Source organism: Pseudoxanthomonas sp. OG2, from assembly GCF_014192765.1.
Taxonomy (GTDB): domain Bacteria; phylum Pseudomonadota; class Gammaproteobacteria; order Xanthomonadales; family Xanthomonadaceae; genus Pseudoxanthomonas_A; species Pseudoxanthomonas_A beigongshangi.
Genome location: NZ_JACHYM010000001.1, coordinates 1,990,584 through 2,046,415, shown reverse-complemented (window position 1 = coordinate 2,046,415; position 55,832 = coordinate 1,990,584). Strand labels below are relative to the sequence as shown.

Genomic DNA, 55,832 nt, shown 5'->3' with positions numbered 1-55,832 from the left:
CCGCATCGCGCACCAGCGCCATGCCGTCCGGCCCCAGCACCACGCCGGCGACCAGGTAGGCCAGCACCGCGCCGATGCCCAGCCGCTTGAACACCGGTACCGCTATGACCGCGGCCAGCAGAAACACCAACGTCAGTTCCAGGCCGCTACCGTGCATGCATTCACCTCGGGGTCGAAGGACATTATGCAGGCAGCCCCCGCGACCCGGGCCGGCCGCGGCGATTGAAGCCGGCCAACGTCCGCGCTAGGCTCGGCGACGGTTCATCCAGGGAGCGGGAGATGAAGGGGATTTGGGGAATCGCACTGTGGCTGCTGGCCGCCCTGGCCCAGGCACAGACACAGACCCAGACCGCGGAGCTGCGGATGCCGGTGAACGGGGAAATCGGCATCGACCCGGCGGGTTCCGTATTCGACTATCGCATCGACTCCGAACTGACGCCCGAGGTCAAGGCGTTGGTGGAGCGTTCGGTCCGGCAATGGAAGTTCGAACCGGTATTGCGTGGCGGTGTCGCCACCCACGCCAAGGCGCGCATGCACCTGACCCTGATCGCGCACCAGGTGGACGGCGGATTCCAGCTGAAGGTGGAGGAGGCCCGCTTCTCGGGCTATCGCAAGACGGCGCTGATGAATCCGCCACGCTATCCGCCGGAAGCCGCCCGGGCCGGCATCAGCGGCGATGTGCTGGTGGCGGTGCGGGTCGACGCCCAGGGCGAGGTCGTTGACGCCGCCGCGGTGCAGAGCGCGTGGCCGTACGAGAAGATCAGCGAAAGCGCGATGCGTTATTGGGGCAAGGTACTGGAAAAGGCATCCGTTGATGCCGCCCGCAAGTGGCGGTTCGAACCGAGCGATCCCGCGCAATCCGAACCGGCCGATACCACGCTGGTGGTGCCGATCAGTTTTCGGGTGAACGCGCCCCTGGCCACGGCGGGATGGCGCCAGGAATCGGCGGGACCCGCCAGGCCCATTCCCTGGCTGGAGCCGGCACAGCAGGCCTTCGACGCGACCGGCTTGAAGCAGGGCGAAGCCTTGGCGCTGGACTACTCGGTGAAACTGAAAACGCCCGTGGTGGGGACCGCGCTCTAGGCGGGATCCGCATTTCGTGGTCGTCGAACCGGAGAATGGTTGATGAAAAGGATTCTGGGTTTGGCCCTGTGGGCCATGGCAACGACCGTCCTGGCCCAGGATGCGGGGCTGCGGCTGCCGGTAAACGGGGAAATCGGTATCGACCCGACCGGTGCCGTGTTCGATTACCGGATCGACACCGAGCTGACGCCGGAGGTCAAGTCGCTGGTCGAGCGCTCGGTGCGGCAATGGAAGTTCGAGCCTGTGCTGCGTGACGGCAAGGCGACCCATGCGAAGGCCCGCGTTCACCTGACACTGATCGCCCGAGAGGTGACCGAGGGCTTCCAATTGCAAGTGGAGGACGTCCGCTTCTCGGGGTATCGGGACGCGGTCTCGATGAAGCCGCCGCGCTATCCCAAGCAGGCGGCGATCAATGGCGTGGGCGGCGACGTACTGGTGGCGGTCAGGGTCGATGCTTCGGGCAAGGTGATTGACGCCGTGGCCGTGCAGACCTCCTGGCCGTACAAGAAAGTTGCCGCCAAGGCGGCCGAAAAGTGGGGAGCGCTGCTGGAAACCGCGTCGGTGGAAGCCGCGCGCGACTGGACGTTCGAACCCGTCGATACGGCCCTGCACGAGCAAGGGGACACCACCCTGATCGTGCCGATCAGCTACCGGATGAATGTGGACCGCCCTCCACGGGAGGGCTGGCACTACGAATCGGCAGGGCCAGCCCGACCGATCCCCTGGCTCGCGCCTTCCCGCCAGGCGTTTGATGCGTCCGGCTTGAAGGACGGCGAAGTCCTGGCGCTGGACTATTCGGTGAAGCTGAAGACGCACGTGGTGGGAACCGCGCTCTGATCGCGTTTTCCGGGACAAGCATGGACAGGGATGGGATGGGGGAAGAAGGATGAAGCGATGGGGTTTTCCACGGCGACGTGGCCGGATACTGACAGCGGCCTTGTTGATGGCCTGCACCTGCGTCGCATCGGCGGCCAATCCCGGGGAGCAGGAATTGTTGATGTTCCAGACCCGGGCCGCGGTGAGCATCGACGCGATGGGGCGTCCCACGGATATCCAGCTTCCGGAGCAGCTACCGGAGGTGGTGGCGTCCTTTGTCCGCAACCAGATCATGCAGTGGCGATTCGTGCCGCCCGATATCGATGGACAGCCGCGCGCAGGCAAGACCTACCTGACCCTGGGCGCATGCGCCGCACCGGTGTCTGAAGGCTATCAACTGGCGATCGACTACAAGGGCGCCGGGCCGGGCGCGTGGCGACCGGATGGGAGGTCGCCGCCGCCGCAATACCCGGTCGAAGCGGTGAAGCAACAGGCCGGCGGCAGTGGGCTGGTGCAGTTCGTGGTGGAACCCGACGGTAGTGCCACGCTGGAAACGGTCGAGTTCAAGCCGGCACGCAGCCGGCGCCTGTTCCAGCAGGCCATCGAGGATTGGGTGGAGCAGCTGCGTTTCATGCCGGAAGAAGTGGACGGAAAGCCGGTCCGGACGCGAATGAGGATGCCCTTGCACTTCGAACGCCGCTTGCGCGGGACCGTGGCGGCGAACGCGAAGGTCGATAAGCCCGAATGCATGGCCCTGATGAAACAGGGCGACGAGCAGCGTCCGGTGGCATTGGATTCGCCTTTCAGGCGACTGGAAGGAGGAGGCTGAGTCGTCATGGGGAATATGCAGGCGTTCCGGTGTCGGACGAATAGCGGAGGAGCAACGACATGATCATGGAAATGCGCGGAATGGGCCGATGGCTGGCGATCGCATTGCTGCTCGGTATCGCCTGCACGGCGGTTGCCGGCATCAAGGAAGTCCGCGCGCAGGTCGAGGCCAGCATGCTGGTGACCGGCGCGGTCATCATCGAGCCGGACGGCACGGTGGCGAAACTGGATCTCGATCAGCGCGAGAAACTGCCACCGGCCGTAGCCGGCCTGATCGACAAGGCCGCTGCGAGCTGGAAGTTCGAACCGATCCTGGTCGATGGCGTCGCGCGCCGCGGCAAGGCGCGGATGAGCTTGCGGGTGGTGGCCAACAAGCTGCCGAATGGCGACTTCCAGGTGGCGCTGCGCGGCGGCCATTTCGGCGACGAGGCGATCAGTCCGGAAGAGCGCCAGAAGCGCAATGACTCCGTGCGGAGCGTCAAGCTCTTGCCGCCCGCCTATCCGGGAGGCGCGGCGCGCGCGGGCGCACAGGGCACCGTGTATCTGGTGGTCAAGGTGGCGCGCGATGGCACGGTTGCGGATGTGATCGCCGAACAGGTCAATCTGGGCTTTGTCGGCAACGAGCGATTGATGCAGCAGGCCCGTGACGCGTTCTCCGAGTCGGCCCTGGCGGTGGCGAAGAAATGGATCTTCCGGCCGCCAACGGAAGGAGCGGAGGCGGCGGCGCCGTTCTGGCTGGTGCGGGTGCCCGTGGATTACAAGATGCCCGAGAAGAAAGCGCCGGGCTACGGCCGGTGGGAGGTTTATGTTCCGGGCCACCGCCAGAGTGCGCCGTGGATGCAATCGGAGCATGGCGAGGACGACGCTCCGGATGCCATGGTGGCCGGCGGCGTCTACGAGATCGGCAAGGGCCGGCGCCTGCTCACGCCGCTGTCGGGCTGAGTATTGCCTGGCCTTGGACGCGGAGGCGCTCCGTTAGCCGAGGCGTTCGCGCAATTTCCCGTGACCTGCGGGAATTTCAATGTTAATTGAAGGCGGTTTCCTCGCCCGCTAGGCTCGATGGCGGATCATTCGAGGAACTTGCGATGAAAGGAACATTGGCAATCGCGCGCGCTTGCCTGTGCGTCGCGGCGCTGCTGATCAGCGGCGCCGCCAGTGCGGAGTTGAGCATCAAGGAGATCAGGAAGCAGACCGAGGCCAGCATGCTGGTGACCGGCTGGGTGATCATTGAAGCCGATGGCGCGGTTGGCCGGCTCGATATCGATCAGCGGGAGAAGTTGCCGGCAGCGGTCGCGGAGTTGATCGACAAAGCCTCGGGCGGATGGAAGTTCGAACCGGTCGTGATTGATGGCCATCCGCGGCGTGGCAAGGCCAGGATGAGCCTGCGGGTGGTGGCCAACCGACTCGAAGATGGCAACTACCGGGTGACGCTGACCGGTGGCCACTTCGGTGACGAAGCGGATCCGGAAAAGCTCCGGCAGCGCGCCGACTCGGTTCGCAGCATCCAGATGACGCCGCCACGTTTTCCGGAGAATGCCGTGCGCATGGGCGCGCGCGGCAGCGTGTACCTGGTGATCAAGGTGGAGCGGGACGGTTCGGTCGGCGAAGTGCTTGCCGAGCAGGTCAACCTGGGCACCGTCGGCAACGAGCGCCAGATGCGGCAGATGCGCAAATGGCTTTCGGAAGCGGCGCTGACGGCGGCCAGGCGCTGGCGATTCCAGCCGCCCACAGAAGGCGACACCGCCAATGCCCCGTTCTGGCAGGTGCGCGTACCGGTGGACTTCCTCTTCTGGGGCGAAAAGCTACCCGGCTACGGCGAATGGCGTGCCTACATTCCCGGACCTCGCCAGAGCGCGCCCTGGATGGGGCAGGACGATGCGTGCGCGCCGGATGCGCTGGTGGCCGGGGAGGTCTACGAGATCGGCAAGGGCCGGCGCCTGCTCACGCCGCTGTCTGGCTGAGGCCATCCGTAAGCAGGTACGGAACGCCCGCATTACGGGGGCGTTCCGGTAACGCTGGTACGCGCGCGACTATCGCAACGGCAGCGCGATCGGCCGCAACGGCGCCGCGTCGCCACCCCGGATCTTCAGCGGGCCGCCGATGAAGGCGAACTCGTAGACCTTGTCACGCGAGAGTTCGTCCAGGGCGATCAGCTCGATGATCGGCACGCCCTGTTCGGCCAGCAGGTAGGTGTGCAGCGGAACGTAGGCGTCGGGTTCCTGCGAGGGAAAAGTCTCGAAGCTCAGGTTGTCGGCGCCGACCACCATCGCTCCGCCGTCCTCGACCAGGTAGCGCGCCGCGTCCAGGCTCATGCCTGGAGGATTGGCCATGTAGGCATCCGGCTGGTCGAACAGGCGCATCCGGCCGGTGCGGATCAGCACGACGTCGCCGCGCTGCAGTTTCACCTTCTGCTTCGCCAGCGCCGCCTGCAGGTCGGCGCGGGTGATGCGGTACTGATCCGCCAGCATTTCCACGCCCTTGGCCGCGGCGACGTCGATCAGCACGCCGCGGGCGATCAGGTTCGGGAACTTCTCGATGCCGGCCTTGCGCCAGCCGCGATCGCCCAGGTGTTCGTCGGCGCTGAAGCCGTTCCAGATCCGGCCGTGCAGGCCGAAATGGTTGAGCGCGTCGATGTGGGTGCCGGTGTGGCTGTACATCGAGAACGCGGTGCCGGTGTAGCTGGTGCTGGCGTTGAGCGGGTCGCCCACGCCCATCGGATCGTCGACGGCGGTGCCGCGCGGCGTATGGGTCATCCAGAACTGGTAGTGCGGATCGCCCGCGCCCTGCCAGCTGGGCATGCCGATGTAGTAATCGGTGGCCAGGTCATAGGCGCGACGGCCATCGACGCGCGACAGGATCGCGGCGCGGGACTCGGGCGTGATCAGGTTGAGCCGGCCGATTTCGTCACCGGGACCCCAGGGGCTGGTGCCGACCTCGCCGGCATGGCCGTTCGCGGCGGCGGACAGGGAAGCGGCCAGCAGCGCGGACAGGGCCAGATGACGCAGGGGACGGGGAAGGGAAGCACTCATGTTGCGGGAATCCTTGTGGAGCGGGCGCCTGGAACAGGCGGCCCGGGGATTCCCAGCTTGAGCGCGTGGCCGGCGGCGAAAAATGCCTCGCGGGTGCGGACAGTTTTCGCTGCCGGTTACGAATCGGTTTCCAGCAGGGGCGGCAGCGCCTGGGCGAGGAAATCGACGAAGACCTGCACCTTGGGCGGCAGGTGCCGCGTGGTGGGATAGATCGCATACACCTGCCGGGGCGGATAACCGCAGGCCGGCAGGATGCGCCGCAGACGGCCGGCGGCGATGGCCGGCGCGGCCAGGAACGAAGGCAGCGCGCCGATGCCGAGGCCGACGCACAGCAGATCGCGCAGCATCAGGCTGTTGTTGACGACGGTGCGCGCCGGCGGCAGCGCCACCCGCGTCATTCCTTCGGGGCCCTGCAATTGCCAACTGTCGGGCGTGTCGGCCAAGGCGTAGGCGAGCACATCGTGCTGGAGCAGCTCGGACGGCGTGCCCGGCACGCCGCGCCGCTGCAGATAGTCCGGCGAAGCGCACAGCATCTGCTGGATCGTGCCGAGCCGGCGCGCGATCAACGAGGAATCCTCCAGCGTGCTGCGCACGCGCAGGGACACGTCGAAGCCGGTGCCGATCACGTCGAGCACGCGATCGTCCAGCGCCAGATCCAGCTTCAGCCGCGGATGCCGGGCCAGGAAATCCCCGAGCAGCGGCGACAGCACGGCCAGGCCGAACGAGGTTGGTGCGTTGACCCGCAAGCGACCCTCGACCTGGCCGGCCTGCGCGCGCAGCGCGTGCTCGACTCGATCCATTTCGTCCAGCAGCCGGCTGCATTCGGCGAAGTAGGCCTGCCCGGCGTCGGTCAGGCTCATCCGGCGGGTGGTCCGCTGCAGCAACACCGCGCCCAGGTGTTCCTCCAGTTGCCGGATCTGCTTGCTCAGGCCGGCCGCGGACGCGCCCAGATCCTCGGCGGCGCGGGCGAAGCCGCCCAGTTCGACAACCCGCCGGAAGGCGCGCATCGCGTTGAGTTGATCCATGGCGGTATCGGAGGAAAGCGAAGCCGGAAATGGAAACGCCGGCGTGGGCCGGCGTTTCCGTCTTGCGGTTGGTTCAGCGCTTCATCGAAGCGAAGAACTCGTCGTTGGACTTGGTGTTCTTCATCTTGTCCAGCAGGAACTCCATCGCGGCGATTTCGTCCATCGGATGGAGCAGCTTGCGCAGGATCCAGATCTTCTGCAGCAGTTCCGGCTCGATCAGCAGGTCCTCGCGGCGGGTGCCGGAGCGGTTGATGTCGATGGCCGGGTAGACGCGCTTCTCGGTGATGCGGCGGTTCAGGTGCACTTCGCTGTTGCCGGTGCCCTTGAACTCTTCGTAGATCACCTCGTCCATCTTGCTGCCGGTTTCGACCAGCGCGGTGGCGATGATGGTCAGCGAGCCGCCTTCCTCGACGTTGCGCGCGGCGCCGAAGAAGCGCTTCGGACGATGCAGGGCGTTGGCGTCCACGCCACCGGTCAGCACCTTGCCGGAGCTGGGCACGACGTTGTTGTAGGCGCGGGCCAGGCGGGTGATCGAGTCGAGCATGATCACCACGTCCTTCTTGTGCTCGACCAGGCGCTTGGCGCGCTCGATCACCATCTCGGCGACCTGCACGTGGCGGGCGGCGGGCTCGTCGAAGGTCGACGACACCACTTCACCGCGCACGGTGCGCTGCATCTCGGTGACTTCTTCCGGACGCTCGTCCACCAGCAGCACGATCAGGTGCACGTCCGGGTGGTTGGTGGTGATGGCGGTGGCGATCTGCTGCATCATGATCGTCTTGCCGGCCTTGGGCGGCGACACGATCAGCGCGCGCTGGCCCTTGCCCTGCGGCGCCATCAGGTCGAGGATGCGGCCGGCGATGTCTTCCGACGAACCGTTGCCACGCTCCAGGGTGAAGCGGCGACGCGGGAACAGCGGGGTCAGGTTCTCGAACAGCACCTTGTTCTTCGACGCTTCCAGCGGCTCGCCGTTGATGGTGTCGATGGTCGACAGCGCGAAGTAGCGCTCGCCGTCCTTCGGGAAGCGGATGCGGCCGGACAGGTGGTCGCCGGTGCGCAGGTTGAAGCGGCGGATCTGGCTGGGGCTGATGTAGACGTCGTCCGGGCCGGCCAGGTAGCTGGCCTCGGCCGCGCGCAGGAAGCCGAAGCCGTCCGGCAGGATTTCCAGCACGCCGTCGGCGGCCACGCCTTCGCCGTGGCGGGTCAGCACCTTCAGCAGGGCGAAGATGACGTCCTGCTTGCGGGCGCGGGCCACGCCTTCCTGGATGTTCAGCTGCTCGGCGATTTCCAGCAGCTTGGGCGCCGGCATACGCTTGAGGTCGCCCAGCGAGTACTGCGGGAAGCCGTCCGGGACGCTCGGCATCTGGCGCGGGACGTAATTCTCGTTGCCGCCGTTGCCGTCGCCGGGCATGCCGTCGTTGTAGCGGTCGCGGCCGCGCTCGCGGTCACGGCGGTTGCGGAAGCGGTCGCGGCGGTTGTTGTTGTTGTTGAAGCGGTTGCCGTCGCGCTGGTCGCGCGGCTCGCCATCCCCCTGGCCCTGCTGCTGGCCGCCGCCGGTGTCGGCGGCGCCTTCCGGCTGGGCGGGCGCGGCGGCGCGCGGCGCTTCGACGGCAGGAGCCGGAGCGGGCGGCGGGGGCGCGGGGGCCGGCGCTTCGGCCGGAGGAGCCGCGCTGGCGGCTTCGGGGGCGGATTTGGCGACGCGCGGCTTACGCACGCGCTTCTCGGCGGGGGCGCCGGTTTCGTTGCTGCTGTCGGACAAAGTGCGATTCCTCGCTATGGCGAGCGCCGGCTCGAACGCGCGGCGGCGGGTGAAGGAGTGTGGGTGACTCAGAAGGGTGCGGCGCAGAAAAGGCGCCGGATGTGCGGACACTAGCACCGCGCTGCGGCGACGGCAAGCGCCGGGCCGCAGCGGGTTCGCACGGGTTCAGCCGGGGCGCCCGGCCGGACCGGCTCAGGCGGTCTGGGCGCCGAGCGTCTTGTCGATCATCTGGGTCAGCTGACCCTTGCCGACCGCGCCGACCTGGGTCGCCTGGACCTGGCCGTCCTTGAACAGCAGCAGCAGCGGGATGTTGCGGACGTGGTACTTGATGGCGGTGGCGCGGTTCTCGTCCACGTTGAGCTTGACCACCTTCAGGCGGCCGTCATAGGTCTCGGCCAGTTCGTCCAGGACCGGGGCGATCATCTTGCACGGACCGCACCATTCGGCCCAGAAATCGACCAGGACCGGTTCACCGGATTGCAGAACGGCGGCCTCGAAATCGGCGTCGCCGACATGGGTTACTTTTTCGCTCACTGGGTTCTCCTGCGGAGCCGCGGCGGGCCGCGGACGGATGGGAGGCCGGGGACGGCCACCTCTTTGGGGTAAACTGGGGCGTTCCGCGGCCAGATCAAGTCATTCCTGGCGGCCGCGCGATCCGGCTTTGGGGGCGCAGTTTGCGACGCCGCCGACGGCGATGCAAGCACGAGCAGTCCCTATATCAGTCGCGCCAACGGAACACTGCGGCGCAAAGAAGAAAGCATGAGCGACAAACCTTTAACCGACATTACTTTTACCTCGTTCGACCTGCATCCGGTCCTCCTGGCCGGGTTGGAGAACGCCGGTTTTTCACGCTGCACCCCCATTCAGGCGCTGACCCTGCCGGTGGCGCTGGCCGGACGCGATGTCGCCGGCCAGGCCCAGACCGGCACCGGCAAGACCCTGGCGTTCCTGGTGGCGGTGATGAATCGCCTGCTGTCGCGGCCGGCCCTGGCCGAGCGCAAGCCGGAAGACCCGCGCGCGCTGATCCTGGCGCCGACCCGCGAGCTGGCCATCCAGATCCACAAGGACGCGGTGAAGTTCGGCGCCGACCTGGGCCTGCGCTTCGCGCTGGTGTACGGCGGCGTGGACTACGACAAGCAGCGCGAGCTGCTGCAGCAGGGCGTGGACGTGATCATCGCCACCCCCGGCCGCCTGATCGACTACGTCAAGCAGCACAAGGTCGTCTCCCTGCACGCCTGCGAGGTCTGCGTGCTGGACGAGGCCGACCGCATGTTCGACCTGGGCTTCATCAAGGACATCCGGTTCCTGCTGCGGCGGATGCCGATCCGCACCGAGCGCCAGACCCTGCTGTTCAGCGCCACCCTCAGCCATCGCGTGCTGGAGCTGGCCTACGAGCACATGAACGAGCCCGAGAAGCTGGTGGTGGAGGCCGAGACGGTCACCGCCGCGCGGGTGCGCCAGCGCATGTACTTCCCGGCCGACGAGGAGAAGATCCCGCTGCTGCTGGGCCTGCTGTCGCGCAGCGAAGGCGCGCGCACCATGGTGTTCGTCAACACCAAGGCGTTCGTCGAGCGGGTCGCGCGCGCGCTGGAGCGCGCCGGCTACCGGGTCGGCGTGCTGTCCGGCGATGTTCCGCAGAAGAAGCGCGAGACCTTGCTCAACCGCTTCCAGAAGGGCCAGCTGGAAATCCTGGTCGCCACCGACGTGGCCGCGCGCGGCCTGCACATCGACGGCGTCTCGCACGTCTACAACTACGACCTGCCGTTCGATGCCGAGGACTATGTCCACCGCATCGGCCGCACCGCCCGCCTGGGCGCGGAAGGCGACGCGATCAGCTTCGCCTGCGAGCGCTACGCGATGTCTCTGCCCGATATCGAGGCGTACATCGAGCAGAAGATTCCGGTCGAAGCGGTCTCCGCCGAACTGCTGACCGCGCTGCCGCGTCCCGAACGCGCGCCGGTGGAAGGCGGCGAGGGCGAGGAAGGCGAGAGTATCGGCCAGATCTTCCGCGAGGCGCGCGAACAGCGCAGCGCCGAGGAACAGCGCCGTGGCGGTGGTGGCCGCCGCAGCGGTGGCGGCAGTGGCAGTGGCGGTGGGCGTGGCCGGGGTGAACGCCGCGAAGGCGGGCAGGGCGAACGCAAGCCGCGCAGCCCGCGTCCGCCGCGTGCGGACAACCCGGCCGCCACGCCGGCACCCGCCGAGCGCCCGCTGCGTCCCGAGGGCGAGCGCGCCCCGCATCCGGAGCGCGCCGAGGGCGAACGCGGTCCGCGCAAGCGCCGCCGCCGCCGTCATGGCCGTCCGGTGGAGAACGCCGACGCCGGCATCGCCGCGTCCACGTCCGCGCCTGCCGCTGGCAAGCCCGCCGCGAACGCGCCCGTCGCCGGCAAGCACGACAAGCCGTCGTTCTTCAGCCGCCTGGGCCGCAAGTTGAAGTCGCTGGTCGGCGGCTGACGCCGACCCGGTGCCCGGCATCGCCTCCGCGTCGATGCCGGCGCCACGCGGGCATCGCTTCCGCGTTGGGCGCTCCGGCATAATCGCCGCATGAGCGTGCTTCGATTCGAAAACGTCAGCAAGCAGTATCCCGGCGGGCACACCGCCCTGTCGGAGGTCAGCTTCGAAGTGGCCGAGGGCGAGATGCTGTTCGTCACCGGCCATTCCGGCGCCGGCAAGAGCACGCTGCTCAAGCTGATCCACCTGAGCGAACGGCCGAGCCGCGGCGCGGTGGTGTTCGCCGGCCGCAACCTGCTGAAGGTGCGCGGCGGACGCATACCGCTGCATCGCCGCGAGGTCGGCGCGGTCCACCAGGACCATCGCCTGCTGACCGATCGCACGATCATGGAGAACGTCTCGCTGCCGCTGATCCTGCGCGGCGAGCGGCGCGCCGACGTGCAGAAGCGGGTCCGCGAAGTGCTCGCCCGGCTCGGCCTGGGCCATCGCGAGAAGGCGCTGCCGACCCAGCTGTCGGCCGGTGAACAACAGCGCGTGGGCATCGCCCGGGCGATCGTCGCCGAGCCCAAGCTGCTGGTAGCCGACGAACCGACCGGCAATCTCGATCCGACCCTGGCCGCGGAAATCATGGAACTGTTCGCCTCCATGCCCGAACGCGGCACCAGCGTGCTGGTGGTGAGCCACGATCTGGCCCTGCTCAAGCGCATGCGCAAGCGCGTGCTGGTGCTGGACCACGGCCAGCTGGTCGACGACATCTCGCCCGCGGATCTGGCCGAATGAACGACAGCAACCGCTTCTCGCGTCCGCGCTCGGGCTTCGGCATCTGGCTGGACCAGCATCTCTACAGCTTCGTCTCCAGCCTGGGCCGGCTGGTGCGGCGGCCGTGGGCCACCCTGCTCACCATCGGGGTGATGGCGGTGGCGTTCGTGCTGCCACTGGGCCTGTGGCTGGCGTTGACCAATGTCGAGCAGTTCGCCGGCGATGTCAGTGAATCGCGCGGCATCGACGTTTTCCTCAAGCTCGACGTGCCGGAGCCGCGCGCGCGGGTGCTGGCGGTCCAGCTGGGCGGCCGCGCCGACGTGGCCAAGGTGGAATTGCGCACGCCCGAGCAGGGGCTGGCCGAGTTTCGCGAGCGCAGCGGCCTGGGCGCCAGCCTGGACGCGCTGGAGGGCAATCCGCTGCCGACCCTGCTGCAGGTGACCCCGCGCGGCGACGAGACCGGGCTGGTGGCGATGCTCGAACGCCTGCCCGAAGCCGATCTGATCCAGCACGACGCGCAATGGCGCGACCGCCTGCGCGGCTGGCTCGGTTTCGGCGAACGCCTGGTCTGGGTGCTGGCCGTGCTGTTCGGTATCGGCGCGCTGCTGGTGGTCGGCAATACGGTCCGGCTGGACATCCAGTCGCGGCGCGAGGAAATCGGCGTGCTGCAGCTGCTGGGCGCCAGCGACGGCTTCATCCGCCGTCCCTTCATCTACCTGGGCGCCTGGTACGGGCTGGTCGCCGGCGCCCTGGCGCTGGGCCTGCTGGTGGCCGCCGGCGCCGCCCTGCAGCCTTCGCTGACCGCGCTGGCGCAGAGCTACGGCAGCCGCTTCGCCCTGGCCGGACTGGATCCGTTGCGCGCCGTCGCCGTGCTGGCCGGGGCAACAGTGATCGGCTGGCTGGGCGCATGGCTGGTGACCGGACACTTCTTGCGGCAGACTCGCCCGACCACCACCTGACCCGCCCGCATGTCCGACGCGCTCCGGCACCTCATCAGCGACGCCCCCCGGGTGATGGTGGTCGACGGTTCCAAGCTGGTGCGCAAGCTCATCGCCGACGTGCTCGAACGGGACCTGCCCGGCGTCAACGTGATCGGCTGCGCCAGCCTCGCCGAGGCACGCAGGGCGCTGGCCGAGGGCGAGATCCACCTGGTCACCACCGCGCTTGCGCTGCGTGACGGTGACGGCATGGAAATCGCGCGCAGCGTGCGCGAAGCGTCCGGCCAGGCCTACGTGCCGGTGATCGTGGTGTCCGGCGACGCCCAGCAGCACCTGGAAGAACGCCGCTTCAACGAATACGTCACCGACTATTTCGACAAGTCGCTGGGACACGAGGCGCTGGCCGCCTTCATCCGCGGCTACGTGCAGCCCGAGCCGATTCCCGGTGCGACCATCCTGTACGTGGAAGACAGCCGGGTGGTCGCGGAGACCACCAAGCGCATGCTGGAACGGCAATCGCTCAACGTGGTGCACGTGCTGCGCGCCGAGGATGCCTTCGCCCTGCTCACCGCCGAATCGCTCGGCCTTTCGACCCACCGCTTCGACCTGGTACTGACCGACGTGACCCTGAAGGGCGAACTCAGCGGCCGCGACGTGGTGCAGCGGATCCGCATCGACTTCGCCTACGGCAAGCGCCGCCTGCCCATCCTGGTGATGACCGGCGACAGCAATCGCGACAACCAGGCCGTGCTGCTGCAGGCCGGTGCGAATGATCTGGTGCTCAAACCGATCGAGGAACGTCTGCTGGTCACCAAGGTGTTGTTCCAGCTGCGGTTGGCGCGGATGGAAGGGCGTTGAGGGCCGGGATTGGGGATTCGTGATTGGGGATTGGCAACGGCGAGGGGCGTGTTGGGTACCATGCCAATCCCGAATCCCCACTCCCGAATCCCTTCGCTAAATGTCCGACCCCGACCGCATCAAGCTCGAACCCTCCTGGAAACAGCATGTCGGCGACTGGTTGCTGCGGCCGGAGATGCAGGCGCTGTCGGAGTTCCTGCGCCAGCGCAAGGTGGCCGGGGCGCGCATCTATCCGCCGGGTCCGCAGATTTTCTCCGCGTTCGAGGCGACGCCGTTCGACGCCGCCAAGGTGGTGATCCTGGGCCAGGATCCGTATCACGGGCCGGGGCAGGCGCATGGGTTGTGCTTCTCGGTGCGTCCGGGCGTGCCGGTGCCACCGTCGCTGGTCAACATCTACAAGGAAATCCAGAGCGATCTGGGCATCGCGCCACCGGATCACGGCTGCCTGCTGCCGTGGGCGCGGCAGGGCGTGCTGCTGCTCAACGCGGTGCTGACGGTGGAGGAGTCACGCGCGGGCGCCCATCAGGGCAAGGGCTGGGAAGGCTTCACCGATCACGTCATCGAGACCCTGGCGCGCGAGCGCGAAGGCCTGGTGTTCCTGCTGTGGGGCAGCTATGCGCAGGCCAAGGGCAAGGTCATCGACGCGCGCCGGCACCGCGTGCTGCGCGCGCCGCATCCCTCGCCGCTGTCGGCGCACCGGGGCTTCCTTGGCTGCGGCCACTTCTCCGCGGCCAACCGCTACCTGCAGGAACGCGGCCAGGCCCCGATCGACTGGCGCCTGCCCCCGCTCGCGCAGCTCCCCCCGGATCCCCTGCTGGCGTAGAGCGGAGCTTGCTCCGCTGGCGGGATATCTGGATGTTCGCGTTGCCCGGGGCGCGCGCAGCGGAGCAAGCTCCGCTCTACGTCAGCGCTTTTTCTTGCGGCGCGGCTGCGACGGGGTGACCGGCGGGGCGGGTACCGGAGCCGGGGTGACGTTCTGGATCTCGGCCTGCAGCTCTTCCATCATCGGGACCATCTTCTGCTGGATGGCGCCCATCAGGTTCTGCATCAGCGCGGGCGTCTTGTCGAGCAGGCTGCGGCCGGCCGGGCTCTCGTAGAACTTGGTGATCGCGCGCACGTCCTCGCGGGTGAAGGTCTTCTTGTAGACATCCACGTACAGCGGCCGCATTTCCTGCCAGGACAGTGCCTTGCGCATGATCTCGTTGGTCTTGGCCATGATCCGGTCGGCTTCGGCGCGCTGCTCCGCGGTCAGCTCCTTGCCGGCCATCAGCTGGTCGAACTGCTGGCGCTGCATGGTTTCCATCTGCGGGATGATCGCGTTGAGCATGCTCTCGGCACGCGAGGCCTGCAGCAGTTTCTCGATGTCCGCATCCGAAGGTTCCGCCGCCCAGGCGGTGCCGGCCCCCAGCGCCAGCCCCGCGATCATGACCAGGCGCGAAAACAGCGGCATCTTCTTCATCGGGCGTCCATACGGAAAACAGAGGGTCTGCATGGTGCCGAGGCGGAAGTAAACGAGGCGTTAAATCGCGTGCGCCGGCCGCCCCGCTGTCATGCGGGCGGTACGCGACCTCCACTACAATCCGCGCATGGGGAGCGGACGACTCGACATCACGCCCACGCTGGCGATTCCGGACGACGAACTGGTGGAACGGTTCGTGCGCGCCAGCGGCGCGGGCGGGCAGAACGTCAACAAGGTGGCCACCGCGGTCGAACTGCGGTTCGACGTGGCGCGGTCGCCGTCGTTGCCCGAACCCCTACGCGAACGCCTGCTGGCCCGCCGCGACCGGCGCCTGACCGACGAGGGCGTGCTGGTCATCGACGCCCAGCGTTTCCGCACCCAGGATCGCAACCGGCAGGACGCCCGCGAGCGCCTGGCCGCGTTCATCGCCGCGGCGATGCACGTGCCCCGGCCCCGCATCGCCACCAAGCCATCGCGCGCGGCCAAGGCCCGGCGCCTGGACGCCAAGCGCGAGCGCAGCGAAGTCAAGCGCGGCCGTTCGCAGAAGAGCCATTGGGAGTAATCGATTGAGCGACGCCCAGGACGTCATCCCCGCCATTCCGCCGAACATGCCGCAGGTGCCGCCCAACCGGTTCACCCGCTGGATGGGGCGCACCTTCCTGCGCACCTTCGGCTGGAAGGTGGTGGGTACGTTGCCGGACATCCCCAAGCTGGTCCTGATCGTGGCGCCGCATTCGTCCAACTGGGATGGCATCTGGGGCATGGCGGCGAAGATCGCGATGGGCTTCAAGGTGCGCGTGCTGGGCAAGGCGCAACTATTCTGGTGGCCGCTGTCGCCGCTGTTGCGCAAGCTCGGCGTGGTACCGGTGGATCGCAGTTCGCCGCAGGGCACGGTGGAGCAGGCGGTGCGGATGATCCGCGAGTCGGAGCGGATGTGGTTCGCGCTGACTCCCGAGGGCACCCGCAAGCGGGTGGAGAAGTGGAAGGGTGGTTTCCTGAAGATCGCCCATCAGGCGCAGGTGCCGATCCTGATGGCCTATTTCCATTACCCCGAAAAAACCATCGGCATTGGCGATGTCTATTACCCCACTGGCGATGCCGAGGTCGACATGGCCGCGATCCGCGCCTGGTACCGGCCCTGGCAAGGCAAGAACCGCGGGACGATGTGATGGCCCGCGGATGATGCGTCCGCCGGAATGAACCCGAAAGAAAACCCGCCGTGAGGCGGGTTTTCCATGTTGCGATCCGGAACTGGTGGCTGGCTTACAGCGCCGATCCGCCCAGCTTCCAGGTGAACTGCAGGTAGTAGCTGCGGCCGAACGAATCGAACCACGAGGTGTCGTAGTACGGATAGTTCGCCCAGGTGGCGTCGCGCGGTGGCATCTTGTCGAACAGGTTGTTGATCGACAGCGAGATGCGCAGGTGATCGGTCACGTCGTAGCGCGCGCCGGCATTGAAGCGCCAGGTCGATTCTGTCCAGGCATCGTTGTTGTAGTTGGCCACGCGGCCCACGTAGTTGCCGAACAGGCTGGCCCCGAACGCGCCCTTGTCCCAGCTCACGCCGACGTTGCCCTTGTTGCGCGGCAGCGTGGTGTCCGCGAAGCTCACGTCCAGCATGTCCTCGGTCGGATCGCCCGGATACAGCTGGCGGGTGTGGCGATGGGTCCAGTTGTAGTTGGCGCGGAACACGAAGTCGCCGGCGCTGGCGGTCAACAGGCGGTAGTTGGCGGTCACGTCGACGCCCGAGGTTTCCTCCTTGGCGATGTTGATCGGGCTGAAGTGCACGCTGGTGATGAAGCCGTCCTGGTCGCGGATGACGCGCGAGAGCGCGTCCACGCAGGTGGGCGAATTGATGTCGACCGACGCGCCGGAGTCGGTCACGCCCAGGCGGCAGTCGGCCTCGGTCGAGCGCAGCAGTTCGCGGCTCTGCGTCTGCACCTGGTTGGACACCTCGATCTTGTAGTAGTCCACGGCCAGGTCGAAGTAGGACACCGGCGACCACACGAATCCGGCGGTGAACGACTTGCTGGTTTCCACGTCCAGGTCCATGTTGCCGGTGTAGACGTCGAAGGTGTTGATGTCCCAGGTGCCGTCGTCGTAGCAGTCGCCGTCGCTGAAGCCAGGCTCGTCGGTCCGGCACTGGAAGTAGTCGGTCGACAGGGTGCGGTAGTAGTCATCGCCGGCGAACAGGTAGTGCATGTCCGGCGCCCGGAAGCCCGTGCCGTAGGAGCCGCGCACCAGCAGTGTGTCGAACGGGCGCCATTCCAGGCCGGCGCTGTAGGTGAACTTGCCCGGATTCTTGTTGCCGTATTCGTAGCGGTCATAGCGGCCGGCCAGGCTGGCCTGCAGCGAGGACAGCAGCGGCAGGCGGAATTCGCCCGCCACGCTCCAGCGATCGCGGTCGCCCTCGCCGTCGCCGTAGCGCGGGCCATAGTAGGCGTCGGCGGTCAGCGCGTACGGATCGGGATTGATCTCGTACGACTGCCGGCCGTACTCGATCGCGGCGGCGAAACCGACGTCGCCGGCCGGCAGGGTGAACAGCGACGGCGTGTCCAGGGTGAAGCTCAGGTTGTCGTTCTCGGCCTTCGGACGGAAGGTGGACATCGCCGCGATGCTGGCGAACTCGGCCTGGGTGAGCGGGGTGAACAGGCGCGCCGGATCCGGGCTGTAGATTGCGTAGCCGTCGGCGTCGTAACCCTGGCGTTCGCCCAGGAACAGGCGGTTGGCCGCTTCGGCCCAGATGCGCGGCATGCCCACGTCGGCCTTGTACTGCGAATGGTTGTACGCCGCTTCCCAGTTCCAGGCCTCGCCGAAAGCGCCTTGCAGGCCGGTGGTCACCGCGAGGGTCTTCTGGGTGGTGGTGTTCATGCGGTTGCGCAGGCCGCCGATTTCCTCCGGGCTGAACTGGCGCGACCAGACTTCACGTCGGCCGGTGACGGCGTTGTAGAAGACCTTGTCGTTGTTGTCGGTCGAAGCCGGGTCGTGGAACTCCCAACCCATGACATCGCTCACCACGTCGTTGCCATTGGTACCGGTCAGCAGCTTGACCTCCTGGCGGCCCAACTGGACATCGGCGAACCAGGACAGCGTGTCGGAGAAGCGGTACTCGAACGAACCGTAAGCGTTGTAGCCCTTGCGCTCGTTCTGGATGGTGCGATACGCGATGGCGCGCTCGCTGCCGCAGTACGGCTCGCCGAAACGGTCCTCGGCCAGCACGGTGGTGCCCTGGTTGAGGCCGGCCATCGCCGCGCAACCGTCCGCCGGGGCGATGTTGACGTCATCGTCCCAGTTGTAGAGCTGCGCGGTCAGGCGCGGCAACCGGCGGCGCGAGGTCGGCGCATCCAGGGTCGAATCCTGGACGCTGCGCTCGTAGCCCCAGAGCGGGCGCTTGTTGAGGAACTCCACGCCGACGATGCCGCTGAACTCGCCGCGCTCGAAACCGGTGGTCAGGGTCAGCTTGTGCGACTCGCCGCCGCCGCGGCTGGTGTCGCCGTAGCGGTAGTCGATGGTGGTGCCGTCGGTGGACTTCTTGAGGATGAAGTTGATCACGCCGGCCATCGCGTCGGAGCCGTACACCGCCGAGGCGCTGCCGGTCAGCACTTCGATACGATCGATCATGCCGAGCGGGATGTTGCCGATGTCGGTGAAGTTGCTGCGGCCGTTGAGAGGCAGCGGAAAGTCGGCGATGCGGCGGCCGTTGATCAGCACCAGGGTATGGTTCGGGCCAAGGCCGCGCAGGTCGACCGCCTGCGCGCCGGGAGTGGACTGGGCGCTGGTGGTGTTCTGCTGGCCCTGCACGCTGCCGCTGTTCTGGCTGAGCGAGCGCAGCACGTCCGGCACGGAGGTGAAGCCGGCGGACTGGATCTGCTCGGCGGTGACCACGGTGATCGGGGCCGGACCCTCGATCTGCGCGCGCGGGATGCGCGAACCGGTGACCTGCACGTTCTCGAGTTGGGTGACGGGCTCCTCGGCGGCCTCAGCGGACTGGCCGGTGGGAGCCGGAGTAGGGCGGGCGGCGGGCGCCGGGCGCGGCGGGGCATCCTGGCGGACGATCACCACCGCGCCGGAGGCGGCGTCGCGGCGGGCGACGTGGCCGCTGCCGCTGAGCACGCGATCCAGCGCCTGGTCGGCCGGGAGATTGCCTTGCACGCCCTGGGTGCGCAGGCCCTTGAGCTGGTCGGCGCGGTACACGAACTGGGTGCCGGATTGACGCGCCAGCGTATCCAGCGCCGCCACCAGATCCCCGGCGGGGATGTTGACCTGCGCGGGTTTGGAATTCTGCGCCTGCGCACTCAGTGCGGCTGAACAGGCCAGGCTCAACAACAGGACACGCAACGACGACCGCATTGGATGGCTCTCCCCATGGGCGCACGGGAAGGCGCCCTTGGCTATCAGGACGAACGAGCCGGGGAAATCCCCCGCCCCCCGGACGGGTCAGAGGCTGTGCAGGACGATGCGGTCCGTACCGGTCTCGGCGCGGACCGGGAAGCCCTGCTCCAGCAGCCGCACGAACGCGTCCACGTTCGACCAGCGGAAATTGCCGCCGACCCGCAGCGCGCCGACGGCGGGATCACCCATCACGATCTTGCGCGCGTTGTAGCGGTTGAACTCGGACGCGGCCTCGGCCAGCGAGGTATCGCGGAAGGTCACGAAGCCGCTGCGCCAGTCGACCAGGCGTTCGGCGTCGGCGACCGAGCCGGTGCGCACCACCACGCCGTTGCGGCTGGCGATGGCCAGGCTGCCGGCCGGCAACAGGGTGGTCGGCTGCAGATGGCCTTCGGCATCGGGCGAGGCTTCCAGCCGCACCGTGCCCTCGGTGACCACCACCCGCAGATCGGGACCGTCCCGCCGCACCGCGAAGCGCGTGCCCACCGCCACCACCTGGCGCGGCCCGGCGCTGACCACGAACGGCCGATGCGGATCCTTGGCGGCCTCGAAGAACGCCTCGCCGCGCTGCAGGTCGATATGCCGTTCGCGCCGCGACAGGCTGACCGCGATGCGGCTGTCGCTGCTGAGCGTGGCGCCGGAGCCATCACTCAACGGTACCCGGTTCAAGTCGCCCAGCGCGGTGGCGTAGGAGGCCTGCTCGATGACCCCGTAGAAATAGTGATGCGCGCCCAGGCCCGCGCCCGCCAGCGCCAGCACGCCGGTGAAGGTGGCGGCCAGCAGGCGCGGCCAGCTCGCCGTGCGCTCCGGTCTGCGCGGCGCGAACACCAGCCGGGCGAGATCCGGCGGTCCGCCCGCCGAAGCCGGCGGCGCACGCGCCGGCGCAGGGCGGTCCAGCGGCGAAGCACCCCATTGTCCGCGCGGCGGCGCGGCACCCGGTGCCTGTCCGGCGCCCAGCGCGGCCAGCCGGCCGCTTTCATTCCAGGCAGATTCCAGGCGCAGGAACGCGACCCGGTGCGCGGTGGATTCGGCCAGCCACGCGTCCAGTCCGGCCTGGTCGGTCCCGGCCCACCCGTCGCTTTCGCGTCGCGCGAGCCAGGCCGCCGCGGCCTGTTCAATCTGTCTGCTGCTGGCCATGCCCCGGTTCCCTTCCTGCGTCCTGCAAGGCCTGCCGCGCGCGGGCGCGCGTCCCGCCACCGCCGTAGAAATGTTCGGCAATCAGGCGGATTCCCTTGGCGACATGCTTTTCCACGGTCTTCTCGCTGATGCCCAGGCGCGAGGCCACCTCTTTCTGTGGCAGTTCCTCGACCCGGCGCAGCCAGATGACCTCCCGGCACCGGTCCGGCAGGCGGTCGAAAGCGTCGGCCAGGCGCTTGAGCACCTGCCGGCCGCCACACCACCGTTCGGGCGATACCTCGTCTATCAAGACGTTTATCGAGTCGAAATCACCCACTGTCTCGATCGACACCACCCGGCTGCGGCGCAGCCGGTCGGTCATCAGGTGGCGCGCGGTGGCGAACAGGAACGACTTGGGCGCGGTCGGCACCGACTTGCCGGCGGCCTCGTAGACCCGCACGTACACTTCCTGGCGCAGGTCGTGGATCTCTTCCCGATGCGGCCAGCAGCGGCGCAGGAAATGCACCAGCGCCTCCTCGTGGACGAGGATTTCGCGGGCGAACCAGGCGTCGGTGGATTCGGTCATGCCACGACATTACCCCAATCCGCGCGGGCCAACGACGGCCATCGATGCTGCACAGCAGCGACGACCGGGGGAGGGGAAGCGCGTATCCGTTCGTCTTCAATGCAGGTGCCCCCTGGAGTTCCATGATGCCGTCGACGTCGTCCCGCCGCCTGTTCCTGCAACGCTGCGCGCTTCTGATCCTGACGCTGGCCGCCGCTGTCGGCACGGCGACCGCCGGGGATGCGCCCGCCACGGACGCGTCGCGCCGCGACGGCTACCGCTACTTTGAAATCGGCGACCTCACCGCCACGCGACCCGGCGCGACCGAGGCCGGGCTGATGCTGGTCGGCGGCGGCGATTGGCCCTACGACGCCTTCCGCTGGATGATCGAAAAGGCCGGGCATGGCCGCATCGTGATCCTGCGCGCCTCCGGCACCGTCGAGGCGCAGGACGAATTCTTCAAGGACATCGGCGGCATCACCGCCGCGCAGACGCTGGTGTTCGACGATCGCCGCGCCGCCAGCGATCCGGAAGTGCTGCGCATCGTGCGCGAGGCCGACGGCATCTTCCTGGCCGGCGGGGACCAGTCCAACTACGTGCGCTTCTGGAAAGGCACGCCGCTGAACGAGGCGCTGGACGCCCACGTGCGCGCCGGCAAGCCAATCGGCGGCACCAGCGCGGGCCTGGCGATCCTGGGGGCGTTCGCCTATGGCGCGATGGACGGCGGCAGCATCGTCTCGCCGACCGCGATGACCGACCCCGCGGGGTCGGAAGTCACCCTGGTGGATGATTTCCTGCACATGCCCTACCTGCAGAACGTGATCACCGACAGCCACTTCGGCGAACGGGATCGGCTGGGCCGCCTGATCGCCTTCGTCGCCCGGCTGTCGGCCGAACAGAAGCGCACGGACCTGGCCGGTATCGGCATCGACGAATACACCGCGCTGTGCATCGACGCCGGCGGCATCGCCCGCGTCCACAGTGGCGACGGCGGCCATGTCTGGCTGGTGCGCCCGCAGCGCCAGGCCGACGTGTTCGCCGCCGGCAAGCCGCTGACCTTCCGCGACGTGCCGGTCATCGGCCTGGATACCGGCAGCACGCTGCGGTTTCCGGACTTCAGCGTCGAGCATCCGGCGTTCGAGCGCCGCATCGATGTGGTGAACGGCGTCCTGGGCGACGCCGCGCGCACCGCCTCGCTAGAATCAACCCCCTGAACCACTGCCATTCCGGAATGACTGCCATGACGAACCTGTTGCGTGCGTGCTGCCTTGCGTTGTTGGGAATGGCGGGCACCGCCATCGCCGCGGATGCGGATCGGCCGGTGCTGGTCATCCACGGCGGCGCGGGCGTGGAGCGTGGCGATCTCGCTCCCGAGGAAATCGCCGCCGCGCGCAAATCAATGGAAGAAGCGCTGCGCGCCGGCCACGCCCAGCTTGCCGCCGGCAAGCCGGCGCTGGACGCGGTGGCCGCAGCGATCACCGTGATGGAGGACGCGCCCAGCTTCAACGCCGGACGTGGCGCGGTGTTCACCCATGACGGCAAGAACGAACTGGACGCCTCGATCATGGACGGTGCCAGCGGCAAGGCCGGCGCGGTGGCCGGCGTGCACCGGGTCAAGAATCCGATCCAGCTGGCGCGGCTGGTGATGGACAAGTCCAGGCACGTGATGATGGTTGGCGACGGCGCCGAGGCCTTCGCGACCGAGCAGGGCGTGACCCTGGTGGATCCGTCCTACTTCCGCACCGAGAAGCGCTGGCAGCAGCTGCAGAAGGCGCTGAAGGAAGAAGCCTCCGGGCAGGCGCATGCGGATCTGGAAACGGCCAAGCATTTCGGCACCGTGGGCGCGTTGGCGCTGGATGCGCAGGGCAAGCTGGCTGCGGGAACCTCGACCGGTGGCATGACCAACAAGCGCTACGGCCGGGTCGGCGATTCGCCGATCATCGGCGCCGGTACCTATGCCGACGCGCGCTGCGCGGTATCGGGCACCGGCTGGGGGGAGTACTACATCCGTGCGGTCGCCGCGCACGACATCTGCGCGCGCGTGCGCTACGGCGGCCAGGACATCGCCAGCGCCGCCAGGGCGGTGATCAACGACGAGATTCCCAAGGCCGGCGGCGACGGTGGCGCGATCGCGCTGGCCGCCGACGGCAGCATCGCCTTCCCGTTCAACACCGAGGGCATGTACCGCGGCTGGATCGGCGCCGACGGCGTGCCGCACGTGGCGATCTTCGCCGACGACCCGCTGCCGATGCCGAAGAAGTAAGCCCGCCGAAATTCCGAACCTGTGGGAGCGACGTGAGTCGCGAATCAGATGCCCGGTAGCGCATGGCGCGAAAAGCTCGCGACTCACGTCGCTCCCACAGGAAGGTGTTCCCGCAGGGCGACAGGCGTGCCGAAGATCGGACACTTGTAGGAGCGACGTAAGTCGCGACCGTATCCCTTGAAGATCACGGGTCGCGACTTACGTCGCTCCTGCAGGCGCAAGCGCTGAATCAGCCCTGCGACCACACCGCCAGTTCGTAGCCGTCGCGATCCAGGAAGTGGAAGCGGCGGCCGCCGGGGAAGGCGAAGATGGGCTGGCTGATGCGTCCGCCGGCAGACTCGACCGCGCTCTGGCTGGCTTCCAGCTCATCCGACTGGATCACGATCAGCGCGCCGCCCGGGCGCGGCTCGCCATGCGCGAAGCCGCCGGTCAGCCGGCCATCGCGGAACTCGCAGTAGTCCGGGCCGTAATCCTGGAAGGTCCAGCCGAACGCCTTGCCGTAGAACGCCTTGGCAGTGGCAATCGAAGCGACGTTGAACTCGACGTAGTCGATGCGATGGTGGTGGGATTCGCTCATGGCGCGGCTCGTGTGGAGGGCGGGCGCGCAGTATCGCGCGATGGCCGGACGGCGTCTTGGAAAAAACGGCCAGCTCAGCCGTGCCGCTGCGCCAGCAAGTCGGTCGGTGTCAGTCCGGTGAGCAGGCGGGTGTCGCGGACCAGGTGCGAAGCATCGCCGTAACCGGCGTCCAGCGCGCGCCGAAGCAATGGCAGATCCGCCGGCGTACGCAGGAAGCGTTGCAGGCGCAGGATCCGCGCCAGCGTCTTGGGGCCGTAGCCGAAGGCATCGTGGCAGCGCCGCCGCAGGGTGCGTTCGCCGATGCCCAGTTCGCGCGCGAGCCTTGCCGGCGACGCGGCATCGGAATGATCCAGGCGAGTGAACAGCGCGGGCATGGCGGGATCCGCAGTCGGCAGGCCCTGCCGGGCGACCGCGTGTTGCAGGGACCGCAGGCGATCCGTGGGAGTGGCGGCATCGAAGGCCAGCCCATCGGTCAGCCGGCGCGCCCGCCGTCCCCACAGATCGCGCAGCGCGACCCGCTGGCCGGTGATGTTCCGCAATGGCAGGCCAAGGAACGCCTGCGCCGCGCCCGGCGCGAACCGGATCGCGGTCAGCAAGGCGCCGGGCGCGACGGATGCCGTTTGCGCGATCGGATCCGGCCCGGCCACGAACACCTCGTCATCCGCCCAGATCAGATCGACGCAGCCGTCGGGGATGACCAGCACCTCCGCTGCCGGCCGCGACGGCGCCTGGTAAGTCCAGGCGCAGGCCAGGCCCGCGCGCAGCGGCGCGGCCGGCGCGACCTCGCGGTAGGCGGAAGGAGGAAGGTCGGAGGCGGCGTCGCGTGGCATGGTGTGCGCCACAGGTTACGCGCTTCCACCGTCAGCCTTCATCCCCGGAATCGGCGCGCCGCAATTCCAGCCAGTGGTTGAGCGCGAACACGAAGTACGGATCCAGCACGCCCGCGGGTCCCTTCGGTCCGGACCAGGCCATCGCCTCGCCCGCGAGCGCGTCGCCGCGCAGTCGCAGATCCACGCGCAGCGCATGCCGGCGCCGCCGCGCGTCGGCGGTCGGCACCTGGCTGAGCGTGTAGCCGCGCAGGCGTCCGTCTTCGACTTCCACCTTGTCGAGCAGGCTCCACAGCTGATCGCCCAGCCGGAACAGCGCACGGCCATCTTCCAATACGCGTAGCCGCGCGGGCACCGGCCCCTCATAGGTATGCAAGGTGCCCGACCAGTCGCCGCGCCATTCGGACGGCGCGGTGCCGATCGGCGCCGGCCGCGGTGCGGAAGCGGTGGCGGGGCCGGCCGTGGCGGCGGCCTGCGCGCGCCAGCCCGGCAGCAATTGCTGGAAGATCCGTTCGCGCACCTGCGCCACTGGTGCGCCGGACACGTTGCCCAGCACCGCCACCACCAGGCCTTCGGACGGCACCATCGTCAACGAAGCGGAGACGCCGGACATCGAACCGCCATGTTCGTACCAGCGATAGCCGCCGTCGTCGATTACCTCCAGCCCGATGCCGTAGCGGGCATGCGGATCGGTGCGGAACGCGTTCTCGACCATCGCGGCGCGGTGCCGGGCATCGAGGATTTCGCGTTGCCCCGGCAGCGGCCGGCCGAGGAAGAACAGCCCGAACCGGGCCAGATCCGGTGCGCTGGCGTACATCGCCGCGGCGCCGGGCTCGGCGAAGCCGTAGAACGGAATCGGTTCGCGCTTGCCGCCATAGCGCGCCGCCGCGTGCCGCTCCAGGCCGGGTCCGATGTCGATGGAGGAATGCCGCATGCCGAGTGGTTCGAACACCCGTGTTCGCAGTGCATCGCCATAGGACTGGCCGGTGACCCGTTCGACGACATGGCCAAGCAGGCCATAGCCGAAATTGTTGTACTCGTGAACCTCGCCAGCGCGACGGTACAGATGCCCATAACGCTGGATGGATTGCGCCATCGGCGGAATCAGCGCGCGCTCGGATTCGCCGTAGAAGAATTGCTCGGCCGTGCCCAGCCCGGACGTGTGGTTGGCGACGTGGCGGATGGTCGCCGCGTCGGCGTCGTCGACCCACGAATGCAGCCCGGCCTCGCCCAGATGCCGGTTGACGGGATCGTCCAGGGCGATGCGGCCTTCCTGCACCAGCGTCATCAGCGCGACCGCGGTGAAGGTCTTGGTCACCGAGGCCAGCGAATACATCGTGTCGGCATCGGCGGCGATGCCGCGTTCGCGATCGGCCACCCCAAAGCCTTCGGTCCACAGCAGGCGGCCGTCCTTCGCCACCGCCACCGACATCGCCGGCACGTCGCGTTCCTGCATGCGCGTGCGGATGTATTCGCGCACCGGCGCAAAGTCCGGCTCGGCGGCGTGGGCGGACAGCAGGGACAGGCACGGCAGGGGCAGGCACAGCAACAGCAACAGCGCCGCGCAAGTTTGGCGGACACGTGAAAAACAGGGGAAAGACAGCAACATCGACAGACTCCGGGAGCAATCCAGTGAACCGGCGCACGTTCGTCGTGCGCGGTGTTCCGAAGTTGTCGGCGGATACTGTCCGGAGCGGACAGGGTAGGCGAACGCGTGCGCGGCTTCAAACGCGCGGCGCGCTCAGCGTTCGGAATGCCCGCTGTCGTCGTAGTCGCGGCGGGTGAACAGATCCGGATGGATCAGCTCGATGAAGGCGCGCGCCTGCGGTGACAGGAACTTGCCCTTGCGCACGATCACGCCGTAGCTGCGCGCAGGAAACCAGTCGCTGAGCGAACGCGTTGCCAGTCTGCCGCGATCGGCGTCGGTCAGGCAGATTGAACTGACGATCGACACGCCCATGCCCATCGCCACGTATTGCTTGATCACTTCCCAGCCGCCGACTTCCAGCGCCACCGTGTAGGGCACGCGGTGCTGCTGGAACACCAGGTCCACCAGCCGGTAGGTAATCTGGCGCTTGGGCGGAAGGATCAGTCCGTAGGGCGAAATGTCGGCGAGTTCGAGTCGCGGCTTGTTCGCCAGCGGATGATCCGGCGGAGTGATCAGCAGCGGTTCGAACCGGTAGATCGGTGCGTAGCTGAGATCGGCGGGCACATCCATCATCGAGCCGACCGCCAGATCCACCGCGTCTGAGCGCAGCAGATCGGTGCCGTCGGCGGTGATCGCGTTGTGCAGGGTCAGGCGCACGTCCGGGTGCTGCTGGCGGAACAGTTCGACGATGCGCGGCAGCAGGTACAGGATGGTGGAGCTGTTGGCGGCGATGTTCAGTTCGCCGGCGTCCAGCCCGGCGACCTTGTCGTGGAAGGTCGCCTCCAGACCGTCGATGCCCTCGACCAGCGGCTGGGCCAGCTCGTACAGCAGTTGCCCCTCGCGGCTGGGACTCAGGCGCCGGCCGCTGCGCTCGAACAGCACCACCCCCAGGTCTCGCTCCAGCGCCTGCAATTGCAGGGTGATGGCCGGCTGGCTGACGAACAGCGCCTCGGCCGCCCGCGATACCGAGCCCAGCCGGACGGTCTGGCAGAACGCCCGCAGGGGCTTCAGCCGGTCCGACTTGTAGGCAAATCGCAGCGTGGGCGGGCGTTTTTCAGGCATTTTGGCTAAAATATAAGTTCAGCTTATTAAGTGCATTGACAAAACTGTTTTGTCAAATAGTTTGCTGCGGCGCACGGTGGACCTCCAAGCAGCAGGAGTCCCGAAATGTCCGCCGCCGTTGCCCTGAGCCAATCCGAACCCGCGTCCCGCCCCACGCCCGGCATCAGCCTGACCGTCCGCCATCACGAGCAGGCCGCGCTGTTGCCGCCCGCCGCCTTGGCGCTGCTCGTCTCGCTGCACCGTGCGATCGAGCCCGGCCGGCAAGCCCGGCTGGCCGCGCGCCGCCAGCGGCAGGCGTTCTTTGATGCCGGCGGCCTGCCGGACTTCCGCGATGACACCCGCGCCATCCGCGAGGGCGACTGGCGGGTCGCGCCGCTACCCGCGGCGCTGCTGGATCGCCGGGTCGAGATCACCGGGCCGGTGGATCCCAAGATGGTGATCAACGCGCTGAACTCCGGCGCGAAGGTCTACATGGCCGACTTCGAGGATTCGACCGCGCCGACCTGGCACAACCTGCTGATCGGCCAGCAGGCCCTGATCGGCGCGGTGCGCGGCGACCTGGCCCACACCGCGCCCAACGGCAAGCGGTACGCGTTGAAGCCGTTCGATGAGCAGGCCGTGCTGCTGGTGCGCCCGCGCGGCTGGCACCTGGACGAGAAGCACGTGCTGATCGATGGCCAGCCGATCGCCGGCGGTCTGTTCGATCTGGCCGTGTATGCCTTCCACAACGCGCGCGCGCTGGCCGAGCGCGATCACGGCCCGTATTTCTACCTGCCCAAGCTGCAGAGCATGGAGGAGGCCGCGCTGTGGGAGACCGCGCTGTCGCACATCGAGGCCGCGCTGGGCCTGCCGCAAGGTCAGATGAAGGTCACCGTGCTGATCGAGACGCTGCCGGCGGTGTTCGAGATGCACGAGATCCTGCACGCGCTGCGGGATCGCATCGTCGGCCTGAACTGCGGCCGCTGGGACTACATCTTTTCCTACATCAAGACTTTCCGCCGCCATCGCGATCGGGTGCTGCCCGAGCGCGGCCAGGTGACCATGACCCAGCCGTTCCTGAAGGCCTATTCGGAACTGCTGATCCAGACCTGCCACCGCCGCGGCGCGCACGCGATGGGCGGCATGGCCGCGCAGATTCCGATCGGCAACGACGAGGCGGCCAACGAACAGGCGCTGGCGCGGGTGCGCGCGGACAAGCTGCGCGAGGTCACCGCCGGCCACGACGGCACCTGGGTGGCGCATCCGGCGCTGATCCCGATCGCGCGCGCCATCTTCGACGAGCACATGCCCGCGCCGAACCAGCACGACGTGCTGCGCGAGGACGTGCGGGTGAGCCGCGACGATCTGATCCGCCCCAGCACCGGCACCATCACCCGCGCCGGTTTCGAGGGCAACGTCGAGGTCTGCGTGCGCTACCTGGCCGCCTGGCTGGACGGCAACGGCTGCGTGCCGATCCATTGGCTGATGGAAGACGCCGCGACCGCCGAGATCGCGCGCACCCAGATCTGGCAGTGGCTGCACACGCCCGGCCTGCACCTGGCCGACGGCACCGCGATCGACTTCGCCCTGCTCGACGCCACCCTGCGCAACCTGCCGGCCCGCCTGGGCGACCGCGCGGCGCTGCCCGGCGGCGACAAGGTTGACGAGGCCATCGGCCTGCTCGACGCATTGAGCCGCAGTGAAGACCTGGCCGAATTCCTGACCCTGCCCGCCTACACCCGCATCGACTGACCCCCCACTTCCGGAGAACACCCATGAACAAGCTGCCCACCGCCCAGGACATCCAGAAGGACTGGGACACCAATCCGCGCTGGCAAGGCATCACCCGCAACTACAGCGCCGAGGACGTCGTGCGCCTGCGCGGCACCATCCCGATCGAGCATTCGATCGCGAAGATCGGCGCCGAGAAGCTGTGGAACTACCTGCAGACCGAAGACTTCATCAACGCGCTGGGCGCGCTGACCGGCAACCAGGCGATGCAGCAGGTCAAGGCCGGCCTGAAGGCGATCTACCTGTCCGGCTGGCAGGTCGCGGCCGACGCCAACCTGGCCGGCCAGATGTATCCCGACCAGTCGCTGTATCCGGCCGACTCGGTACCGGCGGTGGTCAAGCGCATCAACAACACCCTGCTGCGCGCGGATCAACTGCATCATGCCGAGGGCGACGACAGCACCGACTTCCTGCAGCCAATCGTCGCCGACGCGGAAGCCGGCTTCGGCGGCGTGCTGAACGCGTTCGAGCTGATGAAGGCGATGATCGAGGCAGGCGCGGCCGGCGTGCATTTCGAAGACCAGCTGGCCAGCGTCAAGAAGTGCGGCCACATGGGCGGCAAGGTGCTGGTGCCGACCCGCGAGGCGGTGGAGAAATTGAACGCCGCGCGCCTGGCCGCCGACGTGATGGGCGTGCCGACCCTGCTGGTTGCGCGAACCGACGCCGAGGCCGCCGACCTGCTGACCAGCGACATCGACGCCAACGATCAGCCGTTCACCACCGGCGAGCGCACCGTCGAGGGCTTCTTCAAGACCCGCAACGGCCTGGATCAGGCGATCAGCCGCGGCCTGGCGTACGCGCCCTACGCGGACCTGGTCTGGTGCGAGACCGGCAAGCCGGACCTGGAGTTCGCGCGCAAGTTCGCCGAGGCGATTCATGCGAAGTTCCCCGGCAAGCTGCTTGCCTACAACTGCTCGCCGTCGTTCAACTGGAAGAAGAACCTGGACGACGCCACCATCGCCAGGTTCCAGAAGGAAATCGCCAGCTACGGCTACAAATTCCAGTTCATCACCCTGGCCGGTTTCCACAGCCTGAACTACTCGATGTTCAACCTGGCCCACGGCTACGCACGTCGCCAGATGAGCGCATTCGTGGAGCTGCAGGAAGCCGAGTTCGCCGCCGCCGACAAGGGCTTCACCGCGGTCAAGCACCAGCGCGAGGTCGGCACCGGTTACTTCGACGCGGTCACGCAGGCGATCCAGCAGGGCCAGTCCTCGACCACGGCGCTGAAGGGCTCGACCGAGGAGGAGCAGTTCGCGGAGAAGGCGGCCTGATCACGTTGGGTGCGGGGATGAAAAAAAGCCGGGTCCGAATGGACCCGGCTTTTCTTTTGCCCTGGTGCGAAGGAATATGGCCGCGCCTTGGCCGCATCCCGAATGGTGCTTACTTCTTCACCGCCTGCTGATGCGACTTCAACGCCTCGGTCAGGCCCGGCACGCCGTCGGCGCCGGCGGGCACGCTGATGCTGGAGCCGGCGAAATCCTGGCCGATGGGTTCGGCGCGTCCGCCCAGGCACTGGGCCAGGAAGCCTTCGGTCACCGCGTTGAACGCCTTGCTGTTCTCGGGGCGGTGGAAGCCATGGCCTTCATCCGGGAACAGCACGTAGGTAACCGGGATCTTCTTGGCCTGCATCGCCTTGACGATCTGGTCGCTCTCGGCCTGTTTCACCCGCGGGTCGTTGGCGCCCTGGCCGATCAGCAGCGGTTTCTTGATTTGGTCGGCGCGGGTCAGCGGTGAGCGTTCGGTCAGCCACTTGCGGCCTTCCTCGGTGCGCGGGTCGCCCATGCGCTTGGCGAGCTGCTCGAAGAAGCTGGCCCAGTACGGCGGCACCGTGCTCAGCAGGGTGTTGAGGTTGGACGGGCCGACGATGTCGACGCCGCAGGCGAACGTGTCCGGGGTGAAGGTCAGGCCGGCCAGGGTGGCGTAGCCACCGTAGCTGCCGCCCATGATCGCCACCTTGTCGGAAGTCGTCACGCCCTGCTTGACCGCCCATTGCACGCCATCGATCAGATCGTCGTGCATCTTGGCGGCCCACTCGCCGTTGCCGGCGTTGGTGAATTCCTTGCCAAAGCCGGTGGAGCCGCGGAAATTGACCGACAGGACCGCGTAGCCGCGGTTGGCCAGCCACTGATTGGTGTTGCTGTAGCCGTAGGCGTTGCGCGACCACGGACCGCCATGCACCAGCAGCACCATCGGCACCGGCGTGTCGGCCTTGCCATCGTTGTTGGCGTCGGCGCTATGCGGCAGGGTCAGATAGCTGACCAGGGTCTTGCCGTCGCGGGACCTAATCTCCACCGGCCATTGCGCCACCAGCGGCTTGCCATCGAGCTTCGGCTGCACCGAGAACAGCTTGGTCAGCTTGCCGGCGTCGCGGTCGTAGCGGTAAAAGACCGCCGGTGTCTGCGGAGCGGCGTAGACCACGATCCAGGTCTTGTCGTCGTGGGTGCGCGCGGCCACGCTGGTGTCGCCGGGACCGATGCCGCGAAGGCGCTCCAGATCCTTGGCGATGGACGGATCCACCACCTTCCATTCCTCGCGCAGGTAGTCCGAGGCGACCGCCTGAACCCGTCCGGTGACCGGATGGCTCAGCGAATCGCCGACGTCCGCGCGCGCGTCCTCGAACACCAGTTCGCGCTTGCCGCTGGCCACGTCGATGGCATACAGCGCGGCGGTGTTGCGCTTGCGCGAATCGGTGAAGTACAGGGTCTTGCCGTCGCTGGTCAGGCCACCCGGACCGGTGGTCAGCGAATCCTCGAACGGCACGTCGTCGAACTTGCTCCAGCCGCCCTTGCCGTCGGCGGCGAGCACGTCCTGGCCACCGTCGGGTCGCGCGCGGGTGGCGAAGCGCAGGGTGTAGTCGGCGTCGGCGATATAGCCGGCAATCTGGGCGTCGTTCTTCTGCACCAGTTCGCGCTTGCCGCTGGCCAGATCGACCTTGTAGAGGTCGTGCCACTGCGGGTCGCGATCGTTCATGCCCACCAGGATCGTGTCCGGATGGCGATCGCTGACACCCGCGACCTGCGCGCGGGTCTTCGGAAACGGCGACAGATCCCTGGACTCGCCGGACTTCAGATCCACCGCGTAGAGATGGAAATCCTCGTCGCCACCGGTGTCGCGGAGATAGAGCAGGGTATCGGTCCGGTAGGACCAGAAATACTGGCGGATGCCGCGCGCCTTGTCGGACGTCACCGCCCGGGCCTGCGACGGATTTTCCGCCGGCGCCACCCACACGTTGGCCACGCCATCGACCGGCGCTACCCAGCTCAGGTAGCGGCCATCCGGGCTGATCTGCACATTGCTGCGCTCGGGATTGCCGAACAGGATCTCGCGCGGGATGAGTTCGACCTCGGACGATGCGGCGGCGGCCTGTTGCGCGAAGGCAAGCGGACTGACGAGTGCGGCGGACAGTGCCGTCGCGATCAGGGTGGTGCGGAGCATGGCGTTCCTCCTGGATGAGCCGTGTGGTGGCGGACGCGGCGTCGCCGCGAAAACGCAGTAGACCACACGCCCCCGCGTCGCGGCGGAGTGTCGAAAGTCCGGGGGCCGGTTGGGTGCTTCCGCGAAAGGGAGGCTGGCGCCTCAGGGCAGCGGGCCGATCTCGGTGACCCTGGCCGATGCCACGCGGGCGGGTTCGGCGATGACATCGATGGCGACGATACGGCCGTCGCGCACGGCCATCCGGAGCAGGGCGCGCGGAACGCCGTCCGGTGCCCAGATGGCGGCGGGCAAGCCATCGACCAGCGCGGTCTGTCCGGCCTGGGCGCGGCCGAGGAAGGCATGGGCCACGGCGTCGACGCCATGCCGTTCGCGCGCCAGCACCGGTGCGCCGTCACCCTGACTGTCGCGGCTGCCCTCGACCGCGGCGACATCGGCGCGCAGCACCACGTCCGGCGCCAGCAGCGACAGCAGCCCCTGGAGATCGCCGGTGCGCGAGGCGAGCAGGAAGGCATCGACCACCTGGCGGGCACGCGCGCGATCGGCCAGCGCGTCTGCGCCGGCACCCTGGACCCGGCGCCGCGCACGGCTGGCCAGCTGCCGCGTGGCTTCCACGCTGCGATCCAGCATGCGGGCAATCTCTTCGTACGGCACCGCGAACATGTCGTGCAGTACGAACGCCACGCGCTCGGCCGGGGCCAGCGTATCCAGCACGATCAGCATGGCCGGGCCGATCGAATCGGCCAGCAGCACCTCGTGTTCCGGACCGGCACTGGCATCGGCGGCGGGCAGCGCCGCGTCCGGCACCAGGTCCATCGATTCCTCGCTGCGCACCTTGCGCGCGCGCAGCAGATCCAGCGCCAGCCGGGTCACCACCGTCGTCAGCCAGCCGGCAAGATTGCCGACCTCGGTCGCGTCGGCACGATTCAGGCGCAACCACGCCTCCTGCACCACGTCCTCGGCTTCGGCGTGCGAGCCCAGCATGCGGAACGCAACGGCCTCGAGCCGGGTGCGGTTGGACTGGAACTGTTCGGCCAGTCGATGCAAATCTGTCATGGAGAAAGATCCTGGGAGAAACCCGTTTGACGCGCCAGCGGGCCGGGACGTGACGCAACGTTCGGAAAAAAGAAACGATCCGCGATGATGGAGATGTATCCGTCACGCCGGCCGATGCCGGCGCGTCATGGGAATGACCACCAACCAAAGGAAGTTCCCATGCAAGCCCGTATGCCCAACCCCGCCGTCATCCACCACGATGCCATGAAGGCGCTGCTCGCGCTGCACCAGTCCACGCAAGGCAAGGGCATCTCCGATGCCCTGCTGCACCTCATCGACCTGCGGGTCAGCCAGATCAATGGCTGCAGCTTCTGCGTGGACATGCATGCCCGCGAATGCCGGCAGGCCGGTGAAACCGACGAGCGGTTGTTCGCCGTAGCGGTCTGGCGTGAAGCGCCGTGGTTCACCGAGGCCGAGCGCGCCGCGCTGGAACTGGCCGAGGCGGTGACCCGCATCGCCGACCGCGGCGATGCCGTCAGCGACGAGGTCTGGTCCCGCGCCCGAGCCCACTACGACGAAGCCGCATTGGCCTCGTTGCTGATCGCCATCGCCAACATCAACGTCTGGAACCGCCTGAATGTCGCCACGCGCCAGCCGGCCGGGCAGCGGGTGAGTTGATCCACGATTCGCCGAATCGCGGGCCGTTCCGCGCAAGGCCGATCCTGTGCGGCGATGCGGAAGCGATGGCGCACGTCGGGATGTTCCAGGGGAGTCGCCTGACCCTCAACGCCGGTCGAAGCCGACCGGCGAAGCGGCGGACACGGTATGCGCGCCGCGAACCACGAGATAGCCTCGCGTGGTCGTGGTCTTCTTGTTCAACGGCGCGCGCATCGCCGTCCAGACCTTGTCCAGATCCGCCCAGACCGGTGGATACCGGTGAGCGGCGACGTCCAGGATGAGCAGGCGATCACTGGGCGCGTGATAGGCGGCGACCGGCGAAATGTGGCCCATGCGGACCTGGCCCAGATCCGCGCGTTGGTAGTTCACCAGCAGGTAGTCGCCCTCGCGGCGCAGGTTCTCGCGCGCCCGTTGCCGGAACGAGGCCCGGTCCGTCGCCGAGGCGAACACCACGTCCACCTGCGCGCCATGCGCGCGCAGCAGGCCGGCCAGTCCGTTGAGCGACATCCCTTTGAAACTCGTTTTCAGCGGACCCGGCCCGGCGTGTGGATGCGCGAACAGGGCGCGCGGGTCCCGCGGCGCGTCGGCGATGCCGGCTGCGTTGAGCACGGTGATGGCACTGGCCACGCCGCAATAGGCCTTGCGCGTCTGCGGGACGAAACTGCCGGTCAACTCGTCATGGTCGGCGCGCTCGCTTTCGGCCAACAGGCGCCGGCCCAGCGGCGAGTCCAGCGGAATCAGATCCCCGGGCAACGCCAGCATCCGCGGTACCGGCGCGCGCAGGTATTCGTTCCACACCGCGCCCGCGCCGCCCGCCACCGCGATCAGGACGACCGCAAACAGTCCGACCAATCCCGCCCGCTTCATGGCGACCTCGGCTATGGCGAAAGCGCGCCGCCGCCGTTTTCGCGGCAGGCGGCCAAACGACTACAGCGCGAAATGGATGAAATGGCAGTGAAGCAACAGGTACCCGGCAATGATGCCCGTAGGGGGTGGCTGGAGTGAAACCGGAACGGGCATTCGAGCCGGATCTGCCGGCAGCGGCGCCATGCCCTCTAGGGCTTGCCCCGGTCAATCCTCCGGTATCCCAATGCCTCGGTCAGATGGGATCTGTCGATGCGCTCGGCGCCGGCCAGATCCGCGATGGTCCGCGCCACCCGCAGCACCCGCTGCATGGAGCGCGCGGAAAGCCGGAGCCGATCGATCGCGTGTTCCAACAATGCCTGGTCGGCATCGTCGAGCCTGCACAGCGTCAGGGTTTCCGCTTGGCCCAGTTGCGCGTTGAGCCGGCCGGCGCGCGCCAGCTGGATCGCGCGCGCCTGTTCCACCCGCACCCGCACCTGCGCGCTGGTCTCGCCCGGTGGCGCATCCGGACGCAATTCCCTCGGCGGCAGGCGCGGCACCTCCACATGCAGATCGATGCGGTCCAGCAACGGGCCGGAAATGCGGCCGCGATACCGCTGCACGACATCGCTGGAGCAGCGGCAACGCCCGCTGTTGTCGCCGGCCCAGCCGCATGGGCAGGGATTCATCGCCGCGACGAGCTGGAAGCGCGCGGGAAACTCGGCGCTGCGTGCCGCGCGCGAGATGGACACCGTGCCGGACTCCAGGGGCTCTCGCAGCACTTCCAGCGCGCGTCGGTCCCACTCGGGCAATTCGTCGAGGAACAGCACGCCGTTGTGGGCCAGGGAAATCTCACCCGGACGCGGTTCGGTGCCGCCTCCCACCAGTGCGACTGCGCTGGCGGTATGGTGCGGACTGCGGAACGGTCGCCGCCGCCAGCGCGCCGGATCCAGCCCGCGGCCGCTGATCGATGCGATGGCGGCCGTTTCCAGCGCCTCCGCTTCGCTGGCTTCCGGCAGCAGTCCGGGCAGCCGCGACGCCAGCAGGGTCTTGCCGCAACCGGGCGAGCCGACCAGCAGCAGATGGTGGTTGCCGGCGGCCGCCACCTCCAGCGCGCGGCGCGCCTGCACCTGCCCGCGCACGTCACTGAGATCGGGAACGAACGATGCGTCGGGCGGCGGTGTTTCGGCGACCGGCAGTTCGCGCTGGCCGCCCAGGGCGGCGCAGACCTCCAGCAGGGTGCGCGCGGTGCGAGCCTGGCCGTCGCGGGCGAGCGCCGCTTCCGGACCGTTGGCCGGCGCGACAATCAGCGTCCGTTGCGCGCGCGCGGCGGCCAGCGCCGCCGGCAGCACGCCGTCGACGCCGCGCAGCTCGCCGGTCAGGCCGAGTTCGCCGAGGAACTCGTAATCGGCCAGCGCGTCGCGCGGGATCTGCCCGCTGGCGGCCAGGATGCCGAGCGCGATGGGCAGGTCGAAGCGCCCGCCGTCCTTGGGAAGATCGGCCGGCGCCAGGTTGACGGTGATGCGGCGGGCCGGGAATTCGAACTGCGCGCAGAGGATGGCGGCGCGCACGCGGTCGCGTGCCTCGCGTACCGCCGCCTCGGGCAGGCCGACGATGTGGGTCTGAGGCAGGCCACCGGACAGGTGCACTTCCACCCTGACCGGAGGCGCGGCCACACCCGCCCGTGCACGGCTGTGCACCAGCGCCAGGCTCATGGCGGCGGAATCAGGACTGGGCGGTGGGTGCGGAGGCGGGCGGTGCCGCTTCCAGTGCCTGGACAGTGCGTTCCAGGGCTTCGAGTTTCTCGCGGGTGCGCAGCAGGACCGCGCGCTGGACCTCGTACTCCTCGCGGGTCACCAGGTCCAGCCTGGAGAGGCCGCTCTGCAAGGCGCCCTTGAACGCCTGCTGCAGTTCCTCGCGGGATTCGCGCAGGCCCGGCGGGACCAGATCACTGAGGCGGCGGGCGAGGTCGTCGAGATGGTTGAGATCGATCATGGGGGGTCTCCGGCAGTGAAGCCGAGCATTGCATCCGGGAGTCGTCCCGGCCATCGGGATTCACCGCGTCGCGCCATCGGAGAAATCCCGCGGCGCCAGGTCGACATTGAACCCGACCCCCGCCCCGGCCGCAACCACGATATGCTGCCGCCAGCATTTCCGGAGAACAGTCCCGATGAAGATGATCATGGCCATCATCAAGCCGTTCAAGCTGGACGACGTGCGCGAAGCACTCGCCGAATCCGGCATCGCCGGCATCACCGTCACCGAGGTCAAGGGCTTCGGCCGGCAGAAGGGCCACACCGAGCTGTACCGCGGCGCCGAGTACGTCGTCGACTTCCTGCCCAAGGTGAAGCTGGAAGTGGCGGTGACCGACGAGCAGGCCGAATCGGTGGTGGAAGCCATCGTCAAGGCCGCCGGCACCGGCAAGATCGGCGACGGAAAGGTGTTCGTCTACGACCTGGAGCGGGTGGTGCGCATCCGCACCGGTGAACTGGACGCGGACGCGCTGTAGTGCGCGTCGCGAAGCGGTTCCTGTTCATCGCGCTGCTGTGCCTGGCGGCGACGGTATCGGCGACGAGCGTGGTTCCCAAGCCGCTGGCCGAAATGGTGCGGGAAGCCGACCATGTCGTTGTGGCGACGATCACCCGCGTCGACATGGTGGACGGCAAGGGCCGGTTGCTTACGGATCCCGAGTCGCGGACCGGTCCCGGTTTGGCCAACCAGATGCGTCTGCATCTGGAGGTCCATGAAGTGATCGCCACGCGGCTGCCACCGGTTTCCCGCACGATCCGGGTGCCGTTGTGGATGATGTGGCACTACGAGTTGGGCACCATGCAGAAGCATCTCACCGGCCAGCGTGGCATTTTCCTGCTCACCGGGCGCGACTACCAGCCGGTGTATCCGGCCAACTTCCAGCGTTCGCTGGATGAGCGGGCGGAGATACAGCGCTTGCTGGAGCACTGAGATCAGGAGTACCAGATAAAAAAAGCCCCGCATCGCGGGGCTTTTTTTATCGAACCGGCAGCGCTTACTCGCCCAGCGCCTTGGCCACGAACGGCGGGGCGACCAGCGCGCCGGTGTGTAGGTGCGCGCTGTAGTACAGGGTGTCGAAGCCCTTGTTGGCGGCGTCCTGCTGGCGGAAGTCGAAACCGCCGGACTTGCGTGCCATGGTGACGCTCCACCAGCCGGTCGGGTAGCACGGCTGCGGGAACGGCAGGGTCTTGAAGGCGGTGAAGCCGGCCTTGCCCATCTCGCCGCGCATTTCCTTGATCAGGTCCAGCAGCGCCAGCGGCGACTCGGACTGCTGCACCAGGATGCCGTCGTCCTTCAGCGCGCGGAAGCAGCTTTCGTAGAAGGCCTTGTTGAACAGGCCCTCGGCCGGGCCGACCGGATCGGTGGAGTCCACGATCACGATGTCCACGCTGCCGGCCGGGCAGTTGGCCATGTAGGCCACGCCGTCGTCGAACAGCAGCTCGGCGCGCGCGTCGCCGTTGGATTCGCACAGCTCGGGGAAGTACTTCTCCGACATGCGGGTGACCTGCTCGTCGATGTCGCACTGGGTGGCGCTTTCCACGCCCGGGTGCTTGAGCACCTCGCGCAGGGTGCCGCAGTCGCCGCCGCCGATGATCACCACGCGCTTGGGCGCGGCGTGGGTGAACAGCGCCGGGTGGCTGATCATCTCGTGATAGAAGAAGTTGTCGCGCGTGGTCAGCATCACCGCGCCGTCGATGATCATCAACTTGCCCCAGTCGGTGGTGTCGTAGATCTCGATCTTCTGGAACGGCGACTGCACCTCGTCCAGCTTGCCGGTGACGCGGTAGCCGATGGCCGAGCCGGTGGGCTGGAAGTGTTCGATGTACCAGTTGTCGTTCGTGGTCATGGTCTGTCCTGGGTGGGGAAGGATCCGGCCGTTGTCGGCGGGCGCGACGGCCGTGGCCGGTGGGCCCGCGGCCACCGGGGTGAGGCGGGGACGGCGAGGGCGCGCATTGTAACGAACCCCCATGACCACTGCCTGTAGAATGCGCGTCCGTTCGTATTCAGCTGGAAACGCCGATGTCCTGGTCCACCGACCAAGCCCGCAAGACCTATTCCATCCCGCACTGGGCGGAAGGGTATTTCGACGTGGACGCCGCCGGCCGCATGGTGGTCTCGCCCAAGGGCGACGGCGGACCGGTCATCCCGTTGCCGGAGGTGGTGGATGCCGCGCGAGCCAACGGCGCCAAGCTGCCGCTGCTGGTGCGCTTCCCGGACATCCTGGGCGACCGCCTGGGCAAGCTGCAGGCCGCCTTCGCCCAGGCGCAGGCCGACTGGGATTACCGTGGTGGTTACACCGCCGTGTACCCGATCAAGGTCAACCAGCATCGCGGCGTGGCCGGCACCCTGGCCTCGCACGCCGGCGAGGGCTTCGGCCTGGAAGCGGGCAGCAAGCCCGAGCTGATGGCGGTGCTGGCGCTGTCGCGCCCCGGCGGCCTCATCGTCTGCAACGGTTACAAGGATCGCGAGTACATCCGGCTGGCCCTGATCGGCCGCAAGCTGGGCCTGCAGACCTTCATCGTGGTGGAAAAGCCCTCCGAGCTGCCGCTGGTCATCGAGGAGGCGCGCAAGCTGGGCGTCAAGCCGGGCCTGGGCGTGCGCATGCGCCTGGCCACGCTGGGCGCGGGCAAATGGCAGAACAGCGGTGGCGACAAGGCCAAGTTCGGCCTGTCGCCGCGCCAGGTGCTGGATCTGTGGAAGTACCTGCGCGACGCCGGCCTGCAGGATTGCCTGGGCCTGCTGCATTTCCACATGGGCTCGCAGATCTCCAACGTCCGCGACATCGCCAACGGCATGCGCGAGGCGACCCGCTACTTCGTCGAGCTGTCCAAGCTGGGCGCGAGCATCACCCATGTCGACGTCGGCGGCGGCCTGGGCATCGACTACGAAGGCACCCGTTCGCGCAGCTACTGCTCGATCAACTACGGCCTGAACCAGTACGCCAGCAACATCGTGCAGCCGCTGGCCGACGCCTGCGAGCAGCACGGGTTGACCCCGCCGCGCATCGTCACCGAGTGCGGCCGCGCGATGACCGCGCACCACGCGGTGCTGGTGGTCAACGTGGCCGAGGTGGAGCAGGCGCCGGAAGGCCGCGTGCCGCCCGCCCACGACGACGAACCGGCGGTGATCCGCCATCTGCGCGAGATCCACGCCGAACTGGACGAGCGGCCGGCCGTCGAGCTGTTCCACGAAGCACAGCATCATCACAGCGAGGGCCTGTCCCTCTACGCGCTGGGCCAGCTGGATCTGGTCCATCGCGCGCGCATCGACGATCTGTTCTACGCCATCGCCCATGCCGTGCGCGGGCGCCTGAGCAGCGACGAGCGCAGCCACCGGGATCTGCTGGACGAACTCAACGAACGGCTGGTGGACAAATATTTCGTCAACTTCAGCGTGTTCGAATCGATTCCCGACGTGTGGGCCATCGACCAGGTCTTCCCGATCCTGCCGATCGAGCGCCTGGACGAAGCACCGGACCGCCGCGGCGTGATCGCCGACATGACCTGCGACTCGGACGGCATGGTGGAAACCTATGTCGAGAACGAAGGGCTGGACACCTCGCTGCCGCTGCATTCGCTCAGGTCCGGCGAAAGCTACCGGCTGGGCATCTTCCTGGTCGGTGCGTACCAGGAAATCCTCGGCGACATCCACAATCTGTTCGGCGACACCGATGCGGTGGAAGTCAGCGCCGACACCGGCACCGGCTACCTGCTCACCCAGCAGCGCCGCGGCGACACCACCGACGTGATGCTGGATTACGTGGGCTACAAGCTGGATGACCTGCGCACCGCGTACCGTACCCGTGTCGCCGAAGCCGGATTGCCGCAGGAAGAAGCGGCGGCCCTGTCCGACGCGCTCGAAGCCGGCCTGACCGGCTACACCTACCTGTCGGACGAACCGCTGGCGTAAGCCACGAACCTGCCCTTCCCCCGCTCGCGGGGGAAGGTGCCCGAAGGGCGGATGGGGGCGAAGCGGTCGGGGTCACACCCCCATCACCCCCGATGCACCTGGAATCCGGCGAACGACTGCGTCACCGGCATCAGCTCCAGGCGATTGATGTTCAGATGCGGCGGCAGCGTGGCGACCCAGAACAGGGTTTCGGCGATGTCCTCGGCGGTCATCGGCGCCGCGCCCGCATACAGCTTGTCCGACGCGCCCTGATCGCCATGCGTGCGCACCAGGGTGAATTCGGTTTCGGCCATGCCCGGCTCGATCGAAGTCACCCGCACGCCGGTGCCGTGCAGATCCGAGCGCAGGCCCAGCGAGAACTGGGTGACGAACGCCTTGGTCCCGCCGTAGGCATTGCCGCCCGGATAGGGGTAGGTGCCGGCGATCGAACTGATGTTGATGATCGCGCCCTTGCGCTCGATCAGCGCCGGCAGCAGGCGATGGGTGAGGGTGATCAGGCTGCCGATGTTGGTGGCGATCATGGTCCGCCAGTCTTCCAGGCTGGCCGCTTGTGCCGGCGCGGTACCCAGCGCGAGACCGGCGTTGTTGATCAGCAGATCAATCCCGCGAAAGGCTTCCGGCAATGCCGCCAGCGCGGCATCCATGGCGGCTTCGTCGCGGATGTCGAAGGCCGCCGCGTGCACGTGGTCGCCGCCGAGTTCGTCCACCAGCGCCTGCAGCCGATCCGCGCGACGACCGGTGGCGATCACGCGCCAGCCGTCGGCGACGAAACGGCGCACGGCGGCGGCGCCGAAACCGGAGGTCGCTCCGGTGATGAGGGCGGTTCGGGTCATGGGGGCTCCTTGAAAATCAGCCGCACGCCTGGGGATTCAGCGTGTGGGTGGGATACAAACAAAAGCCCGCCACGCGGGCTGCGCGTGGCGGGCGGATATCGAAACGGGATGCGGCATGCGGACTCCTCGGCGCTCGCGGGAGTCCGGCGCGATCACTGGGCCTTGATGGCCATCGCGGGCAGGCCGCCGCTGGCCAGCTTCTGCTTGGCCTCGGCCAGTTCGCTGGCGGTGCCGTAGGGTCCCATGCGCACGCGATAGACGGTCTTGCCGCCGATCTGCGCGGACTCGACCCGCGCGCTCAGGCCCAGCAGGGCGATCTTGGCCTTGGTGGCCTCGGCGTCGCCGGACGCGCCGAACGCGCCGGCCTGCAGGATGTAGCGCGCGCTGGTGTCCGCGTCGGCGACCGTGCGCGGTTGCGCGGGCTTGCTCGTCGGCGCGGTGGCCGGACTGGATGTCGTGGCGGCGGCGGTCGCCGGTGCCTCGTCGATCGGGCGCGGCAGCGTCGCCGGCGTGGTGCCGGTGGCGGGAGTGGTGGTGGCGGGCGTCGCCGCCGCTGCCGCAGCCGCGGCCTTTTCCTCGCGTGCCTTGCGCGCGGCTTCCTCGCGCGCGCTGGCGGCCAGCTCGGCGTCGGACATCTGCACTTCCTTGCCCGGCAGCAGGGTGTAGAAGTCGTACTGCGGTTCCTTGGCCGGCGCCTGCGCGTCGGCATCGCCATTCGCCGCCTGCGTCGCGCCGGACGCGGCGCCGCTGAGGGTGCCCGCCGATTCGGGCACCACCGCCTCGACATCGGCCGAAGCCACCGGTGCCGGCTGCGCGTCGGGATTCGGCTGCGGCCGGAAGAAGCCGTCGCCATCCTTCTTCATCAGGCCGGGCGCGATGAAGTAGATCGCCAGACCGATGAGCAGGCCGAGCAGCAGCCACACCCAGGCCGGGGTGGCGTGGCTGGAATTACGGGTGGCCTGACTCTTGCCGCGACGTGCCGCCATTCAAAAAATCTCCGGTTACATTTTTTCGGGCGCGCTCACGCCCAACAGATCCATGCCGTTGGCCAGCGCCTGCCGCACGGCCGAGGCCAGCGCCAGGCGCGCGTCGCGCGCATCGGCGTCCTCGACCAGCACCGGCGTGCCGCCGTACCACGTGTGGAAAGCATAGGCCAACTCGCGCAGGTATTGCGCGATGGCATGGGGTTCCAGCGACTCGCCCGCCGCTTCCACCACTTCCGGATAGCGCGACAGTTCCACCATCAGCGCGAGCGACGATTCGTCGTCCAGCCGGGCGAGGTGGGCCAGGCCATTGGCCGGGTCGTAGGCGTAGCCCTTTTCGGCCGCCTGGCGATGCAGGCTGCACACGCGAGCATGCGCGTACTGCACGTAGAACACTGGATTGTCGTTGCTCTGCTGGCGCGCCAGATCGATGTCGAAGGTCAGCTGCGAGTCCGGCTTGCGGGCGATCAGGAACCAGCGCGTGGCATCGCGTCCGGCTTCCTCGATGAGATCGCGCAGGGTGAAGTAGCTGCCGGCGCGCTTGGAGAGTTTCACTTCCTCGCCGCCGCGCATCACCGTGACCATCTGGTGCAGCACGTATTCGGGATAACCGGCGGGAATGCCCTCGTCCAGCGCCTGCAGGCCGGCGCGCACGCGCGCCAGCGAACCATGGTGGTCGGCGCCCAGCTCGGTGATCGCGCGACCGTAGCCACGCTGCCACTTGCTCAGGTGGTAGGCCACGTCCGGCACGAAGTAGGTGTAGGTGCCATCGGATTTGCGCATCACCCGGTCCTTGTCGTCGCCGAAGTCGGTGGACTTCAGCCACAGGGCGCCGCCTTCCTCGTAGGTATGGCCGGAGGCGACCAGCTTGCCGACGGTCTCCTCGACCTTGCGGTCGGCGTACAGCGAGCTTTCCAGGAAGTACACGTCGAACGAGACGCCGAACGCGGCCAGATCCAGGTTCTGCTCGCGGCGCAGGTAGGCCACGGCGAACTGGCGGATGGCATCCAGGTTGTCGGGATCCTTGCCGCCCACGACCACGTGATCTTCGAACTCGACGCTGTCGCCGGCCAGATACGCCTGTGCGACGTCACCGATGTAGTCGCCGCGATAGCCGTCTTCCGGCCAGCCTTCGCTGTCCGGGGTCAGGCCCTTCGCGCGCGCCTGGGTGGACCTGGCCAGGTTGTCGATCTGCACGCCGGCATCGTTGTAGTAGAACTCGCGGCGGGTGTCCCAGCCGTTGGCGGCCAGTACCCGGGCTATGCAGTCGCCGATGGCGCCGGCGCGGCCGTGGCCGACATGCAGCGGACCGGTCGGGTTGGCCGAGACGTATTCCACGCCCACCACGCGGCCGGCGCCACTCTGGTTGCGGCCGTAGGCGGGGCCCTGCTGCAGGGCGGTGGCGACCTCGCGCTGGTAGGCGACGGTGGTCAGGTGGAAATTGATGAAGCCGGGGCCGGCAATCTCCACTTTCGCCACGTCGTCGCTGGCCGGCAGGGCGGCCACCAGCGCGGTGGCGATGGCGCGCGGATTGCTGCGCGCGGCCTTGGCCAGCAGCATCGCGGCGTTGGTGGCGAAGTCCCCGTGTTCGCGGGTCTTGGGTCGCTCGACCACGAAATCCGGCGTGGCGGTGTCGGCCGGCAGGGTGCCGGCCTGGCGCAGGGCATCGATGCCCTGGGCGATCAAGGCGCGTAGGGAGGCTTTCACGGAGGGTCTGCGGATGTTGCGGGACCGGGCATTTTACGCGGAACCGGCAGGAGCGTCCGGCGGGGCCTGAACGGCGCGGCGCGGAGGACGCGATCCCGCCGGGGCGGTCACAGCCAGCCGCGCTCCGCCAGCGAGGTCGGCGGACCGTCCCCGACCACGAAATGGTCGAGCAGGCGGATGTCCATCAGCGACAGCGCGTCCCGCAGCCGCAGGGTGATCAGGCGGTCTGCCTCGGAGGGCGCGCTGTTCCCGGACGGGTGGTTGTGGCCGACGATCACGGCCGCGGCGTTGTGCGCCAAGGCCCGCCGGACCACCTCGCGCGGATGCACCTCGGCGCTGTCGAGGGTGCCGCGGAACAGCTCCTCGAACGCTAGCGCGCGGTGGCGCACATCCAGGAACAGCGCCGCGAACACCTCGTGATCGTGCGCGCGCAGGCGCTGGCTGAAGTAGCGGCCGGCGATGGTCGGGTCGGTCAGCTGCTCGCCGCGCTCCAGATCCGCGGCCAGGTGGCGGCGACCGATTTCCAGCGCGCCGGCCATCCGGCTCGCCCGGGCCGGCCCCAGCCCCGGCAGGGCGACCAGTTCCCTGGGCGGACGGTCGAGCAGCCGTCGCAGCGGTCCGTGGTTCGAGAGCAGGTCGCGGGCGGTGGCGACCGCATCGCGCCCGCGCAGGCCGGAACCGAGGAACAGCGCCAGGAGTTCGGCGTCTGAGAGCGCGGCGGGGCCGCGGGTGAAGAGCTTTTCACGGGGCCGTTCGTGGATGGGCCAGTCTCGGATGTGCATATGGTCAAGATGCCCGGTCCGCCACCACGCCGCCATCAGGCGGGAGGGGACCATCGGGTAAGCTAATCCCCTGTTCGTCTGTAGGAAACCCGACGTGACCGGAAGTCTCGAGCCACGGCCGCTGCAGGGCCAGCGCCTGCTGGTGTGTGTGGGCGGCGGCATCGCCGCGTACAAGTCGCTGGAACTGGTGCGGCGGCTGCGTGACGCCGGCGCCGATGTGCAGGTCGCCATGACCGAAGGCGCCCAGCAGTTCGTCACCGCGCTGAGCTTCCAGGCCCTGTCCGGCCATCCGGTCCGGACCAGCCTGTGGGACAGCGCCGCCGAAGCGGCCATGGGCCATATCGAACTCGCGCGCTGGGCCGATCGCATCCTGATCGCCCCGGCCACCGCCGACCTGCTGGCGCGGCTGACCTACGGATTCGCCAACGACTTGGTCACCACCCTGTGCCTGGCGACCACCGCGCCGATCACGGTCGCGCCCGCCATGAACCACCGGATGTGGCAGCACCCGGCCACGGTGGCCAATCTGGCGGTGCTGCGCGCGCGCGGCGTGCAGATCATCGGGCCGGAAGACGGCCCGCTGGCCGAAGGCGAATCCGGCCCCGGCCGGTTGAGCGAGCCGGAGGACATCGTCGCCGCGCTGGCCGCCGGCCACGCGCCGGCCGTGCGGGACCTGGCCGGCGTGCGCATCGTCGTCAGCGCCGGCCCGACCTACGAGGATCTGGATCCGGTCCGTTACCTGGGAAATCGCAGTAGCGGCAAGATGGGCTTCGCGGTGGCGGCCAGCGCGGCGCGGCGCGGCGCCGAGGTGGTGCTGGTGGCCGGTCCGGTCCATCTGCCGACCCCGGCCGGGGTCACCCGCATCGACGTGCGTTCGGCCGCGCAGATGCGCCAGGCCGTGTTCGGTGCGTTGCCGGCCGACATCTACATCGGCGCGGCCGCGGTCGCCGACTACACCCCGCGGGTGGCGGTGCCGAACAAGATCAAGAAGACCGGCGAAACCCTCAGCCTGGATCTGGTGCGCACGCCCGACATCCTGGCCGAGGTCGCGGCCCAGACCCAGGCGCTGAAGCTGGTGGTCGGGTTCGCCGCCGAGACCGAGAACGTCGAGCATTACGCGCGCGGCAAGCTGCAGGCCAAGCGCCTGGACATGATCGTCGCCAACCGGGTCGGCATCGCCGAAGGCGGTTTCGAAAGCGATCAGAACGCGCTGGTCGCCTATTGGAAGGACGGCGAGCGCGATTTCGGTTCGGCGCCGAAGACCCGGCTGGCCGATGCCCTGATGGATCTGATCGTGGAGCGACTGAACGCATGAGCCCGGCTGGCACGCAATCCGTGGAACTGAAACTGCTGGACCCCCGGTTCGGCGACGAATGGCCGTTGCCCGCGTATGCGACCGAGGCCAGCGCCGGCGTCGACCTGCGCGCGGCGCTCGACGCCACCCTCACCCTGCAGCCCGGCGACGCCGCGCTGGTGCCCAGCGGCCTGTCCGTGCACCTGGCCGATCCACAGCTGTGCGCGGTGGTGTTGCCGCGCTCCGGGCTGGGCCACCGGCATGGCATCGTGCTGGGCAACGGCACCGGCCTGATCGACGCCGACTACCAGGGGCCGCTGCTGATCAGTGTCTGGAACCGCGGCCACGAGGCCTTCACCATCCAGCCCGGCGACCGCATCGCCCAATTGGTGGTGCTGCCCATCGTGCGCGTAAGCTTCCAGGTGGTGGACGCATTCGCCGACAGCGCCCGGGGAGCAGGCGGTTTCGGCCATACCGGATTGCGCTGAGAGGGGACGGGCGCGAATGAGCAGATCGAGCGAAGCTGGACGTCGGTTGCCGCTGGGCGACCTTTCGCGGGCACTGCCCGGGTTGGCCGTGCTCGGCCTCCTGCTGGCCGGATGGCTGGGCTGGAGCGGCGTGCGCCAGTGGCGCGACGCCGATCGCGGCGAAGCACTGGAACAGGCCCGCGATGCCGGCGTGGCCGCGCTGGAATCCGCTTACCGGGACCAGATCGCGCAATTGACCCGGCGCATGGCCGGCGACGCGGTGAAGGCGGCGCTGGCCGGCAGCGATCCCGCCGCGACCGCGCAGGCCATCCGGCAGGGTTGGGCGGAGGCCGAGCACGTGGAGATCCTGCCGCGCGATCTGGCCCAGGCCTACGCCGATCCGGTCGCATTCGGTTACAGCCGGCTGGCCTTGCTGGAAGCGGCGCAACAAGGGCAGGCGGTGGTCGCGCGGGTGGTCCGGGATCAGGGCAAGGCGGCACTCGGGCTGGCCGTCGACACGGCGCAGGGCGTGGTCTACGCACGCCTGCCGCTGTCCCGGCTGACCGCCGGCTTCGAAGCCGTGGCGATGCCGCCGGGCACCTACCTGGCGCTGCGCCAGGGCAACTTCAACGTCGTCCAGCGCGGCAGCGCGAATCTGGCCGACGAGGCCGAAGTGATGGCGCATGCCGTGGGCAAGACCGGCCTGCGCGTGGCCGCGGCGCAACCGGACAGTGAATCCGGCCCGTTCGGGCTGGGCCCCCTGGGCAGTTCGATTGGCGCCGTGCTGGCGGCCGCGTTGGCGGTACTGGCCTGGCTGGCGGCCCGTGGCGGCCTGAAGATTCCCGCCCTGCGCCGCGGCGAGGCGGTCGTGGCCGATGCCGACGAGCCCACGCTGGGCCAGGCATTGGAGCGCGATCCGCTGCCGCCGGTCGCCAGGCCGACGAATTCCCCCCCACAGACAGGCAGCATGAGCAGAGAACGAATTCCGGTGGACGTCGATCCCGGCATCTTCCGCGCGTACGACATCCGCGGCATCGTCGGCAAAACCCTCAACGTGGAGGTCGCCGAGTGCATCGGCCAGGCCATCGGCAGCGTGATGCAGGAGCAGGACCTGACCGACATCGTGGTCGGGCGCGACGGCCGCCTGTCCGGGCCGGAATTGGTGGGCGGGCTGATTGCCGGCCTGCGCCGCGCAGGGCGCAACGTCATCGACATCGGCATGGTGCCCACGCCGGTGGCCTATTTCGGCGCCTACCAGTTGCGTGCCGGCAGCTGCGTGGCGGTGACCGGCAGCCACAATCCGCCGGACTACAACGGATTCAAGATCGTGGTGGGCGGTGAAACCCTTTCCGGCGCCACCATCACCGATCTGTACGAGCGCATCCGCGATGGCCGGCTGCACGAAGCCGCCACCCCGGGCGACTTGCAGGAACGCGACATCGCCGCCGACTACATCCAGCGGATCGCCGATGACGTGCAACTGGAGCGTCCGCTGAAGGTGGTGCTGGACGCCGGCAACGGCGTGGCCGGCGACATCGCGCCGCGCCTGCTTGAATCCATCGGCGCGGATGTCATTCCGCTGTACTGCGAAGTGGATGGCACGTTCCCCAACCACCACCCCGATCCGAGCGAACCCCACAACCTGGAAGACCTGATTCAGATGGTGAAGCGTTTCGACGCCGACCTGGGCCTGGCCTTCGACGGCGACGGTGATCGCCTCGGCGTGGTGACCCGGGAGGGCGCCGTGATCTTCCCCGATCGGTTGCTGATGCTGTTCGCCGCCGACGTGCTGGAACGCAATCCCGGCGCGATGATCATCTACGACGTCAAATGCACCGGAAAGCTGCAGCCCTGGATCCTGCGCAACGGCGGCACCCCGCTGATGTGGAAGACCGGGCATTCGCTGATCAAGGCCAAGATGCGCGAAACCGGCGCTGAACTGGCGGGCGAGATGAGCGGCCACTTCTTCTTCCAGGAACGCTGGTACGGCTTCGATGACGGCCTGTACTCCGCCGCGCGCCTGCTGGAAATCCTGGCCCTGCGCGAGGACACGCCGTCGGAAGTCCTGTCGGCGCTGCCGGACGGCATCGCCACCCCGGAGATCAAGGTGCCGGTGGAAGCGGAAACACCGCATGCGGTGGTCGAGCGTTTCGTCGAGACGGCGCGCTTCGACGGTGCCCGCGTGGCGACCATCGACGGCCTGCGGGCGGACTGGGACGACGGCTGGGGCCTGCTGCGCGCCTCCAACACCACGCCCATCCTGGTGTTGCGTTTCGAAGCCGACAACGAGGCGGCGCTCGCGCGCATCAAGGACGTGTTCCGTGCCCACCTGGCGCTGGTGGCGCCGGATCTGACGGCGACCTTCTAGTCCCGATCAAGGAGTTCCGCGCGACAACGGCAGGCCGCGCCGGAGCGCGGCGGCGCTCATGCATCGGGCGGTGCGGCGGCCGGCGAAGACCCGGTCGCTGGCGCCGCCGACGCCGGGTTGGGTCCCTTCATTTCGCGGTAGCGCTGCATGATCTCGGCGATTTCCACGTCCAGCTCCGCGCGCTGGCGTTCGAAACTGGCCTGCAGCTGGCGCTGGCGCATCAGATCCGCATGCCGGCTGCGGATGTTGGCGGTGGTCTCGGCCGCTACCGTCTGTCCTGCCAGTTCCCGGTCGCCGGCAACCTGCAGCAGGCTGACCAGGCCTTCGCGCAGGCTGACCACGTTGTAGCGCGCGGTCTTGATGTTGTTGTCGACGATGGCGATGCGCTCGTTGAACACCCGGCGCAGCTCTTCCTCGCTGCGATAGGACAACAGCATCGCCTGCTCGGTACGGCGGCGGGTTTCCTGCGCCGCTTCGTCCAGTTGCGCCTGGATCTTCGCCGCCTCCGCCTGCGCGCGCTCCTCCTCGGTCAGCGCCCGGTCCACTTCGGCGGTGCGCAGGCCGCTCGCGGCGTTGATTTCCTCGCGCGCGCGCGTCACCGCCTCGGCCGGCAGGGCATCGCTGCACACGCGCTGGCCGTTCTCGTTCCAGCAATAGAGTTTCTTGGCGGCCGGCTTGTCCTGCGCGCTGGCCAGCGCCATCGAGACCAGGCCCACCGGCAATGCCAGCCAGAAAATGGAACTCCGCATGTGCAGCCCCCTGCTGCCGTCAGTCCGACGAACCGCTGCCATAGCGCGCCCGGTAGGCGAGCAGGTCTTCGCGGTGATGGACAAGTTCCGCGCTTTCCCCGGCGAAATCAAGCAGATCGTGCAGGTTGGCCACGGCCACCACCGGCACGCCGGTTTCGGCGGCGACTGCCTGGGCGGCCGACAGCCGCGCGCTGCCCTGTCCGTCGCCGGGTTCGGTCAGCACCTCCTGCCGATCCAGCGCCACCACGATCCCGGCCGGGCGGCCGCCGCCGGCGCGGATCAGGCCCAGCGCCTCGCGGATGGCGGTTCCGGCGGTGATGACGTCGTCCACGATGAGCACGTTGCGGCCATCCAGCGGCGCGCCGATCAGCAGGCCGCCTTCACCGTGGCCCTTGGCTTCCTTGCGGTTGAAGGCCAGCGGCACGTCGCGGCCGCGACGCGCATACTCGCAGCCCACCGCGGTCGCCAGCGGAATGCCCTTGTAGGCGGGGCCGAACAGCAGATCGAACTGCAGGCCGGCGGCGTCCACCGCGTCGGCGTAGCAGGCCGCCAGCTCGGCCAGGCGGGCGCCGCTGTCGAAGCGGCCGGCGTTGAAGAAGTAGGGACTGAGCCGGCCGGACTTGAGGGTGAACTCGCCGAAGCGCAGGGCCTGCGCGTGCAGGGCGAGCTGGAGGAAGCGGGCGCGGTGATCGGACATGGCGGTGCATTCGGCGGGCGAGGGGTGGAAGCATAGCGGTTCCGTGCCACCGGCCTCCACGCATGCGGTACGCTCTTGCGACCCCTTTCCCGTTCCGCGGACCGTTTTTCACATGCGCATCATCAGTTTCAACGCCAACGGCCTGCGTTCGGCCGCCAACAAGGGTTTCTTCGAGTGGTTCGGCCAGCAGGACGCCGACGTGCTGTGCGTGCAGGAAACCAAGGCGCAGGAGCACCAGCTCAGCGGCCCGGCCTTCCTGCCGGAGGGCTACAAGGCCTGGTTCCGCGACGCCACCACCAAGAAGGGCTACAGCGGCGTGGCGATCTACAGCCGGCGCGAACCCGACGAAGTGCGCACCGCGCTGGGCTGGGACGAGTTCGACGAGGAAGGCCGCTATCTGGAGGCGCGCTACGGAAACCTCAGCGTGGTGTCCTTCTACATTCCGTCCGGTTCTTCCGGCGAACTGCGGCAGGGCTTCAAGTTCAGGGTGATGGACTGGCTGGCGCCAATCCTGGACGAATGGCGCCGCAGCGGGCGCGACTACGTGCTGTGCGGCGACTGGAACATCGTGCGCACCCGCCTGGACATCAAGAACTGGACGAGCAACCAGAAGAACTCCGGTTGCCTGCCCGCCGAACGTGATTGGCTCAACGGCATGTGCGTGGACGAGGGCGGCTGGGTCGATGCCTATCGCAGCCTGCACCCGGAAGGCCAGGACTACACCTGGTGGAGCAATCGCGGCGGCGCGCGCGCCAACAACGTCGGATGGCGCATCGACTATCAGTTCGTCACTCCGTCGCTGCGTGACCGCCTGCAGCGCTGCGCGATCTATCGCGACAGCTGGTTCTCCGACCACGCGCCGTTCACGGTGGACTACGCCGGATGAGCGTGCCCGCGGCGGCCAAGGCGCCGGTGTCCTACAAGGGCTGGTCCGGCATCCGGCGCGCATTCGCCACGCCGGCCGCCTTCACCATGCTGCTGCTCGGCTTCGGCAGCGGCCTGCCGTTCCTGCTGATTGCGTCGGCGACGCTCAGCACCCGCCTGCGCGACGTGGGACTGGACCTGGGCAGCATCGGCCTGATCAGCCTCGCCAGCTTTTTCTACCTGCTCAAGTTCGTATGGGCGCCGCTGGTGGATCGCTACACCTTTCCGTTGACCGCGTTTCTCGGGCGCCGGCGTTCGTGGCTGCTGGTGGCGCAATTGGGTGTGGCGGCGGGATTGTTCGCATTGGCGTTCACCCGCCCCGAACTCGGCGTCGGCGCGCTGGTGGGATGGGTGCTGTTCGCGTCGCTTGCCGGCGCGACCCAGGATTCGGTGGTCGACGCCTATCGCATCGAGATCGCGCCGGCCGAGGCGCAGGCCGCGCTCGCCGCCACCTACACGCTGGGCTACCGGGTTGGCCTGATCCTGGCCGGCGCCGGCGCGCTCTACATCGCCGAATTCAGCGGCTGGAAGAACGCCTACCTGGCGATGACCGCGCTGATGCTGCTACCGATCCTGGCCACGCTGTTCAGTCGCGAACCCGACGCGCCCGAAGCGGCCGTGAGCCGGCGCATCGATTTCATCGGCGCGTTCTGGCAGCCCTTCGTCAGCTTCTTCCAGACCAATGGCCTGATGCTGGGCGTGGTGCTGCTGCTGTTCGTGGGCCTGTTCAAGTTTCCCGACCAGGTGATCGGGGTGATGGCCGGGCCGTTCTACCTGGACTCCGGCTACAGCAAGTCCGACATCGCCACGGTCTCCAAGTTGTACGGGGTATGGACCGGCATCGCCGGCGCCTTCCTCGGCGGCGTGTGTGTGGCCGCTTTCGGCTTCCGCCGGATGCTGGCGATCGCGGCCATCGCGGTGGCCTGTTCCAACATCGCCTTCCTGCTGATGGCCCAGCACCCCTCCGAAATCTGGGCGTTCTACGCCGCCATCACCGCCGACAACCTCTCGCAGGGCTTTGCCGGCACCGTGCTGGTGGCGTTCATGTCATCGCTGACCAACCGCAATTTCACCGCCACCCAGTACGCGTTGCTGGTTTCGCTGGCGAACCTGCCGGGCAAGTTCATCGGCGGCGTGTCCGGCTACGTCGTCGAAGCCACGTCCTACAGCGCCTTTTTCCTGATGAGCGCGCTCACGGTCATCCCGACGCTGCTGCTGCTGGCCTGGTTGTGGAAGCATATCCGTGAGAATGAAGGTGGTGGCACGTCATCCTGATCAGCCGCAGGGCTGACCGGGGACGAGCGGGGCAGGCAAGGGGGACCGAGATGACCGACATCGTGCTGAAGGACATCGATCCGCTGCTGAGCGAGCGGATCCGCCGGATTGCCCAGGCCCGTGGCTGGAACATGCACGACACCCTGTTCAACCTGATCGAGCAGGGTCTGTTCCACTGCGAGGCGGAAGTCCGCAGCGGTTTCGACGATGGTGAAGTGGACGCGCTGACCGCGGCGATCAACGCCCTGAAGGACGTCCCGGCCGGCAAGGGTTTCTGAGCCGGTTCAGGCCGGAAACACCGTCCCCAGCACCCGCGGTCCCCTGGCGCCGGTGACGGCGGGCAGATTGCCGGGCCGTCCGGCGAGGGTTTCCCGGGCCAACCAGGCGAAACCCATCGCCTCCACGAAATCCGGATCCAGTCCGTGAGCGGCGGTGGATTCGACGCTCACCTCCGGCATCCAGGCCGCCAGCCGCGCCATCAGGCGCGCGTTGTGCACGCCGCCGCCGCAGACCAGCACCCGGCGCGTGCCGGGCTGGTTGGCGCGCAGGGCGTCTGCGACGGTGGCCGCGGTCAGTTCCAGCAGGGTGGCCTGCACGTCGGCAGGCGATGCCGGATGATCGCCCAATCGCGCCTCCAGCCAGGCCAGGTGGAACTGTTCGCGCCCGGTGCTCTTGGGCGGCGGCAGGGCGAACCAGGGCTCCTCGAGCAATCGCGCCAGCAGCGCTTCATTGGCCTGGCCACCCGCCGCGAACGCGCCGCCCGCGTCGAACGCCGCGCCGGTATGGTGTTCGCACCAGGCGTCCATCAATGCGTTGGCCGGGCCGGTGTCGAAACCGCGCACGGCGATCCCACCGCCGCTGCGCGGCAGCAGGGTGAAGTTGCCGATGCCGCCGAGGTTCAACACCGCGCGCTCCTCGCCCGCGGAACCCAGCAGGGCGGCATGGAAGGCCGGCATCAGCGGTGCGCCATGGCCGCCGGCGGCCACGTCGCGGCGGCGGAAGTCGGCCACCGTGTCGATACCGCTGCGTTCGGCGATCACGTTGCCGTCGCCGATCTGCCAGGTGAAGGGCGGATTGGCGTGCGGACGATGGCGGATGGTCTGGCCGTGCGAACCGATTGCGCGCACATCGCGGGCGGAAACGTCCGCTTCGCCGAGCAGGCGCAGGGCCGCGTCGGCAAAATGGATGCCGGTCAACGCATCCAACCGGCCCACCTCGTCCAGCGAAGGCGCATCGCCCCCCTGGCCGAGGGCGATCAACGCGGCGCGCGTGGCATCGTCCCAGCGATAGGTGCGGCCCAGCAGCAGTTCACAGCGCAGCGCGGAGCCAGGCTGATCGAAGCGCACCAGGGCGGCATCGATGCCATCGGCGCTGGTACCGGAGATCAGGCCCAGGAACAGCGCCGGGGACGCCTCGTCGGCAGGGGACATTGCGGGTTTCCGTGACTATGCGCGCACGCGCCGGTACGCCGAAGACTACGCCATGGGACTCCCGCCCTCGCGGAAGTCCCGGTGCCGCGGCTCAGCCCTTCTTGGACTTGCCGGCCGGCTTCTTGGCGTCGGCGACCTGGGTTTCCTTGGCCGGCTCGGCCGGGGAAACGTCGGCGTAGATGATGTTCTCCACCGTGCGGATGCGCGCGAGCGCATTGGCGGTGTAGGTGCGGAACGAAGCCAGTTGCGCGCCGGCCAGCGGTTCCGGCGGCGGCATCGTCACCGACAGCGGATTGCGGTGCACGCCATTGATGCGGAATTCGTAGTGCAGGTGCGGACCGGTGGCCAGGCCGGTGGAACCGACATAGCCGATCACCGTGCCCTGCGCGACCCGCTGGCCGACCTTGATCTTGCCCAGCCGTGACATGTGGCCGTACAGCGTGGTGTGGCCACGGCCGTGATCCAGGATCACCACCCGGCCATAACCGTTCTGCCAGCCGGCGAACTGCACGCGCGCATCACCGGCGGCCATGATCGGCGTGCCGGTCACCGCGGCGTAGTCCACGCCCTTGTGCATGCGCATCGTGCCCAGCACCGGATGGCGGCGCGCACCGAACTTCGAACTCAGGCGCGCATACGGAATCGGCATGCGGATGAAGTTCTTCTTCAGCGGACGGCCCGCGGCGGTGAAGTACTCCGGCTTGCCGCCCGGACGGGAGAAACGGAAACCCGAATGCAGCTTGCCGTCCACGGTGAACGTCGCCGCCTGCACCGGCCCGGTGCTGATCAGCTCACCCTCGCGCCAGGTCTGCTCGACCACCACGCTGAAGCGATCCTCCGGACCGAGGTCGGAGTTGAAGTCGATGTCGTACTTGAAGATGTCGTCGGTCAGCGAGTTGACGTTGGCGGCGGTCAGGCCGGCCTTGCGCGCCGAACGGTTGAGCGAACGGCCGACTTTGCCGCTGAGCACCACCGTGCGGGTGGTAGTCTCGCGCGCGACCACTTTCTCGGTGACCTTGTCGCCGTCCAGGCTGAGTTCGATCCGGTGCTGCGGATCCCGGTCGTAACGCAGTGTGCGCAGCTCGCCGGTGACGGGCAGGTCGAACGCCAGCTCGGTGCCGGGCTTGAGGCGGGTGAGTGCCCGCTTGGCGTCGGCGTTTTCCAGCAGCGCGTGCATGGTGCCCGACGGGATGTTCAATTCCTCGAAGATCGCGC

53 protein-coding genes (2 of these 53 cut by a window edge) are annotated in these 55,832 nt (G+C 68.3%); 26 read left to right on the top strand and 27 right to left on the bottom strand.

The annotated features are described in order from the left end of the window. On the bottom strand, positions 1–157 hold the 5' end (the start) of the coding sequence (locus FHW78_RS09410; RefSeq protein WP_183639622.1) for a monovalent cation:proton antiporter-2 (CPA2) family protein. It extends 1,655 nt beyond the left edge of the window; only the first 157 of its 1,812 coding nucleotides appear in the window; it begins with the start codon at positions 155–157; its stop codon lies off the left edge, out of view. A 122-nt stretch (positions 158–279) separates the two neighbouring features. On the opposite strand from FHW78_RS09410, the gene FHW78_RS09405 reads away from it, so the two are divergent. The 5 genes from FHW78_RS09405 (at position 280) to FHW78_RS09385 (ending at position 4,688) form a co-directional block, all read left to right on the top strand. Continuing rightward, positions 280–1,083, top strand: coding sequence for an energy transducer TonB (locus tag FHW78_RS09405; RefSeq protein WP_183639621.1), 804 nt, complete (start codon positions 280–282; stop codon positions 1,081–1,083). Between the two features lie 42 nt (positions 1,084–1,125). Then, positions 1,126–1,920, top strand: coding sequence for an energy transducer TonB (locus tag FHW78_RS09400; protein WP_183639620.1), 795 nt, complete (start codon positions 1,126–1,128; stop codon positions 1,918–1,920). A gap of 160 nt (positions 1,921–2,080) precedes the next feature. Further along, positions 2,081–2,728 (top strand): TonB family protein, encoded by a 648-nt coding sequence (locus FHW78_RS09395; RefSeq protein WP_183639619.1) that lies wholly within the window; start codon positions 2,081–2,083, stop codon positions 2,726–2,728. 59 nt (positions 2,729–2,787) lie between these two features. Further along, positions 2,788–3,669 (top strand): TonB family protein, encoded by an 882-nt coding sequence (locus FHW78_RS09390; protein ID WP_255443177.1) that lies wholly within the window; start codon positions 2,788–2,790, stop codon positions 3,667–3,669. 143 nt (positions 3,670–3,812) lie between these two features. After that, on the top strand, positions 3,813–4,688 hold the full coding sequence (locus tag FHW78_RS09385) for an energy transducer TonB (protein ID WP_183639618.1): 876 nt from the start codon (positions 3,813–3,815) through the stop codon (positions 4,686–4,688). Positions 4,689–4,757: 69 nt separating this feature from the next. Here the strand turns inward: FHW78_RS09385 and FHW78_RS09380 are convergent, their stop codons facing one another. The 4 genes from FHW78_RS09380 to trxA all read right to left on the bottom strand — a co-directional run bounded on the left by FHW78_RS09380 (position 4,758) and on the right by trxA (position 9,074). Further along, positions 4,758–5,756 (bottom strand): cyclase family protein, encoded by a 999-nt coding sequence (locus tag FHW78_RS09380; protein WP_183639617.1) that lies wholly within the window; start codon positions 5,754–5,756, stop codon positions 4,758–4,760. Between the two features lie 116 nt (positions 5,757–5,872). Then, complete coding sequence (locus FHW78_RS09375) at positions 5,873–6,781, bottom strand: LysR family transcriptional regulator (protein ID WP_183639616.1); 909 nt, start codon at positions 6,779–6,781, stop codon at positions 5,873–5,875. Positions 6,782–6,854: 73 nt separating this feature from the next. Beyond that, positions 6,855–8,540, bottom strand: a complete 1,686-nt coding sequence (gene rho, locus FHW78_RS09370; RefSeq protein WP_183639615.1) for a transcription termination factor Rho — start codon at positions 8,538–8,540, stop codon at positions 6,855–6,857. 192 nt (positions 8,541–8,732) lie between these two features. Continuing rightward, positions 8,733–9,074 (bottom strand): thioredoxin TrxA, encoded by a 342-nt coding sequence (trxA, locus tag FHW78_RS09365; protein ID WP_141455103.1) that lies wholly within the window; start codon positions 9,072–9,074, stop codon positions 8,733–8,735. A gap of 225 nt (positions 9,075–9,299) precedes the next feature. Here trxA and rhlB point away from each other — a divergent pair, with 225 nt between their 5' ends. The 5 genes from rhlB (at position 9,300) to ung (ending at position 14,366) form a co-directional block, all read left to right on the top strand. Continuing rightward, the gene (rhlB, locus tag FHW78_RS09360) at positions 9,300–10,991 is read left to right on the top strand and encodes an ATP-dependent RNA helicase RhlB (RefSeq protein WP_183639614.1); all 1,692 of its coding nucleotides are present in this window, start codon (positions 9,300–9,302) and stop codon (positions 10,989–10,991) included. A gap of 90 nt (positions 10,992–11,081) precedes the next feature. Next, complete coding sequence (ftsE, locus tag FHW78_RS09355; RefSeq protein WP_141455105.1) at positions 11,082–11,768, top strand: cell division ATP-binding protein FtsE; 687 nt, start codon at positions 11,082–11,084, stop codon at positions 11,766–11,768. Beyond that, the gene (gene ftsX / locus FHW78_RS09350; RefSeq protein WP_183639613.1) at positions 11,765–12,706 is read left to right on the top strand and encodes a permease-like cell division protein FtsX; all 942 of its coding nucleotides are present in this window, start codon (positions 11,765–11,767) and stop codon (positions 12,704–12,706) included. The genes ftsE and ftsX overlap by 4 nt, the downstream gene beginning before the upstream one ends. Before the next feature lie 9 nt (positions 12,707–12,715). Continuing rightward, on the top strand, positions 12,716–13,543 hold the full coding sequence (locus FHW78_RS09345; protein ID WP_183639612.1) for a response regulator: 828 nt from the start codon (positions 12,716–12,718) through the stop codon (positions 13,541–13,543). A gap of 100 nt (positions 13,544–13,643) precedes the next feature. Continuing rightward, positions 13,644–14,366 (top strand): uracil-DNA glycosylase, encoded by a 723-nt coding sequence (gene ung / locus FHW78_RS09340; RefSeq protein WP_183639611.1) that lies wholly within the window; start codon positions 13,644–13,646, stop codon positions 14,364–14,366. An 81-nt stretch (positions 14,367–14,447) separates the two neighbouring features. Here ung and FHW78_RS09335 read toward each other — a convergent pair whose 3' ends face one another. Next, entirely contained in the window at positions 14,448–15,002 is a 555-nt protein-coding gene (locus FHW78_RS09335; RefSeq protein WP_183639610.1) for a DUF2059 domain-containing protein, read from the bottom strand. Positions 15,003–15,129: 127 nt separating this feature from the next. Between FHW78_RS09335 and arfB the strand changes: the two genes are divergently transcribed. Both arfB and FHW78_RS09325 read left to right on the top strand, forming a co-directional pair. Further along, positions 15,130–15,564 (top strand): alternative ribosome rescue aminoacyl-tRNA hydrolase ArfB, encoded by a 435-nt coding sequence (gene arfB, locus FHW78_RS09330; protein WP_183639609.1) that lies wholly within the window; start codon positions 15,130–15,132, stop codon positions 15,562–15,564. 4 nt (positions 15,565–15,568) lie between these two features. Next, on the top strand, positions 15,569–16,171 hold the full coding sequence (locus tag FHW78_RS09325; RefSeq protein WP_305076295.1) for a lysophospholipid acyltransferase family protein: 603 nt from the start codon (positions 15,569–15,571) through the stop codon (positions 16,169–16,171). Between the two features lie 94 nt (positions 16,172–16,265). Here the strand turns inward: FHW78_RS09325 and FHW78_RS09320 are convergent, their stop codons facing one another. The 3 genes from FHW78_RS09320 to FHW78_RS09310 form a co-directional block, all read right to left on the bottom strand. Further along, positions 16,266–19,349, bottom strand: a complete 3,084-nt coding sequence (locus FHW78_RS09320) for a TonB-dependent receptor (protein WP_183639608.1) — start codon at positions 19,347–19,349, stop codon at positions 16,266–16,268. Positions 19,350–19,436: 87 nt separating this feature from the next. After that, a complete protein-coding gene (locus tag FHW78_RS09315) occupies positions 19,437–20,525 on the bottom strand; it encodes a FecR domain-containing protein (RefSeq protein ID WP_183639607.1) in 1,089 nt (362 codons plus the stop codon). Then, entirely contained in the window at positions 20,503–21,090 is a 588-nt protein-coding gene (locus tag FHW78_RS09310; protein WP_183639606.1) for a sigma-70 family RNA polymerase sigma factor, read from the bottom strand. Before FHW78_RS09310 ends, FHW78_RS09315 begins: the two co-directional genes overlap by 23 nt. A gap of 125 nt (positions 21,091–21,215) precedes the next feature. On the opposite strand from FHW78_RS09310, the gene FHW78_RS09305 reads away from it, so the two are divergent. After that, positions 21,216–22,283 carry a cyanophycinase gene (locus FHW78_RS09305; protein ID WP_183639605.1) on the top strand — a complete coding sequence of 356 codons (1,068 nt, stop codon included), beginning with the start codon at positions 21,216–21,218 and terminating at the stop codon, positions 22,281–22,283. Between the two features lie 26 nt (positions 22,284–22,309). Then, positions 22,310–23,332, top strand: coding sequence for an isoaspartyl peptidase/L-asparaginase (locus FHW78_RS09300; RefSeq protein ID WP_255443176.1), 1,023 nt, complete (start codon positions 22,310–22,312; stop codon positions 23,330–23,332). A gap of 229 nt (positions 23,333–23,561) precedes the next feature. Here the strand turns inward: FHW78_RS09300 and FHW78_RS09295 are convergent, their stop codons facing one another. The 4 genes from FHW78_RS09295 to FHW78_RS09280 all read right to left on the bottom strand — a co-directional run bounded on the left by FHW78_RS09295 (position 23,562) and on the right by FHW78_RS09280 (position 27,446). After that, positions 23,562–23,909, bottom strand: a complete 348-nt coding sequence (locus FHW78_RS09295; RefSeq protein WP_183639603.1) for a VOC family protein — start codon at positions 23,907–23,909, stop codon at positions 23,562–23,564. 74 nt (positions 23,910–23,983) lie between these two features. Beyond that, positions 23,984–24,739, bottom strand: coding sequence for a helix-turn-helix domain-containing protein (locus FHW78_RS09290; RefSeq protein WP_183639602.1), 756 nt, complete (start codon positions 24,737–24,739; stop codon positions 23,984–23,986). Between the two features lie 31 nt (positions 24,740–24,770). Beyond that, entirely contained in the window at positions 24,771–26,345 is a 1,575-nt protein-coding gene (locus FHW78_RS09285; RefSeq protein WP_183639601.1) for a serine hydrolase domain-containing protein, read from the bottom strand. Positions 26,346–26,477: 132 nt separating this feature from the next. After that, positions 26,478–27,446: a LysR family transcriptional regulator gene (locus FHW78_RS09280; protein ID WP_183639600.1), complete on the bottom strand. Its 969-nt coding sequence runs from the start codon at positions 27,444–27,446 to the stop codon at positions 26,478–26,480. A gap of 105 nt (positions 27,447–27,551) precedes the next feature. On the opposite strand from FHW78_RS09280, the gene aceB reads away from it, so the two are divergent. Beyond that, positions 27,552–29,177 (top strand): malate synthase A, encoded by a 1,626-nt coding sequence (gene aceB / locus FHW78_RS09275; protein ID WP_183639599.1) that lies wholly within the window; start codon positions 27,552–27,554, stop codon positions 29,175–29,177. A gap of 23 nt (positions 29,178–29,200) precedes the next feature. Next, the gene (aceA, locus tag FHW78_RS09270; protein ID WP_183639598.1) at positions 29,201–30,490 is read left to right on the top strand and encodes an isocitrate lyase; all 1,290 of its coding nucleotides are present in this window, start codon (positions 29,201–29,203) and stop codon (positions 30,488–30,490) included. A gap of 109 nt (positions 30,491–30,599) precedes the next feature. Here aceA and FHW78_RS09265 read toward each other — a convergent pair whose 3' ends face one another. Beyond that, entirely contained in the window at positions 30,600–32,654 is a 2,055-nt protein-coding gene (locus FHW78_RS09265) for a S9 family peptidase (protein WP_183639597.1), read from the bottom strand. Between the two features lie 141 nt (positions 32,655–32,795). Next, a complete protein-coding gene (locus FHW78_RS09260; protein WP_183639596.1) occupies positions 32,796–33,707 on the bottom strand; it encodes a sigma-70 family RNA polymerase sigma factor in 912 nt (303 codons plus the stop codon). A gap of 159 nt (positions 33,708–33,866) precedes the next feature. Between FHW78_RS09260 and FHW78_RS09255 the strand changes: the two genes are divergently transcribed. Then, on the top strand, positions 33,867–34,325 hold the full coding sequence (locus FHW78_RS09255; protein ID WP_141455123.1) for a carboxymuconolactone decarboxylase family protein: 459 nt from the start codon (positions 33,867–33,869) through the stop codon (positions 34,323–34,325). Positions 34,326–34,430: 105 nt separating this feature from the next. Here the strand turns inward: FHW78_RS09255 and FHW78_RS09250 are convergent, their stop codons facing one another. The 3 genes from FHW78_RS09250 to FHW78_RS09240 form a co-directional block, all read right to left on the bottom strand. Continuing rightward, positions 34,431–35,192, bottom strand: coding sequence for a phytochelatin synthase family protein (locus FHW78_RS09250; protein ID WP_183639595.1), 762 nt, complete (start codon positions 35,190–35,192; stop codon positions 34,431–34,433). A 188-nt stretch (positions 35,193–35,380) separates the two neighbouring features. Continuing rightward, a complete protein-coding gene (locus FHW78_RS09245; RefSeq protein WP_183639594.1) occupies positions 35,381–36,883 on the bottom strand; it encodes a YifB family Mg chelatase-like AAA ATPase in 1,503 nt (500 codons plus the stop codon). Positions 36,884–36,893: 10 nt separating this feature from the next. Beyond that, entirely contained in the window at positions 36,894–37,163 is a 270-nt protein-coding gene (locus tag FHW78_RS09240; protein WP_183639593.1) for an accessory factor UbiK family protein, read from the bottom strand. A gap of 175 nt (positions 37,164–37,338) precedes the next feature. On the opposite strand from FHW78_RS09240, the gene FHW78_RS09235 reads away from it, so the two are divergent. Then, positions 37,339–37,677: a P-II family nitrogen regulator gene (locus tag FHW78_RS09235; protein WP_141455127.1), complete on the top strand. Its 339-nt coding sequence runs from the start codon at positions 37,339–37,341 to the stop codon at positions 37,675–37,677. Further along, positions 37,677–38,129, top strand: a complete 453-nt coding sequence (locus FHW78_RS09230; RefSeq protein ID WP_183639592.1) for a hypothetical protein — start codon at positions 37,677–37,679, stop codon at positions 38,127–38,129. Before FHW78_RS09235 ends, FHW78_RS09230 begins: the two co-directional genes overlap by 1 nt. A 64-nt stretch (positions 38,130–38,193) precedes the next feature. Here the strand turns inward: FHW78_RS09230 and speE are convergent, their stop codons facing one another. Further along, on the bottom strand, positions 38,194–39,045 hold the full coding sequence (gene speE, locus FHW78_RS09225; protein WP_183639591.1) for a polyamine aminopropyltransferase: 852 nt from the start codon (positions 39,043–39,045) through the stop codon (positions 38,194–38,196). Between the two features lie 173 nt (positions 39,046–39,218). Here speE and speA point away from each other — a divergent pair, with 173 nt between their 5' ends. Next, positions 39,219–41,108 carry an arginine decarboxylase gene (gene speA / locus FHW78_RS09220; RefSeq protein WP_183639590.1) on the top strand — a complete coding sequence of 630 codons (1,890 nt, stop codon included), beginning with the start codon at positions 39,219–39,221 and terminating at the stop codon, positions 41,106–41,108. Positions 41,109–41,191: 83 nt separating this feature from the next. Here the strand turns inward: speA and FHW78_RS09215 are convergent, their stop codons facing one another. The 4 genes from FHW78_RS09215 to radC form a co-directional block, all read right to left on the bottom strand. Beyond that, a complete protein-coding gene (locus tag FHW78_RS09215) occupies positions 41,192–41,941 on the bottom strand; it encodes an SDR family NAD(P)-dependent oxidoreductase (protein ID WP_183639589.1) in 750 nt (249 codons plus the stop codon). Positions 41,942–42,093: 152 nt separating this feature from the next. Then, positions 42,094–42,927 carry an SPOR domain-containing protein gene (locus FHW78_RS09210; RefSeq protein WP_183639588.1) on the bottom strand — a complete coding sequence of 278 codons (834 nt, stop codon included), beginning with the start codon at positions 42,925–42,927 and terminating at the stop codon, positions 42,094–42,096. A gap of 15 nt (positions 42,928–42,942) precedes the next feature. Next, on the bottom strand, positions 42,943–44,631 hold the full coding sequence (gene argS / locus FHW78_RS09205) for an arginine--tRNA ligase (RefSeq protein ID WP_183639587.1): 1,689 nt from the start codon (positions 44,629–44,631) through the stop codon (positions 42,943–42,945). A gap of 107 nt (positions 44,632–44,738) precedes the next feature. Continuing rightward, a complete protein-coding gene (gene radC, locus FHW78_RS09200) occupies positions 44,739–45,413 on the bottom strand; it encodes a DNA repair protein RadC (RefSeq protein ID WP_183639586.1) in 675 nt (224 codons plus the stop codon). A 94-nt stretch (positions 45,414–45,507) separates the two neighbouring features. Here radC and coaBC point away from each other — a divergent pair, with 94 nt between their 5' ends. The 3 genes from coaBC to FHW78_RS09185 are packed head-to-tail and all read left to right on the top strand — an operon-like array spanning position 45,508 to position 49,542. Further along, positions 45,508–46,728 carry a bifunctional phosphopantothenoylcysteine decarboxylase/phosphopantothenate--cysteine ligase CoaBC gene (gene coaBC, locus FHW78_RS09195; RefSeq protein ID WP_183639585.1) on the top strand — a complete coding sequence of 407 codons (1,221 nt, stop codon included), beginning with the start codon at positions 45,508–45,510 and terminating at the stop codon, positions 46,726–46,728. Then, on the top strand, positions 46,725–47,195 hold the full coding sequence (gene dut, locus FHW78_RS09190; RefSeq protein ID WP_141455139.1) for a dUTP diphosphatase: 471 nt from the start codon (positions 46,725–46,727) through the stop codon (positions 47,193–47,195). Before coaBC ends, dut begins: the two co-directional genes overlap by 4 nt. A 16-nt stretch (positions 47,196–47,211) precedes the next feature. After that, entirely contained in the window at positions 47,212–49,542 is a 2,331-nt protein-coding gene (locus FHW78_RS09185; protein WP_183639584.1) for a phosphomannomutase/phosphoglucomutase, read from the top strand. A 56-nt stretch (positions 49,543–49,598) separates the two neighbouring features. On the opposite strand, the gene FHW78_RS09180 is transcribed toward FHW78_RS09185, so the two are convergent. Both FHW78_RS09180 and pyrE read right to left on the bottom strand, forming a co-directional pair. After that, positions 49,599–50,291, bottom strand: coding sequence for a hypothetical protein (locus tag FHW78_RS09180; protein ID WP_183639583.1), 693 nt, complete (start codon positions 50,289–50,291; stop codon positions 49,599–49,601). 19 nt (positions 50,292–50,310) lie between these two features. After that, positions 50,311–50,988: an orotate phosphoribosyltransferase gene (pyrE, locus tag FHW78_RS09175; protein WP_183639582.1), complete on the bottom strand. Its 678-nt coding sequence runs from the start codon at positions 50,986–50,988 to the stop codon at positions 50,311–50,313. A gap of 112 nt (positions 50,989–51,100) precedes the next feature. Between pyrE and FHW78_RS09170 the strand changes: the two genes are divergently transcribed. From FHW78_RS09170 to FHW78_RS09160, 3 genes are read left to right on the top strand one after another with little or no spacing between them, the layout of a single operon-like run. After that, on the top strand, positions 51,101–51,874 hold the full coding sequence (locus FHW78_RS09170) for an exodeoxyribonuclease III (protein WP_141455142.1): 774 nt from the start codon (positions 51,101–51,103) through the stop codon (positions 51,872–51,874). Continuing rightward, positions 51,871–53,187 carry an MFS transporter gene (locus FHW78_RS09165; RefSeq protein ID WP_183639581.1) on the top strand — a complete coding sequence of 439 codons (1,317 nt, stop codon included), beginning with the start codon at positions 51,871–51,873 and terminating at the stop codon, positions 53,185–53,187. The genes FHW78_RS09170 and FHW78_RS09165 overlap by 4 nt, the downstream gene beginning before the upstream one ends. A gap of 50 nt (positions 53,188–53,237) precedes the next feature. Next, the gene (locus FHW78_RS09160; RefSeq protein WP_183639580.1) at positions 53,238–53,465 is read left to right on the top strand and encodes a hypothetical protein; all 228 of its coding nucleotides are present in this window, start codon (positions 53,238–53,240) and stop codon (positions 53,463–53,465) included. A gap of 6 nt (positions 53,466–53,471) precedes the next feature. On the opposite strand, the gene FHW78_RS09155 is transcribed toward FHW78_RS09160, so the two are convergent. Then, a complete protein-coding gene (locus tag FHW78_RS09155; RefSeq protein ID WP_183639579.1) occupies positions 53,472–54,617 on the bottom strand; it encodes an anhydro-N-acetylmuramic acid kinase in 1,146 nt (381 codons plus the stop codon). A gap of 91 nt (positions 54,618–54,708) precedes the next feature. Next, a protein-coding gene (locus tag FHW78_RS09150) for a peptidoglycan DD-metalloendopeptidase family protein (protein WP_183639578.1) crosses the window boundary here: on the bottom strand, positions 54,709–55,832 show its 3' portion. The gene runs 334 nt beyond the window's last position; the window shows 1,124 of its 1,458 coding nt (coding positions 335–1,458); its start codon lies beyond the right edge, outside the window; its stop codon occupies positions 54,709–54,711.

Excerpts from the sequence above, each read along its gene's own strand:
- FHW78_RS09335 (WP_183639610.1), bottom strand. The coding sequence starts at position 15,002 with ATGAAGAAGATGCCGCTGTTTTCGCGCCTGGTCATGATCGCGGGGCTG.
- FHW78_RS09320 (WP_183639608.1), bottom strand. The coding sequence starts at position 19,349 with ATGCGGTCGTCGTTGCGTGTCCTGTTGTTGAGCCTGGCCTGTTCAGCC.
- pyrE (WP_183639582.1), bottom strand. The coding sequence starts at position 50,988 with ATGTCCGATCACCGCGCCCGCTTCCTCCAGCTCGCCCTGCACGCGCAG.
- FHW78_RS09210 (WP_183639588.1), bottom strand. The coding sequence starts at position 42,927 with ATGGCGGCACGTCGCGGCAAGAGTCAGGCCACCCGTAATTCCAGCCAC.
- arfB (WP_183639609.1), top strand. The coding sequence starts at position 15,130 with ATGGGGAGCGGACGACTCGACATCACGCCCACGCTGGCGATTCCGGAC.
- FHW78_RS09395 (WP_183639619.1), top strand. The coding sequence starts at position 2,081 with ATGTTCCAGACCCGGGCCGCGGTGAGCATCGACGCGATGGGGCGTCCC.
- ftsE (WP_141455105.1), top strand. The coding sequence starts at position 11,082 with ATGAGCGTGCTTCGATTCGAAAACGTCAGCAAGCAGTATCCCGGCGGG.
- FHW78_RS09345 (WP_183639612.1), top strand. The coding sequence starts at position 12,716 with ATGTCCGACGCGCTCCGGCACCTCATCAGCGACGCCCCCCGGGTGATG.
- FHW78_RS09315 (WP_183639607.1), bottom strand. The coding sequence starts at position 20,525 with ATGGCCAGCAGCAGACAGATTGAACAGGCCGCGGCGGCCTGGCTCGCG.
- dut (WP_141455139.1), top strand. The coding sequence starts at position 46,725 with ATGAGCCCGGCTGGCACGCAATCCGTGGAACTGAAACTGCTGGACCCC.
- FHW78_RS09290 (WP_183639602.1), bottom strand. The coding sequence starts at position 24,739 with ATGCCACGCGACGCCGCCTCCGACCTTCCTCCTTCCGCCTACCGCGAG.
- FHW78_RS09380 (WP_183639617.1), bottom strand. The coding sequence starts at position 5,756 with ATGAGTGCTTCCCTTCCCCGTCCCCTGCGTCATCTGGCCCTGTCCGCG.
- FHW78_RS09155 (WP_183639579.1), bottom strand. The coding sequence starts at position 54,617 with ATGTCCCCTGCCGACGAGGCGTCCCCGGCGCTGTTCCTGGGCCTGATC.
- FHW78_RS09170 (WP_141455142.1), top strand. The coding sequence starts at position 51,101 with ATGCGCATCATCAGTTTCAACGCCAACGGCCTGCGTTCGGCCGCCAAC.
- FHW78_RS09260 (WP_183639596.1), bottom strand. The coding sequence starts at position 33,707 with ATGACAGATTTGCATCGACTGGCCGAACAGTTCCAGTCCAACCGCACC.
- FHW78_RS09390 (WP_255443177.1), top strand. The coding sequence starts at position 2,788 with ATGATCATGGAAATGCGCGGAATGGGCCGATGGCTGGCGATCGCATTG.
- FHW78_RS09300 (WP_255443176.1), top strand. The coding sequence starts at position 22,310 with ATGACGAACCTGTTGCGTGCGTGCTGCCTTGCGTTGTTGGGAATGGCG.
- FHW78_RS09240 (WP_183639593.1), bottom strand. The coding sequence starts at position 37,163 with ATGATCGATCTCAACCATCTCGACGACCTCGCCCGCCGCCTCAGTGAT.
- FHW78_RS09245 (WP_183639594.1), bottom strand. The coding sequence starts at position 36,883 with ATGAGCCTGGCGCTGGTGCACAGCCGTGCACGGGCGGGTGTGGCCGCG.
- FHW78_RS09295 (WP_183639603.1), bottom strand. The coding sequence starts at position 23,909 with ATGAGCGAATCCCACCACCATCGCATCGACTACGTCGAGTTCAACGTC.
- FHW78_RS09235 (WP_141455127.1), top strand. The coding sequence starts at position 37,339 with ATGAAGATGATCATGGCCATCATCAAGCCGTTCAAGCTGGACGACGTG.
- speE (WP_183639591.1), bottom strand. The coding sequence starts at position 39,045 with ATGACCACGAACGACAACTGGTACATCGAACACTTCCAGCCCACCGGC.
- aceB (WP_183639599.1), top strand. The coding sequence starts at position 27,552 with ATGTCCGCCGCCGTTGCCCTGAGCCAATCCGAACCCGCGTCCCGCCCC.
- FHW78_RS09215 (WP_183639589.1), bottom strand. The coding sequence starts at position 41,941 with ATGACCCGAACCGCCCTCATCACCGGAGCGACCTCCGGTTTCGGCGCC.
- FHW78_RS09400 (WP_183639620.1), top strand. The coding sequence starts at position 1,126 with ATGAAAAGGATTCTGGGTTTGGCCCTGTGGGCCATGGCAACGACCGTC.
- FHW78_RS09305 (WP_183639605.1), top strand. The coding sequence starts at position 21,216 with ATGCCGTCGACGTCGTCCCGCCGCCTGTTCCTGCAACGCTGCGCGCTT.
- rhlB (WP_183639614.1), top strand. The coding sequence starts at position 9,300 with ATGAGCGACAAACCTTTAACCGACATTACTTTTACCTCGTTCGACCTG.
- speA (WP_183639590.1), top strand. The coding sequence starts at position 39,219 with ATGTCCTGGTCCACCGACCAAGCCCGCAAGACCTATTCCATCCCGCAC.
- FHW78_RS09280 (WP_183639600.1), bottom strand. The coding sequence starts at position 27,446 with ATGCCTGAAAAACGCCCGCCCACGCTGCGATTTGCCTACAAGTCGGAC.
- ftsX (WP_183639613.1), top strand. The coding sequence starts at position 11,765 with ATGAACGACAGCAACCGCTTCTCGCGTCCGCGCTCGGGCTTCGGCATC.
- FHW78_RS09265 (WP_183639597.1), bottom strand. The coding sequence starts at position 32,654 with ATGCTCCGCACCACCCTGATCGCGACGGCACTGTCCGCCGCACTCGTC.
- radC (WP_183639586.1), bottom strand. The coding sequence starts at position 45,413 with ATGCACATCCGAGACTGGCCCATCCACGAACGGCCCCGTGAAAAGCTC.
- FHW78_RS09255 (WP_141455123.1), top strand. The coding sequence starts at position 33,867 with ATGCAAGCCCGTATGCCCAACCCCGCCGTCATCCACCACGATGCCATG.
- FHW78_RS09185 (WP_183639584.1), top strand. The coding sequence starts at position 47,212 with ATGAGCAGATCGAGCGAAGCTGGACGTCGGTTGCCGCTGGGCGACCTT.
- FHW78_RS09250 (WP_183639595.1), bottom strand. The coding sequence starts at position 35,192 with ATGAAGCGGGCGGGATTGGTCGGACTGTTTGCGGTCGTCCTGATCGCG.
- FHW78_RS09180 (WP_183639583.1), bottom strand. The coding sequence starts at position 50,291 with ATGCGGAGTTCCATTTTCTGGCTGGCATTGCCGGTGGGCCTGGTCTCG.
- FHW78_RS09160 (WP_183639580.1), top strand. The coding sequence starts at position 53,238 with ATGACCGACATCGTGCTGAAGGACATCGATCCGCTGCTGAGCGAGCGG.
- FHW78_RS09285 (WP_183639601.1), bottom strand. The coding sequence starts at position 26,345 with ATGTTGCTGTCTTTCCCCTGTTTTTCACGTGTCCGCCAAACTTGCGCG.
- FHW78_RS09375 (WP_183639616.1), bottom strand. The coding sequence starts at position 6,781 with ATGGATCAACTCAACGCGATGCGCGCCTTCCGGCGGGTTGTCGAACTG.
- ung (WP_183639611.1), top strand. The coding sequence starts at position 13,644 with ATGTCCGACCCCGACCGCATCAAGCTCGAACCCTCCTGGAAACAGCAT.
- FHW78_RS09385 (WP_183639618.1), top strand. The coding sequence starts at position 3,813 with ATGAAAGGAACATTGGCAATCGCGCGCGCTTGCCTGTGCGTCGCGGCG.
- FHW78_RS09310 (WP_183639606.1), bottom strand. The coding sequence starts at position 21,090 with ATGACCGAATCCACCGACGCCTGGTTCGCCCGCGAAATCCTCGTCCAC.
- FHW78_RS09165 (WP_183639581.1), top strand. The coding sequence starts at position 51,871 with ATGAGCGTGCCCGCGGCGGCCAAGGCGCCGGTGTCCTACAAGGGCTGG.
- aceA (WP_183639598.1), top strand. The coding sequence starts at position 29,201 with ATGAACAAGCTGCCCACCGCCCAGGACATCCAGAAGGACTGGGACACC.
- FHW78_RS09405 (WP_183639621.1), top strand. The coding sequence starts at position 280 with ATGAAGGGGATTTGGGGAATCGCACTGTGGCTGCTGGCCGCCCTGGCC.